Genomic DNA, 54,677 nt, shown 5'->3' on the forward strand with positions numbered 1-54,677 from the left:
CCCGGGTGGTCGACCACGTCGTCACAAACACGGAAGAACCCGTAGAGCACGTACGTCGGGTGGCGAACTCGCTCCGGCAGCAGCCGCGTCGCGAGGTGGAACGTTCGCCCGGTTCGCTGCTGTATCGCCTTTCCCGTTCGCACGTGAGCGTCCTTCATGTGTACCAGTCCAGCGAACGATGCATTCTACCGCATCGGACAGAAAAAAGACGGCCCCCAACCCGTTGGGGTGACGGCTGGACGACCGTCCTACCAAGTGTCAATCGTTCGCGAAAACGGCATAATAAAGCTAATAGACGCGGGGTCACTACGAGTGTGTAACATGCACCGACGTACCTTTCTCTCGGCGGGGGCAGTCTCGCTCGCCGGACTGAGCGGTTGCCTCAGCGGTGGGAGCGGGTCGTATCCGATGCCGGAAGACGGCAACACCGACGGCTATCCGCCGAAGTCGGCCGTGAACGGAGCGAAAGACCCCCAGGTCGACGTTTCGTCGCTGGCGACGACGAAACAGAACGGCCGGAACGTGCCACTGCTGCCGGTCGACGACGCCATCAAGTGGTACAAACGACGCGAGGCGCGCTTCGCCGACGCGCGCGGCCCGAAGCAGTACGAAACGTCTCACATCTCCGGCGCGGTGCTCAGCCCTGCCCCGGGCATCGACACGAACTTCGACAAGGACCCGGTGAAAAACTGGTCGAAGGACGACCGCATCGTCTGCTACTGCGGCTGTCCCCACCACCTCTCGTCGCTCCGGGCGGCCGCGCTCATGAACAGCGGGTACGAGAACGTCTTCGTCATCGACGAGGGGTTCTGGGCGTGGCACGAGTCCGGCTACCCCATCAACGGCCAGAACACGAAGAAAGCGCCGGACAACTACGCCATCGAGGGCGTCACCAGCGACGAGTTCGCCGGCAAGTCGGCGTGGGCGCGCCACCCCGACTCCGGACAGAACGAGGCGACCGACATCCAGGATGACGGCACGTACACCATGCATCTCAAGTTCCACGAGGTGACGCCGTCCTCGACCATCGTCGTCGAGACGCCCGAATACACGGTCGAGGGAAGCCTCGAAGAACTCTCGAACGGCGTCGTCGAGGGCTGACCCGGGGACCGGCCGCTTCTGCTCCCCCCGTCCCGACCGTCTCTTTCTTCTTCGCATCCTCGTCGGACGTCGAGCGCCGAGCGTACGCTACGAACGAGCGTCGGGTGCTGGCCTGCCCTCGATAGACAGATCTCCGGCACCATCTTTCCGAAATAGTAACAGATTAAATATCTGTAATAGATTCCTCATATCCCGGTAGATGCTATCGGAGGCGCTTATAAAAAATTCCCATTTGAAGCCGAAAAGATACGGACAGAACGTAGATGTGTCTAACTGCGGAGAAATCCAAACCGGTTGGAGAAAATATATGACATACGACGATAACCGAAATTCGGAGAAGGAAACAGACGGAGTACATGTAGGACGGAGAGAGTACGTGAAGCTCGGGGCGTGCGCCATAGGGGGCGCGGGAATGGTGGCGTCGGCCTCGCGGCCGGCGTCCGCACGGCTCTCGCGGTCGACGTACACGATTCGAGTGGGGACTGCCGAGGAGACGACTGTGTACGTCACTGAGGCCGCAGACGACGGGCCGACGCTGATGGTGACCGGAGGCGTCCACGGCGACGAGACGAACGGCTACCGCTCCGCACACAGGATTCGAAAGTGGGACATCGACGCCGGGAAACTCGTCGTCCTGCCGGAGGCGTGCAAGCCCGCAATCGAGGCGGGGACCCAGCAGTACGAGGACGGCGACCTGAACCGTCACTTCCCGGACGGTACGGAGGAGGAATCGCCGCTCGCGGACGCCATCTGGGACGTGGTTCTGCAGGAAGACGTCGACTTCCTCTGGGACCTCCACAGCTCTTATGGCGTGTACGAGTCTGGCGACGGCGGGGTCGGCCAGGCGCTGTTCGCAACCGACGCAGGCGACGCCGGTGTCCACTCGAAGGCCATCCGCGACTACCTGAACGCCGAGGTCGTCGACGACTCGCTGGACGACGAGTACGACTTCCGCGAGCACACCCACAACGACGACGGCTCCCGCGACATGCTGAAACACAAGATGGGTGCGACGCTCGACACGCCCGCCATCATCTTCGAGACGACCGAAGAGCTGTCGCTCGACCGGCAGACCAAGTACACGACGGCCGCCGTCGAGCGGTTCATGTACCGGTTCGGCCTCCTCGAAACGGTGAGCGTGACCGAAAGCTCGAACCACCTGAGCTACGACGGCGACGCGACCGCCGTGAACGCGCCCGCGGACGACAACGGCCAGCGCTCCGGCCTCCTCTTCGGCGTGACGAACGACGCGGACCGGGAGGCGACCATCACCGATATCGAGGTTGCGCCGGCTAACGCCGCCGTCGACGAACTCGCCGACCACTCCTACGAGGAGGGTCAGTGGACGAGCGAACTCCACGTCACCGCCGACGTCCAGGACGGTCTCACGGACATCAACGGTGGGACGGCGCTTCCCGCGACCATCGACCTGAGTGCCGACGGCTTCAGCGATAGCGCGGACCGCGAGGCCATCCTCTCCGCCGGGTCGTCCGCCACCGTCTCGCTCTACCAGTTCGAGTCGGGCGGCGCGCCGGTCGACATGGTCGGCGAGGACCTGACCGTCACGGTCGAGTACGAACTCGCCGACGGACAGACTGGATCCGCCGAGTTCGCGCTCGCTCTCTGACGGCTCCGCCCCCGATCCGGAGAGCGACGGCGCACCGTCCCGGAGAAACGCCTTTGTTCACGGATGGCGAGGGTTCCAATATGGTGGCCGAGACCGAGCGCGACGACATGATCTGGTATCAGTGCGAGGAGTGCGGACTCCTGTTCGACGACCAGGAGGACGCCAGCCAGCACGAACAGAACTGCGACGCCGAAGACCCGTCGTACATCCAGTGAATCACTTCAGGCCGGCGCGTTCGCGGTGTTCGTCGGCCAGTCGTTCGGCGTGATCGCGCGACTGGCAGGCCTCCCAGCGCACCTGCGTCGCGTCGCTGTACGACAGCGCCGTCTTCAGTTCGTCGCGGAGGACGCCCGCTTCGACCGCCAGGATTTCGCCGTCGTCACCGAGTTCGTAGACCCCCCAGCGCTCGGGCGCTCGCCCGACCGTCGAGCGGTTGAGCGTCCGCCACCGCTTCGGGAGACTCATCCGTCGACGGGGTCGTCCGCTCCGTCGCTCTCCTCGGGAACGAACTCGAACGAGCGCTCGCCCCGCTCGTCCTCCTCGAAGACGAAGACGCGGCCGCGGGCCACCTCGGGGTTGGCCTCGACCTCGACGGCGTACCCGTCGGCGCGGACGGTCACGCCGGGGAACAGCTCTTCTTCCTCCCCCGGTTCGAGCATCACCCGGCCGACGCCCGTCGACTCGAGGATGTCGTCGTGGGTGTTGCGGTCGTTGACGTACATCAGGACGCCCTCCGTCTCGGTCGGGTCGGTGACGAGCACCTGGACGAGCTTTCCGGGCTGGGTTCGCAGGGTGCCGTCGACCTTCTCGGGAACTCCGTTGTAGAACGCTTCTCGCCCGTCGGTGTACTCGACGACGATGCCGTCCTCTCTGAGTTCGACGCCGAGGGTGTCCGGGGAGACGTCGTTGCGGGCGCTCATGGCCGGACGTTCGGCCGCCGCCGACTAAAGGGGCACGTTCCGAACGCCCACCGGGAACCGACCGGAGTTGCCACGACCGCCAGCGTGAAGACGCGGCCCCGCGAACCACGAGGCATGCACGGCCGGGCCGAGGCCCCCGCGGCGGGAACGGTGCTCAACGCGCTCGCGACCGGCGTCGGGTCCGCGTTCGCCATCGACGCCGTCACGACCGTCGAGGTCGACCTCGACGACTCCGGCGCGTTCCGCGGCGAGGTCGCCGGTGCTCCGGACGCCGACACGGCGCTGGTCGAGCGCTGTGCCGAACTCGCGGTGGCGGAGTACGGCCAAGGGGGCGACCGCGACGGCGACGAAGCGGACGTCGGCGGCACGGTCCGGACCGACAGCGAGGTGCCGATGGCGGCGGGGCTGAAGAGTTCCAGCGCCGCCGCGAACGCGACGGTGCTCGCGACCCTGGATGCGCTCGGGGTCGCAGACGACGTCGACCGCGAGGACGCCTGTCGCGTCGGTGTGCGGGCGGCCCGCGACGCCGGCGTCACCGTCACGGGCGCGTTCGACGACGCGAGCGCGAGCATGCTCGGCGGCGTCACGGTGACCGACAACCGCGAGGACGAACTGCTCGCTCGCGACGAACTCGACCGGGACGTGCTCGTCTGGACGCCGCCGGAGCGCGCCTACAGCGCCGACGCGGACGTCGAACGCTGTCGCCGCGTCGCGCCCGTCGCGGACCTGGTCGCGGACCTCGCGCTCGACGGCGAGTTCGAGCGCGCGATGACGGTCAACGGCTTCGCGTTTTGCGCGGCGCTGGGGTTCCCGGCGGACCCGCTGGTCGAGGCGCTCCCCGACGCTGCGGGCGTCTCGCTGTCGGGGACCGGACCGAGCTTCGTCGCTATCGGCGAACGAGACGCTCTATCGGAGGTACGTGAACAATGGAACGAACGGGAGGGAACGACGTGGCTGACGACGACACAGACAGACGGGACCCGACGGACATGAGCCTCGCGGAGCTCCGCGAGGAGATAGAGAGCATCGACCGCGAGATAGTCGAGTTGATAGCTCGGCGCACTTACGTCGCCGACACGGTGGCGGCGGTGAAAGACGAGCGAGACCTGCCGACCACCGACGAGTCCCAGGAGCAGGCGGTGATGGACCGCGCCGGCGAGAACGCCGAGCAGTTCGACGTGGACGCGAATCTCGTGAAGGCCATCTTCCGACTGCTCATCGAACTGAACAAGGTGGAACAAAGGAGCAATCGGTAGTCAGAAACAGGGCTACCAAGGCCTATATCGCATGTTTAGCCCGAAAATATTCTTCCGATAGTTGTTCGGTCGGTCGTGGCTGGGGTACTGAGGACCGTCATTGCAGGTCACCGTCTCAGTCTCTCGCCTCGACGTACGTCACCGCTCAATTCTCCGATACTGCTGCGGTGTATGGGACAAAGTCCGGATCTACGTTCGCATCTCACGGATGAGTTGGGCACACTCCGCCGGTTGCCCTAACCAAGGGCCGTGTCCGGCGTCCATCGCCACGAGGTGAGCATCCGGGATCACCTCAACGCTCTCGCGAACGTCATTCGGACTCCCCAGGAAGTCTTGTTCGCCCCAGATGAACATCGTGGGATGCTGGAGATCGCGCAACTCTGCCTCCCGGAGGCGCGTCGCAGCACGCCATCTTCGCACCGTCAGGAATGATTTGAACTCGCCGAACCGCTCGTTAACGGACCGCGGGATGCGGTCGTGGGCGACTTTCGCCCGTATCAGTGCGGGATAGCGCTGAATCGTCTCGCCCTCACCGGCCATCTCCATGAACTTCACGACGTTTTCCTCGCTCGGTTTTTGGACTCGCGCGAGCAGTCGGTTGAGCACGGGCACCGTAAACAATCTGAGCGGGACCGGTGGCCGCGTTCCCGGGAACGTCGGAACGCCACCGATCGGGATTGCGCGGCGAACTCGCTGCGGATGGGTGAGCGCGAACACGAGGCTCCAGTACCCGCCCGTTGAGTTGCCAACGATGTCAGCTCGGTCTACTTCCAAGTCGTCAAGAACACCCGCGAGCACGTCACCGACCGTTTGCCGGTGGTTTGCTGTGGTATACACGAACTTGTCGCTCAGACCGCAGCCAGGTCGATCGATAGCGATCAGCCGCAAGTCATCGAGGTGGGCCATGAGCGGAGCGAAGAACGCCCCGAACCCGCCGGTGCCGTGGATGAATACTACGGGTGGCTCGTCGCTGTCGAGATCGCCCGCCTCGAAAACGTGCAGCCGAGACCGTGGTCTCTCAAGGTTCACGTACCGTGATTGGACGCCGATCCCGGCCTCGTCGAATACGTGCCGCTGGGCCGCCTCGAACTCCGTCTCAGCGGTTGTCGTAGGTGGTGAATCCGGTGTCTCCCCGACCGATTCTGACTGATCTTCTGATTCACTCATGTGTATCCTAGGAGCTTACGATATTCATTGTGATAAGCTAGCGTATGCCAATGCTTGCAGGGCTAATTGAGTGTTCAATTGAATGTTTCTGAAATCGATATCTCTCACCGTTTTTTATCGACCGGAATAGAGGAGCTGTTTTGTCCGTTCCTAAGGATTTTAAGAGCGATCGAAGACAAAAATACAGGCGAAACCGTGCCGGATTTCAGCTACCTGAACAAGGTGGAACAAAGGAGCAATCGGTAGCCGAAAACGGAATTCTGAAGGCCTGCACGTAGAATATAGCACGACGATTTTCTTCCGGCAGTTGCGCTTTCCTTCCTCGGTGAATTGGTGACTGATATGAGTCCGTCACAGAATACTTGACGTGATTCACATTAACAACTAACATGTGCTGTATCCAATCAGGTGATTAATGTTCCCACACTTAACATAAAGAAGTCAATTACGCGGACATCGACCGCAGGACCGCGTCGGAGTGTGTGAACCCTTCTGTAACGGCCACTTGAAGGAACGCAGTATGGGTGCGAAAGGCTGTGAGCCAGCTTGGTCAAGAACCGTCAGCCTGTAGGCTCGATGTTCTGGTTGAGGTGAAACACGTTGTCGGGGTCGTATTCGGCCTTGATTTCGGCGAGCCGCCGGTAGGTGTGCTCACCGTAGGCTTCACGGACCCGTTGGGTGCCGTCATCGGCATCGAGGAAATTCACGTAGACGCCCTCTCGATACGGTTCGAGTGCGTCCAAAAATCGACGGACCCACGCGGTCTCCGACTCGGCGAACTCCTCCGCCTCCTCGGGACGCCACACGCCGTTGATGTTGATGTTGTGAGGCGCGTTCTGATCGGTGTAGGCGGTGGCGTCATTATCGACCCGGCTCACCGCTCCGCCGAGATGGAACAGCACCGAGTACGAGCGGGGTGATTCCGCCGAGAAGGCGTGGTTGACGAACACGTCGATTAGGTCGTCGGACAGTTCGGGCAAGTCGGTCGACTTCCAGTAGTAGTGCCATCCATGGAGAACGGTGCTGTCGGTCCCGCTCTGATGCGCCACATACGGCTCGGGAGAGACCAAGTCGAGAAGCGGTGTGCCGTGTTCGCGCAGCGGTCGGAGTACGCTCTCACCCTCCTCAACCGGACCCGCGTAGCAGGCGTTGATGGCCACGGCGGGTCGCCAGTGAAGCTCCTCGGGGGCAACCGGGAGAGGAGGGATGGTCCCGAACTTGACGACAGTGCCCAGCTCGTCGGGCGCATCCCGCACGAAGTCGCGGTAGAAGCGCAGCACGTCGGCGGTGTCGTCCGCTGGCCAGAACACGGGGCCGGCGAGTACAGTGGGACCGACAGGGTGGAGGGCGAACTCAATGGAGGTCACGATCCCGAAGTTTCCACCACCTCCCCGCAACGCCCAAAACAGGTCCGAGTGCTCGTCTTCCGAGGCTCGGACGAACTCGCCATCGGCGGTCACCACGTCGGCGGAGAGCAGGTTGTCGACGGTGAGGCCGTGCTTGCGCATCAGCCAGCCGATTCCGCCGCCGAGGGTAAGCCCGGCAACGCCGGTGTGACTGACGATGCCGCCCGTGGTCGCAAGTCCGTGGGCCTGGGTCTCGTGGTCGACGTCACTCCACAGGGCACCGCCCTGTACCCGGGCGGTCCGCGCGCGTGGGTCGACCCACACGGCCCGCATCGCTGAGAGGTCGATAACGATGCCGTCGTCGCAGACGGCGGTGCCGGCGACGTTGTGGCCGCCGCCGCGCACAGCGATTTCAAGGTTGTACTCTCGTGCGAAGTTCACTGCCGTGACCACGTCCGCGGCGCCCGCACACTGGGCAATGAGGGCTGGCCGTTTATCGATCATCCCGTTCCAAATAGTGCGCGCTTCGTCGTAGCCCGCGTCCCCTTGGCGAAGGACTTCGCCTCGCAGCTCTGCGCCGAATCCTTGGACGGTTTCTTCGTCTATTTCGATTTGTGGTTCTGGCATGCTATGAACTACCTCTCGTCGAGCGGCGTGTCCATACCTGTGCTACGTGTTACCTCACCATACCCTTATCGCGCGGTTATTCAGTCATTCATTTATATGTGCGACGTATTTAAGGCATCTCTTCCCGGATTAGAAGGGTTTTAATTGGACCGATTCCCCAAAATTTCAGGAGAATCCGTGATGGATTTCAGATACCTTAACAAGATGGAACAAAGGAGTAATCGGTAGTCGAATTTTGCTGTTCAGGGCCTCTAACTCCGGTTAATCGGTTAAATACTCTTCCGGTGGCTGCGCTTGGTTTCGTCGTTTGATTAGTACCGTGTCAGTTGAGCCTGCGCCATGAGAAAGAAGGGCCTCTGCTTACTCTGGGTACAACGCATTCGGAGTTCGTGACGCAGAGACGCGTAGGCGCCGGATGGCAGCAATTACTACTGCAGCACTCACTGCGATCGCCGCGCCAAAAATGAGAACTATACTTGCTGTGTGAAGCGCCTCAACGCCAAGTAGAGCACTCAGCATATTCAGAGCCACAGCGAGGCTCCCTGCGAGCAATATTGTTGCGAAGTATTCCTTGATCTCGTCCTCGTCGACAAGCGTCAATGCTCCTGCACCGATGCGAGCGCCGAGCGCACTTCCCACGAGTAGCGAACCAACAACGGGGAGGGAAACCGCGCCGGTACGTGCGTAGACGAACGCGCCGAACGCACCGGACACGGTGATTTGAAGGATGTCAGTTCCGACGGCGATTCCCGCGGGAACGCCGAGCCCATACATCATTGCAGGCAATAGCAGGAATCCGCCACCGACTCCAAGGAATCCGGAGAGTGCTCCGACAACCCCACCGATAGCTAGGATAACCCAGACCGACACCCTGGCGTCACTGGTCAACGACACCATCGGAGGACATTCAATCGTTTGTATACGATCGGCGAGATCTCTTCCGAGATATTCGCCGCTCTCATGGCGTGCATCACGTAGGGTGTACAGTCCGACGAGGGCGAGAAGGCCGACGTACGCAACGCCGATTACGAGATCAGTCGACTCGAGTTCTTCCAGTACCACGACTGCTCGTCTCCCGACTTCGATTCCTGCGGGCATAGCCACCGTCAGCAACGCGACGAGCCTGTAGTCGATCTGACCGTGAGTACGGTGTCTGAGCGCGCCGATAACGCTCGTTCCGAACACGAAGGCGAGTCCGCTTCCAACTGCCACTTTAGCCGGGTAGCCAAGCACGAGCAGCGATGGCGTGACGAGGAACGACCCACCCATCCCGAAGAACCCGAACAGAACACCGACCAGCAGGCCGAATCCGACGAAGATGGTGATCGATACGAGGCTCATTCCGAGGAGTTCCACGTTACGTCACCCCCAACCAACTCACGAATCGATGGCTCGACGATTGCTATGAGAGCGCCGTAGCAGACATACAGCACGATAGCCTCGCCGAGAACGACCCCGACCATAGCCAATGCCTGCACCGTGTCACTCTGTACTGTCAGCGTATCGCGGATGACTGGAAACGCCGGAGCGGCCAGTAGAACGCCGAGCGAAACCGCGAGTGTACTCACGAACACGATACGGGCGGTCGGCGGTCGCCGCGGGGCTCCTACCCTTTCGCTCTCTGACTCACTCATCGGCGTGGTCCCCTCCGTCGGTCTGCACGGCCCCTGACGGTGTGATGTTCTGGTTGAGACTGAAGAAATTGTTCGGATCGTACTCGTCCTTCAGTGAAACCAGTCGGTCGTACGTCGATCCGAACGTGGACCGCATCATGTCGTCGCCTTCTTCGAGGAATCCCGGGAAGTTCAGGTAGACCGACCCGTCCGAGAACTGGCGCATATCGTCGAGACAGTCGCGCACCCACTCGACGTTGGCATCGTCGTTCTCCGGACGCTCCCAGTTGGCTTCGACGCCCAGCAGGAAGAGAGCGTGCCGCCCCGCGAACGCACTGTCCTCGGCGTCAACCCGTTCGATCGCGCCACCTAACTGCCAGATGTCGACCGTCGACAGCGGCGAGGGAGCCACATCGGTCCAGTAGGCGATGCGATCGATGGCGGACTCCGACAGGCCGTCGAGATACAGCGACTTCCAGTAGTAGCGCATCCCGTCGGAGTAGTCCTCGTCGAAGAGCTGCTGTAATTCCACGTACGGCATTGCCCCGCTGAAGTCCACGATCGGTTCGTCGAACTCCCGCAGGGGCATCAGCGCGCGCTCGCCGTCCTCTTTCGATCCTGCATAACAACCCGCGATTGCTATCTTGGTTTCGTCCACAGCGTCCCCCGGGAAGAGTTCCTCGTCGGGCATCACACCCGACATGGTGAGCGTGCTGACTTCCTCGGGTGCGGATGCGACGTATTCGCGGTAGGCTCGTAGACACTCGGCCATCCGATCCCTCGAATAGAACATCAAACACATCGCCACCTCGGGCCCGACGGGGTGGAGGTCAAACTCGAAGCCGGTGACGATGCCGAAGTTGCCGCCGCCACCGCGAAGCCCCCAGAAGAGCTCCGCGTTCTCGTCTTCACTGGCGGTCAGGTACTCGCCGTCCGCCGTGACCAGATCTACGGACGCGAGGTGGTCACAGGTCAAGCCGTACTTGCAGCGGAGGTGACTGAACCCGCCACCGAGCGTCAGCCCTGCAACACCCGTCTCCGAGACGAGGCCGCCAGGAGTCACCAGCCCGAACGCCTGCGTCTCGTGATCGACGCCTGCCCACGTGGCGCCGGCTTGGACCCACGCCGTCCGCTCGTCGGGGTCTACCCACACGCTCCGCATCTCGGAGAGGTCGATGACGAGCCCGTCGTCGCAGACGGCACTCCCGGCGACGTTGTGGCTGCCACCACGTACCGCGACCAAGAGCTCCTTCTCGCGCGCGAATTTCACCGCGCTGATGACGTCAGCGACGCCTCGACATCGGGCAATCAGGGCCGGACGCCTGTCGATCATCCCATTCCACACCGCACGCGCGTCGTCGTAATCGGTGTCGTCAGGGCGAATCAGGTCACCGTGGAATTTGGCGTCGAACCGTTCTATCTGTTCGTCAGGGACGGCGTGTTGTGGCATAACAAACTAAACGACGGCACGGGTGTTGGCCTCACCTATCGAGCAACGTTCGCTGGAGAGCGTACCGTTTCAGGCGGTGAGACGGGGTTCAGAGTGTGTACAAGATAGGGTTACTATCTGGGACACCCTCTGTCTAGCGAGTGAGCCTCATGGCACCTGACCAAAACGACCGATTGGATGACGATGGCCGTCCGCCACCTGGCTCGCCGGTCTTGGAGGCGATCCTGGAAAACGAACGGAACCGCCGCTATCTCGGCGAGCGTCTGGAGGCCGCAGGCGACCGCGTCGACACGGAGCTCCTTGGCGACATCGTCCGGCACGGTCCCGCCCTCGAAGCGCTCCTGAAGGAACCGCTCGATCGCAGAGAGATCGAAGATCGACTCGACATCTCGCGAGCGACGAGCCACCGCTACATACAGTGGCTCGACGAGCAGGAATTCGTCGAGAAGGTCGACGGGAGATTTCAGCTGACCTGGCGCGGCGCGGTCATTGCAGAGGAGATACTCCGATTCGAGGCGAACGTACGGACCGCACATAGCCTAACGCCCCTCCTCGATGCAGTCTGTGACGACCATCGTGATTTTGTCCTCGAACCGTTCGTGAACTCGACGATCAACGTCGCGGAACCGAACGACCCCTACCGCCCCGTCGAGCGGTTCATGGCACTCGTCCGGGAGTCGGAGACGTTCCGAGGGTTCAACACGACCCACATGGCGCCGCTCGCCCTGGGCGAGTTCCACCAACGACTGTTCGAGGACATCGACACGGAAATCATCTATTTACCCAGTATCGCCGGGAAGCTCTTCGAGACGCACCCCGAGCGTGCCAAGAAGGCGATCAAGAGAGGGCATCTCGCACTTCGAACGCGCGGCACTCTACCGTATGGGCTCGCAATTTTTGATGAACGTGTCGGGATAGGAGGGTACGATGAGGCGACGGGGATCATGCAGGTGTTCGTCGATACTGACGAACCGATTGCACGCGAGTGGGCCGAACGTGTGTACACCTCTGTCCGGGACGATTCAGAGCTGCTAGACGAACGAGCCGATCCTACACGTTAATGTCACGTGTCACGTTCAGTATAAACCGATTTAAAGAGCAGGAGATCGAATTCCGATGGTAGTGATCGTCAGCCGTTTATATGCGTCACCGTATTATCGTCCCTAGCTCGCGCTTTCGGCAGTTCCGAACTCAGAAAGCGACTTTAATCCAAGAAGATGTGTTACGGATTTCAGCTACCTGAACAAGGCCGAGCAGCGGGAGAAACGGTAGCCGAAAACGCGCTTCTCAGGCTGTTTGCTGCTGGTCGAGGCACGGATTCTCTTTCCAGTAGCTGCTCTTTGGGTTTGCGGTCGATGAATGATGTTACAGTTCGTCGTCAAGGCCGTTGACCATCACATTCAATGACCGAAGCGGCGACGAATCGGACGAATAGAACTAGCCGCTTATCTCCGCCCCGTCCGACTTGAACCTCTCAACACGTCGCATGCTCATCGGGCCAAAACGTGTTATTCGAGGACTCGGTTATTTGGTCGGTTCGACGTTGTGGTTGAACCGGAACAGGTTCTCCGAATCCCACTTATTTTTGACCTCGACCAACCGGTCGTAGTTTTCACGGTAGGCGGCCTGCTGGTCGCCGACCTCCTCCGGAACGAAGTTGGCGTAGACGCCGCCGGTCGCGTGGGGAGCCATCGCCTCGTGCATGTCGCGTGCCCACGCGATACACTCCTCGTCCTGGTCGGGATCTGTCCACTGCGTGTGCAGATTCATGATGAATTCGGCGTTACGGTGGGGGTAGGCCGTCTCGCCGACCGGCTTCTCGTTGATCGCTCCGCCGAGATGGGGAATGGCAATCTCCGTCTCTTCGGTAGGGATGGTCTCTCCATACTCCACGAAGGTCTCAATCATCTCGTCGGTGAGCTCTATGAAGTTGTGGGACTTCCAGTAGTGCCGGTTGCCGGCTGGAGCCAGCCCGTCGAATGCCTGTTGCCAGCCGGCGTATGGGTGCGGGCCGACCGCGTCAGCGATGGGGTCGCCGATGTCGCGCACGGACTGAAGCACCTCCTCTCCGTCCTCCATCTCGCCGGCGTAGAACGTCGCCAGGATGACGACCCTCCGGCCATGCCACTCCTCGGGGATGAACGGAAGCGGTGGCGCGTGTCGGATAACACACCAGACTGTCGCATCGTTGGGCGCGTCTGCGGCGAAGTCACGGAATCCCGAAAGAACCGTTTCGGCATCGTCGAACGGATGAACGATCGGCCCGGACAGCACCGTCGGGCCGACCTCGTGCAGTTGGTACTCGAAGGACGTGACAATGCCGAAGTTGCCGCCGCCGCCTCTGAGACCCCAGAAGAGATCCTCGTTTTCGTCCTCACTCGCGTGGACGAGTTCGCCTTGAGCGGTGACGACGTCAGCCGAAAGGAGGTTATCGACGGTCAATCCGTGCTTCCGCGAGAGCCACCCCCACCCACCGCCAAGTGTGAGACCGGCGATACCGGTCGTCGAATTGTATCCCGCGGGCGTGGCGAGGCCGAACGCCTGGGTCTCGTAGTCAAGTTCGTTGAGTACGACGCCAGGTTCGACGCGGGCAGTCTTCGCATCCGGATCGACACGAACCGAATTCATCGGCGAGAGGTCGATCATGAGGGCATCATCCTCGACAGCCCTCCCAGCGATGTTGTGGCCGCCACCTTTTACCGAAATAGGGATACCGCGCTCTTTTGCGAACGTTACTGCGCTGATGACGTCTGCGGTGCCAGCGCACTGGACGATGAGCGCAGGGTGTTTGTCGATCATCCCGTTCCAGACCGACCGTGCCTCATCGTACCCCTCGTCATCCGACCCAATGAGGGTGCCACGGAGTGTCCCCGCAAATTCGGAGACTGCTTCATCAGTAATTTTGGGTATTTCTAGTGACATACCTGTGAGTGTTTATCAGATGTGGAAACAAACGTTGCCTTCAGTGATGCAGGCAGAACTCCGACTACATCGGTGCATATCCGAATCTCACTCACCCACGCTCCCAGTACTCTGCCTTCGGTCTCGAACCACGCTAACTAATTCCACAGGGTTTTGCTGTTCGGCCTCGAACTACGGTAACACAACTCAACGACCAATCCCGGCGCGGTGTCTATCGAAACCAACCCTATGACCGTCATCGCAGATATCACTGTCCCCGCAAACACGTTCGCGTTAGGCCGCGTCCTGGACGATATCCCGGATATCGAGATCGAACTCGAACGCATCGTCCCGCTCCAGGAAGCCATCATTCCGCTGTTCTGGATCTCCGGCGAAGACCCGGAGACAATCGAAGCCAGTCTACACGAGCATCCACAGACGGAAACCGTCACAGAACTCACGACCACCGACGACGAGACACTCTACGAAGTTCACTGGAGCCCAGATATTAACGGTCTCGTTCAGGCACTCACTGACACACACGCGAAAATCCTCGAAGCGACCGGAACTGCCGACACCTGGGACTTCCGATTACGCTTTACCGCACACGAAGACCTGTCTGCGTTCAATATGGCCCTCACCGAGGACGATATCCCAGTCACGCTACGCCATATCTACAACCCAACATTGCCTGAAGATCAGTCCGCACTCTCGTCCGATCAGCGTGAGACACTGCTGACAGCGTATCGCCACGGCTATTTCAAGGTGCCGCGACGAACGACGCTCTCCGACCTTGCCGAGGCTGAAGAGATCAGCGACAGCGCGCTCTCCCAGCGTATCCGCCATGGGGTAGATGCGCTCATAGAGCACACGTTGCTGGCAGATGACCAGCCCAGCCGGTAGTAGCCCGAGGTTGGCAGGGTTACCAGACCAGTCCGACTCAATCTAAATCACGACATTCTCAGCATCGATCGAGTACGAGACCGAACTGTCTGATGGAACAGCACACCTCTTCCTGGGTTGGAGGGTGCACTCGACCGGTGGCAAATGTACGATCAGCACTGAAGGCAACAGTTCTCCCCGTGGCAGTCAGACTCTACCATACTCACCAACGGTGGGTGTGACTGTTAATGACCAACGACCAGCAAGCTAATCCCGAGTGGAGCCTCGAAGGAGAGTTCATCGAAGCGTGCAACTGCTCAGTCCCGTGCCAGTGTTTGTGGTACGAACCAGCTGATGACGGTGGGTGTACCTTCGCTGGGTTCTGGAATATCAACGAAGGGGCCTATGGCGACGTGTCCTTGGACGGTCTAGGCGCTGGGATGCTTGTCCTGGACGAGGGAATACTCCTTGAGGGCGGGTGGCACGTCGTCCTCGTAATCGACGAGGCTGCTGACGAGAAGCAAGCGGATGCACTCAAGACTATCTTCTCCGGTCAAGCAGGTGGATTGTTCGAAGCCGCAGCTCCCCTCATCGATTCAGTCGAAGACAGTGTTGCCGTCCCGTTCACATACTCCCAGGAGGATGATCACCTCTCGTTCAGCGCAGGAGATATAGTTACGATAGAGACTAACAAGCTCGTTGGCTTTGGAGACAGCCAGGGATCGGTGCATCCCCACCCGTTTATCCCGCCAGAACAAACGGCGAATACCGGTAAGACGACCGAGGCGACTGTCGCCTTCGATGACGACTTTTCGTGGGATGTCAGTGGAAACAACTCGTACTTTAGCGAGTTCGAGATGGCGAATACCTGAACTCACCACTCCTTGTCCCACATAAATATGGTGACACGAGATTCCGTTCGACAGTCTCTCACGGTTCGTCAGCTGCCGGTCATCGCCATCGCTATCTACGGTATCGCGCTTGTCGCGTGGATAGCACTTCTCCGACAGTGGCTGCCAATGCCGGGGGGAGAGATGGGCATGCGGATGTCCGATCCAGGAGTTCCGGAGGCGATGGTAACCGGATATGGCCTCGGCGGCGTGGGATTCTATCTGACTATGTGGGGGGTGATGATGATCGCCATGATGTATCCCTCATCGGTGCCGCTGTTCCGGTTGTACTACGGCACTCTTCAGGATGCCACGAGAGTCGCAAAACTCACCCGGCTGGGCGCCCTGCTCGGGACGTACACGCTTGTTTGGACGCTCACTGGACTGATCCCACTGGCTGTTAATTCTGTGATTCCAATTTCGGCGCTCGCCACTGACCACGGGCCGCTCCTGTTCGGAGGTGTACTGGTGCTGTTGGGGGGATACCAACTATCGCCATATAAATATAAGTGTCTTGATAAGTGTCGCTCACCGCTAGGCTTTCTGATGTCCCATCATCGCCCCGGCGTTCGAGGTGCCGCGAGCATGGGCTGGCGCTTTAGTCTCTTCTGTGTCGGCTGCTGTTGGGCATTGTTTGCGTTCATGGTCGTCGCTGGCACGATGAACATCCTCTGGATGGGTATCATCACGATCGTTCTCTCGCTTGAACGAACGGTTTCGTGGGGGCCTCGGTTGGCAAGGGCCGTCGGCATCCTCTCAGCGTTTGGAGGCGGGAGCCTGGTCGTCGTGCATGTGTTTGTCGGATAGATGAAAACAAGTGAGAGTGACAGAAAATTCTGGTTCTTTTATGACACTCTGACAGTGATAGGTCTCACGGTCGTTCTGGATAGAGGGCACGTCTCGGTCACAGCGTGCCAATAAAGTCGCCAAGGACTCGGATGAATCGCTCGGGTTCCTCAATAGTGAGACAATGGCCACTGTTTTCGAAGAGTTCAAACTGGGCATTCGGTACGAGTTCTGCGACATTTTGGACGGACGCAACGCTGCGCCACTTTTCATCTGCTCCAGCACACACTAACGTTGGGACGTCAATCTCGGGAAGTACATCCCGGTAATCACGCAAGTACAGTAGTCCAAAGAGTAACGCGCCCTGGATTGATGCGGGCGTCCGTGACCCTTCGTCGAGTATTAGATTACGAAGTTCCCGTGATGGCGGCTCATTGAGCATCGCCTTCGCTTGCTGGTCGAGGAGTTCGATAGGTGATGTCTGGATCTGACCGATGGCCTCTTCGAGATTATCGACAGTGTAGCTCCCGTAGTCGTAGTCCTCCCGTTTCACGGGTGACGGTTCCATGTCGATATCTACGAGCGCCCGAATCTGATCAGTACCGAACTGATGGATATACTCCCACGAAACAATGGCCCCCATCGACCACCCGACGAGAATGACATCATCGAGATCGAGTTGCTCTAAGAACGATCGTATATCATCAGCATAGTGCTGGATGGTGTGACCGAGTTCCGTCTTCTCGGATCGACCATGGCCTCTAAAATCGACCCCGACCGTCCGATAGTCACCAGACATCGCTGTCAGCTGCGGCTCGAAGTATCGAAGACCCGCCGTGGCCCCATGAAGGAATACGATCGGTTGACCCTCACCGTGATCCTCGTAATAGAGGTCAGCCCCATTGCACTGGATGACTGGCATAGTAGCGAAACTACGTTGCCGTGACTGATAATACCGAGCAGGGTTCGAAGATGTGCTGAATGTAGGCTATGAAGTGGGTGAATTCTTCTTTGGCACGCCTATCGACACAGAAGTTTGCCTCAGCTCACGAAATACGCCCGATTTCGACTCCAAGATCTAGAAATTTCGACCGAGCTGCTACATAGGGGTTGCTCGGATACCGGTGAAATACACACAACTGTATTACGTGAGTTATTGAACTGAATAAAGTTTAACAACGATAGAAGGTGTAATTTACTTGCGCTTGACACAGAGTGACCGCTAATAGCTGAACTCATGGATGAGTAGCTCATCGTCACCAGCTTGTTCACAGAGGATAGCAATAGCGTCAACTATGCGGAGTTGGCAGGCGTCCGGGTGAGAGCCAATATCCCGTGCGATCTCCGCATAGAAGGCGTCCGTCTCGGGGAGTACCGGTCGTAGTTCCCCAGCAAGTTCTGAGAGTTCGCTCCCGTAGAGAAACCCGGTCTGGTCGGTTTCGAATAAGTAGTCAGTTTCACGGACTTCGATACGATAGGTCGCCTCGTCCGTGTATTCTCGGCCGTGAACGTCTTCACGTGTTTCTTTGCCAGTTCGATCGCTTCCGCTTCGTTTTCTGATTGAACGATGAAGCGGCAATCGGCTGCTGCCGCCTCGCAATCGAGTTTGTGTGCGTTCGCCATCGGTGTTACCTCCCACCGAGAGACGGTACGAATGCACCGGTTAGATGGGTATTCGTGACGGTCTAGAGTGACTTCTAGGATTCAGATTGGAGACCTCGGTATGCGAGTGCGGCCCCCACCACGAATACGATCGTAGCGAGGTAGATAGGCCCGAGATGCGTCATCCAGTTGTGGCTGAAGAGGTCCATGTAATGCATCGGGAGGGCAAGGCCCAGTCCGACCACGGCTGCGACGACCGCAGCTGCCCACGCCCACAATAGGCCACTTCGCACACCGTACCACGCCAACGCTACGACTGCAATCCCCGTGGAGATGATGAACGCGGCGGTCGCAACGTGGAGATGGTCGATGTAGTGTACGACCGCGGGGTCGATCGCGTTGAGCTCCGCCCTCGTAACCCCGTTCAGAGTTGCGACGCCGAGTTCGAAGCCGGTGCCGAAGAACGTTCTGGCGAGGAAGACCACTCCGTAGCCGATGAAGGCAACGCCCGCGAGTGCCATCAGGAGTGATCCGAACCGTTCCTTGCGTCCGAGTTCGTAGTCAGTCGCGTGACGGTCGACTGTTGCTTGGTTTACGCTCATGGTATAACCGGGAGACACTACGAGACCGGAACTTGTGTAGGTATCTAGTGGGTTTCGGGCAACCCCTGGCCGTCTTTCATCGGCTGCAAGGTGGGCGTCAACTGCAAGCCGGGGCCGGCCGTTGTGCGGTTCGCCGCGTCATCCGCGCTCGTCGTCCGTACCGAGCGCCATGGACGGTGATGCACCCCGCGAACGTAGCCGTCGGGCAGTTCTCGACTACGCTCCCGATGCCCGTGAAGTGATTCCTCGATCGCTTTCGAGAGCGACCGTTGGCGTCTTGCGCCGGTAGAACGTGAAGACGGATTCCGCCCACTCGCGTGCCTCCGGGGCGTCGGTATCGATTACCACGTGGACCACCCCGCTGGTGGGGTCGTAGCCGATTATCGCGATTCGGTCGTCGAAGATTCCGACGCCGTAAGGCGGCAAGTTGTCGTGTACCCATACGGTAAGGTTGTCGCTCTCCAGAGCCTCGACGAACTGCTCGGAGTAAGTCGAGCGGATGTGGTTGACGACACTCGGCGGATCGACGATCTCCGTGCGCATGCCGTCGACGATCCGCTGACAGAGTTCATCTTTACTCGGCTCGAGCAAGGCCAGGTCGACCCCGACGAACCGCAACCGGTCCGTCTCCCGGAGCAGGGACAGAAATCGGGTCACCGGGCGATACGGGTCGTCTGCCTCGGCGACCGTCACGACCGCATCGGACACCATATCGACGGTGAAGCCGCTTGCCTCGCTCGGAAGCCACTGCCAGACGTTGCGGAGGGTCTGCTCGGTTTCGACCCGGTCGACCAGCTCCCACATCCCCGCCGCGATGAATGCACCCAGTTGTGTCGCCTCGTAATGCTGTTCATCCCTGCGAATCCAGTGTCGGTCTTCGAACGCGCGCAGCGTGCGCCCGATCGTGGACTGGGACACGCCGGTGATGGCCCGGAGGTCGGCCCGGCTCTGGGGCCACCGGGCCAGTGCGGCGAGCGTGGTGACGCGGTGGTCTGACCGCGCGAGGAACTCGACGTCGTCGAGCGGAGTGCTCGTGGTGCGCGGTGTCATGTCGTTTGTACGCATGCTTATAATATAACGGTTTGGTGCTCGATTACGGCGTTTCTAGCCCGTCTACCGCGACGGTTCCCTCTTCACTGTCGTTTCACTCGTTCGACGGATTCGTATGGACGCCGATAACTGGACGGCCTCGAACCGTCGGCAGGGTACAGTAGTCACGCTCGTTCGCGCCACTCCCGACGGAGGAGTCCGTACTGGACCATGTCGCGGTACTCGCCGTCGACGAACATGAACTTGCGGCGGCGTCCCTCCTCGGTGAACCCGAGCGACTCCAGCAGACCGCGGGAGGCGTCGTTACAGTCGTAGGCCCCCGCACCCACGGCGGGGGTGTCGTACTCTCGGAAGACGTACTCGACGACGAGCGAGACGGATTCCGTGCCGTAACCCTCGCCGTGAACGTCCGGAACGAGCCAGTAGCCGAGTTCGGGGCGTTTCCAGTCGGCGTCCGAAACGCTCACCTGGCCGATTCGCGTCACGTCGTCTTCGTCGGGGCGACCAGGACCGGCGTCGTCTTCGTCGAGACAGACGAGGAACTGGTCCGTCCCCTTCTCGTCCGACACGTCGATCTGCTCCCGGTTCCTGAGAGGATTGCCGAGCGGATACCGGATCTCGGGGTTGGCGCTGGCGCGCTGGAGGAACGTCCTCGCTCTCGACCGTCCGGAGCGTGACCCGCTCGCCACTCGTGATGCGTGCGCCTGGCATGAGTACAGGGGAACGGGGGTCCACAATACGCTTTCTGTATCGGACCGGAACGGGGTGGAGTCGTCCACGAGGCACGGCAGGTAACGGCGCTGCATCTCTCGGAGACGCGCGAGCGGTTTACTCACCGCTGGTGATTCGTCGGGCCGGCGAACGGAAGTCGGTCTCCCCGCTCTCCGTCGCTCCGCCGCGTTCGACTCGGTCGGGTCGACCGACGTTCCCGGATACGGCGATACGCGGGAGAACAGCCACCTGGCCGGAACCCCTCACCGTATCCGCTTATGGAACGAGGCAGTGTGTCTCCCTTCTATGACCGATTCGAACAGCGACGAGTTCGACCCGACAGCGCCAGACCAACGGGAGATAGGCCGCGAAATGGTCGACGAAAGTACGGGCCTCGGGTCGGTGATGGCTCACGCCTATCGCGGAGAACTGGACCGAGTGGGGACGTGGCGCCAGCGCCTCGACCAGACGACGACGTGGGCGGTGACCGTGCTGGCCGCGATACTGACGTGGGCGTTTTCGAGTCCCGATAACCCACACTACATCTTGTTGATCGGGGTCGTCGTCGTCACCATTTTCCTGGGCATCGAAGCCCGGCGGTACCGGGACTACGACGTCTTTCGCTCGCGCGCTCGACTCCTCCAAGAGAATCTGTTCGCAAACGCCCTCGATCCGTCCCAGGGCGTCGAAAGCCACGACTGGCGGGCGAAACTGAGCAGGGACTATCGCAGGCCGACGCTGAAGGTCTCCTTCTACGAAGCACTCGCGAACCGCCTTCAGCGCGTATATCTCGCTTTGCTCGGTGTCCTGTTCGCCGCATGGGCCTTCAGGATTACAGCGTTCGCGCCGCGCCAGGACTGGCTGGCGACTGCCGGAGTCGCCCGTATCCCCGGAATTGCTGTGGTCGTCGTCGTCGTCGCGTTCTACGTCACACTACTGGGCCTCGCGTTCTGGCCCCGAGAGCGTCACGCCAAGGGCGAATTCCGTGAAGGGGATACGGACGAATGGAAGGAGACGGACCAATAATCCGTTGCCGTACCGAGCACGACTCGCGGGCGAACGAGGGAAACGGTCAGCAGCGCGTTTCGGCGGCGTTCCCCGGTTCTCTCGTGCTACGCGAGGCGTCCGAAGCAGACCGGACGCCGATCTAAGTCGACCGATACCGTGGGTCGAACCGTCGCGGAGCAACTCGCCCTACAGGCTACCAGCGGTACGCTGACCTTCGGTCTGGAGTCTTCGGAACGAGAGATTTTTCCAGGCGTGTCGAAAAGGAAAATCAGATGAGCGACGACGACGACGCAAACACCGACGAAACGGTTCGCGAAGCTATCGAGCACTCGCGTCACGGCGCACCCGCTGTCGGATCGGTCGTCCGGGACCGGTTCGAAACCCACGAGGTGTTCCAGCGGATCCTCGCTGCCGCCGACGAGGAGGCCACGACCGGGGACCGGGAGCTGTTCTTCAGCGCCCTCGCGGCCGGATTCGCGATCACGATTACCTACCTGCTGTACGCCTCGCTGACCGCTGCAACGGGCGGTGACCCGGTTCTGAGCGCACTGCTCTACCCGCTCGGGTTCATCTACATCATCCTCGGCGGATACCAGTTGTACACGGAAAACACGCTCCCGCCGGTGGTGCTCGTACTGGAGCGACTGGCGAGTCTCCCTCGGCTGCTCCGGATCTGGGCGATCGTCCTCGTCGGTAACTTCGCTGGCGGCGGCCTGGGTGGGGTCGTGCTGGCAACGACCGGCGTCCTATCGCCGGACGCGGCGGTCGCCGCCAGCACCATCGCGACGAAGGGCATCGAGACGCCGTTCTGGGATCTGTTCTTCAAAGCTTGCTTCGCCGGGCTGATCGTCGCCGGTGTCGTATGGCTCGATTACGCCGCCCGTGACACGATCTCTCGATTGGTTCTGGTGTACGTGGCGTTTCTCGCCATCCCCTTCGGGAACCTGTTCCACGTCGTCGTCTCGTTCACCGAGGTCGTGTATCTCGTCGTCCGCGGACAGGCCGCGCTCGTCGGGTCCCTGGTGGACTTCGTTCTGCCGGTGCTGCTCGGCAACACCGCTGGCGGCGTCCTGCTCGTGACCGTGGTCAACTACTTCCAGACGACGTCGGAACGACGCAAGATGGCCCGAACGGACGCTGCCGACCGGCGACTGTCGGTCCGGGACTGGTTCCTCGGACGAGGGGAGAATCGGTCGTACATTCCGGACGGCTGGAACGGAGACGGCGGGTCGCATCGCCACGACGACTGATCGGTCCCGTTCGACGGAGCCGAACGAGAAGTCGACGGGCTAATTTCCGACGGTCGTCTCGAACGATACTACTTTTCTGCGAGTGTCCACACGGTCAACCCGATGAGCAGTCTCCTCGTCCCGTTCGTCGTAGCGCTGATTTCGACCGGCGTCATCTGGAAGGCGAGCGAACTTCTCGAACGGTCCGCCGAACGTCTCAGCAAGCACTACCGCTTGCCCGTCGCCGTCCACGGAGCCATCGTCGTCGCCGTCGGGTCGAGCTTTCCGGAACTCAGCTCCGTCGTCGTCAGCACGGCCCTTCACGGGGAGTTCTCGCTCGGTCTCGGCGCTATCGTCGGGAGCGCCATCTTCAATCTCCTCGTCATCCCAGCCGTGTCCGCGCTCACCAGCGAGAAACTCGAAGCGACCCGCGACATCGTCCACAAGGACGCTCAGTTCTACATCATCAGCGTCCTGGTCCTGTTCATCACGTTCGCGCTCGGTGCAACCTACGTCCCCGGCGGGACGAACAGGGTCGCCATCCTCACCCCCACGCTCGTGATCTTTCCCCTCGTCACGTACGGCGTCTACGTCTTCCTCCACCACCAGGACACCCGCGAGCACGCGAGCACCGACCACGTCGACGTGGAACCGCGTCGCGAGTGGACGAAGCTCGCGGTTTCTCTCGTCTTCATCGCCGTCGGCGTCGAAGGTATCGTCCGCGCGGCTCTCAGCTTCGGCGCGATTCTCGACACGCCGAGTTTCCTCTGGGGGTTGACCGTCATCGCTATCGGGACGAGTCTCCCCGACGCGTTCGTCAGCGTCCGCGCCGCCAGAAACGACGAGAGCGTCACGAGCCTGACGAACGTCCTCGGGAGCAACACGTTCAACCTCCTCGTCGCCATCCCGGTCGGCGTCCTCATCGCCGGGTCGGCTACCATCAACTTCCTCGTCGCCGTCCCGCTGATGGGTTTCCTCGGCTTCGCGACCCTGGTGTTCGTCGTCTTCACCCGCACGCACCTCGAACTCACCGAACGGGAGGCGTACGTCTTCGTGGCCCTGTACGTGACGTTCCTCCTCTGGATGGTGCTCGAAACGGTCGGCGTCATGGAGACCGTCCACGGTCTCTGAACCCGGGCCGACGCTCGGGCGAGCGGAGTCGGTACGGACGACTCCGAGACAGCCGACTCGTTTCGGAGAGCCCCCTGTCGAACTCGCCTCTCCGGAATTTCGGCAGATGACGTCGGCGGGCGGCTCAGTACTCCCAGAGTCGCTCGACCCGCGAGGCGATCTCCGGATGGCCCTCCCGCAGCGCCTCGACGTCCGTCTCGCCGTCGACGTTGACGACGTGGACCTGCCCGCGGCGCCCGGAGTACGCGTCCTGGAAGTCGTACACGACGCCGACGACGTCGACCGCCGACGGAATTTCGTCACTCTCGACGAGGAACTCGACCTGCCTGTCGACGTTGTACTCGACGAGCCGATTCACGGCCTCCGTCCGGCTCAGGTCCGCGGAGAGCGACTCGACGCCCGCTTCGAGTCGAGGCTTCAACAGGTCGAGACAGTGCTCGATACCCGGTGGCTCGGAAACCCCGCCGTTCAGGTCGTCGTACGTCGCCGTGACAGCCCCACAGCCCGTGTGTCCGACGACGACGACGGTGTCCGTCCCCGTGTGCTCGACAGGATAGAGGACGTCTCCCGAGACCGCCTCGCCGGATTCGGTCCGCTGAACGACCCGGTTTCCGATGTTACTGCACGTGAAGATACGCCCGGGCCGGTCGTTCCCCCACATGTGGTCCTGCAGGACGCGCGAGTCCGAGCAACAGACGGTGACCACGTCCGGTCGTTGTGAGTCCTGTACGTCGTCGAACCGGGACTGGAACTCTTTCGCGTGGTCCGAATTGCTCCGCAGTAGCTCGACGAATCCCCGATGCATAGTTGGAGCGAATAACGCCTTCGGATATATTCCTTGCTTCTACCGTCTCCACGAAGGGGCGACTGTTCGGTCGCGTCGGTCGAGGTGCGTGTCGTTCGGACCGTCGGTCGCAGTGCGGCGCGGTCGTCCCGGCAACGACGAGAACGGCCTGACGGACGGTCGGTTGCAGGTCGCATCTCTGCTCGAGAAGGGAGACGCCGCTGGCCCTGGCCATCTTTTATTGACCACAGGGGTGTATCTCACGGAGAGCTACGATGGTTTCGTTTCTCGTACTGTACGGAACCGGAGAGGGACAGACGGCGAAGGTCGCCGAGCGAATCGCCGAGGTGCTCGTCGAGCGCGGCCACGATGCCACCACCGTGAACGCCGACGAGGTTTCGACCGACTTCGACGTCGAGGAGTTCGACGCAGCGTGTATCGGCGCGTCGATCCACGTTGGAAAACACCAGCCGGCGGTGCGGAAGTTCGTGAGCGCCCGGCGCGACGCGCTGGCGGCGCGACCGACGGCGTTCTTCCAGTTGTCCATGTCCTCCGCGGTGACCGACGAGACGCGACGGGCGGAAGCGGCGGGGTACGTCGATGCGTTTCTCGAGGAGACCGACTGGCACCCCGACCGGATCGGTCTCTTCGGGGGTGCGCTTCGCTACTCGAAGTACGGCTTCCTCAAGCGACTGATGATGAAACGAATCGCGAAGGAGGCAACCGGCGATACCGACACGTCCCGCGACTACGAGTACACCGACTGGCACGAAGTCGAATCCTTCGCTGACGACTTCGCAGCGTTCGTCGAGGGGCGCCTCGGCGTGACGCCATCCGAGGCCAGTGACGTGGAAGGGACCGAGTGACCGTGTCCGGCGACTCGCTCCCGCGTTCGTACGTCCTCGCTTCGCTGGCGACGCTGGTGCTGACGGTCGTCGCAACCGTCGTCGGCCTGTTCGTCCCCGGCTTCTACCGCGACGCGCCGGTGTTGCTCCCGCAGGTTTACGGCCAGGACCTGCTGACGCTCGCCGTCGCCGTCCCCGCACTGGCCGCGTCGCTGTACTTCGCCACCCGCGGGTCGCTCCGCGGATACGTCGTCTGGCTCGGCGTGACCGGGTATCTGCTGTACACCTACGCCTCGTACGCGTTCATGACCGCGTTCAACGAACTGTATCTCGTCTACACGACGCTGCTCTGGTTGACGCTGTTCACGTTCGTCGGCGGAATGGTCCGACTGGACGCTGCCGCGCTGAAACGAGCGGTCGGTGAGACGTCGACTCGGTCGTACGTCGCCTTCCAACTGCTGCTGGTCGTGCTGATAACGCTCCTGTGGCTATCGGAAATCCTCCCGGCGACCCTCGCGGGGACGACGCCGTCGAGCATCGCCGAAGCCGGCCTCCCGACGTCCGTCATCTACTCGTTCGACCTCGGCATCGTCGTTCCCGCCTTCGCCCTCTCGGCGTACTGGCTCCGGAAACGCCGGCCCTGGGGGTACGCGTTCACGGCCGTCCTACTCGTGAAGGTCGCCACCCTCGGCGGGGCCGTGCTGGCCATGGCTTTCTTCATGATTCGTGACGGTCAGGCCGCCCCGGTACCCCAGATCGTCATCTTCGGGGCGTTGACCCTCGCAAGCGTGCTTCTGATGGTTCGGCTCCTCTCGTCCATCGGTCCCGAATCAGCTTCTCCGTCGACCGCTTCGGCTACCGACACCGGCCACGAGACGTGACTCCGTCCGACCCGAGCAGCGTAGGGCACGCGCCGAAGAGCGTCGGAACGCAGCGCGAACCTGACGGGCGGTCCGGGCTGCCCCAGACGTTTTTCGACCGAGCGCCGTAACGCCGGACGATGAGTCTACTGATGCGTGCGATGACGTACTATCCGTACGTCTTCCACCCGGCCGTGCTGGTCGGCGGTGGATTCGTCCTCACGATACACTACGAGTGGAGCCGGCAGAACGTCGGTCGCTCGATGCTCTGGCGTCGGGTCGGAGCGTTCCTCCTCGCGGGGGTGCTCTCGCTCGCCCCGACGGCGGCGTACTCGCTCGTCACCGGCACGCCGCCGGCGAAGCTCACCCAGGGGAACGCCTGGCAGGTCGACGCGCTGGTCGCGAGCGGCCTGTTCGTGGCCGTCGGCGTGACCTGGTATCTCTGGCGGCGGTTCGGCTGGGGCGAACTCGTCCCCCGCGCGGCGGAGATACTCGCCGCCGTGACGGTCCCGTACGCCCTGCTCTCGCCGTTCTGGAACGTCTCCGGACACGTCCTCCTCTCGGTGATGCCGACGCTCTACCTCGCGCTCGTCGACCGGAAGTTCTGGCCGCTGCTAGTCGTCCCTGTGGTGATGGTTCCGAATCGGGTCCTCGTCGACGCCCACACCTGGGCGCAGGCCATCGGTGCGTTCCTCCTCGCCACCGTCATCGTCGTGACGCTCCACCGGCTCCAGGCCGGGGGGCGACCGTCGACGGACCGCCAGCGACGAGGGGAGACGAACGGGTAGCGACGCCGCCGTGGGCGTCCCGGATAGCGGAACGTCTCGCCCCGTGCCGGAGCTTTTACCGCGGACCGTTCCAACCCCGATGCATGGCTTCCGAGTTTCGCTCCGTCGACGGACTCCGGGACGCGCTCGCCGCCGCGTCCTTCGACCGTCCGCCGGCTATCGTCTGTAACGCTCACGTCACCGGGTTGAGCGTCGCCCGCGCGCTCTCCGCTCACGACGTGCCCGTCGTCGCCATCGACCGCAACGGTCGAGGCGTCGCACCGTACTCCGACGCTGTGGACTTCGCGGGGCAGGTAACCTACCCGCTCGACGACCTGGACGGGTTTCGGGAGGACGTGGAGGCGCTGGCGGCGGAGACCGGCCACGAACCGGTCGCCTTCGGTTGCATGGACGAGTGGGTCCACGCCTTCGCCGACTCGGAGCCGGAGGGCGTCCGCCTGCCGTTCGCCGGCCGGGAGACCGTCGACGCCGTCCTCGACAAGGAGTCGCTGTACGCCACCGCCGAGGAACTGGGGGTGCCGTACCCCGAGACGTACCGACTCTCGGAGACGGACCCGGACGACGCGGCGGACGCGCTCGGGTTCCCGCTCATCGTCAAGCCCGCCCGCAAGCGGGAGTTCGAGGAGGCGGTCGGGACGAACGTCATCGAGGTGGCGGACCGCGAGGAGTTGCACGACGTGGCTGCGATGTCTCGCGAGCACGGCATCCGCGTGATGGCCCAGGAGAAGGTGCCCGTCGTCACGGGAGAGGACCGCTCGCTCGCCTCCTACGTCCCGCGGGACGGCGACCCGGTCACCTTCGTCGGGAACGCCCGGGTTCGCTACCCGCGAGCGTTCGGCACCTCCTGTCTCGTCCGGCGCACGGAGACCCCCGAGGTGCGGGAACGCGCGCTGGCGGTCCTGGAGGAGACGGGATACTACGGCATCAGCGAGGCCGAGTTCGTCTACGACGGCGACCGCGAGGAGTACGTCCTGCTCGACGTCAACACCCGCCCGTGGAAGTGGATTAGCCTCCCCGTCGCCGCCGGTGCGGACCTGCCGTGGGCCGCCTACGCCGAGGCTGTCGGCGAGACGTTCCAGGCCGGCCAGCCGCGAGACGCGACGTGGGTGTACCTCGCGGACTACCTCCGATTGCTCGCAAGTGATGCCGGTTTCTCGGACGTGCTCGGCCAGGCCGAGTGGCAGTCGCTCCTCTCGGGCGCGTTCGAGACGGAGGCCGGACTGACCACGGGCGTCTACCGACCGAGCGACCCCGGCCCGGCGTACCGCCTCCTGCGTACCGAGACGGGGAGCGCCGAGTACTACTGCTCATGCTGACCGGAAACGGCCGTCGAAACGGAACCTCGGTATCAACTACCGGTGGAGAAAACGATTCATCTCTCTGATAGTTCCTCCGTCTACCATCGAATCTTCCGTCTTCCTCCCGTCGAACGGGACTCTCACGACACCTAGGTAATACTCGAACTTGCCACAAGCATCATTAATCTGTATTGTATTGGAGTGGGTGATGAAGGCCGAGTCGCGAGTCCTCTCGAGGGTCGACGGGTGGCGCGTTATCGTAGCTCTCGGAGGGTTGTACCTCACGCTCGCTGCTGGCTGGCCGTTCACGCCACTCGTCGGAGAGAGGACGCTCAACGAGGTCCTGATGATCTCCGTGCTGACCGCCGTCCCCGGACTCGTCCTCCTCTACAGCGGCTATCGGCTGCCGGGGAGCGACATCAGGCCCGACCTCTTCGCCACCATCGTCCGGTGGTGTCTGGGAAGCGTCGGGGTGATGCTCGGCGTCCTCCTCTTCATCGAGCTCGCGGCCGAGCTCAACGACCCCATCGCGAACCTCTTCATCCTCACGGCGTTCGCCAGCGTCGCCGGCCTCGGGATGGGAATCCACGACGCGCGGGCCAGAACACGGGCGCTCAACGCCGAGGAGCGACGGCGGGAAGCGGAACGCTACAGCCAGGAACTCGAACGCTACGAGACCATCGTCGAAACGGTCAACGACGGCATCTACGTCGTGGACGAAAACGACCGGTTCAAGCTGGTCAACGAGGCGTACGCCGAGATGGTCGGGTACGACCGCGAGGAACTCCTCGGAGCGCACGCGTCGCTCGTCGTGGAGGGGGACGTGGACCGCTTCTCCGACGAGATTCACCGCGACGTCGCGGCAGGCGACGGCGAGACGGACACGTACGAGGGGACGCTGGAAACGGCGTCCGGGGAGACTATCGAGGTCGAAGCGACCGTCGCAGGGCTTCCGGACCAGGGGGACGCTGGACACGACTTCGTCGGCGTCGTCCGCGACGTCACGGAGCGCAACGAGCGCGAACTGCGACTCGAACGACAGAACGAGCGACTGGACAGCTTCGCGAGCATGGTCGCCCACGAACTCCGGAACCCCGTCATGATCGGCCAGATGTACTGCCACGAGCTTCCGGCGGACGCGGCCCCGGAGGCGGTCGACCACGTCACGGAGTCGTTCGACCGCATCGAGGACATCATCGAGGCCATGTTGGTGGTGACACAGGGGAGCGAGGCGGTTTCCGAGAGCACCTCGGTACCGCTCGCGGACGCGGCACGCAGCGCGTGGGAGAAAGTCGACGCACCCGACGCGACGCTGGAGGTGCTCGTCGACGGCACGATACGGGCCGACGAGACGTACGTCGAACATCTGTTTCGCAATCTCTTCGAGAACGCCGTCGACCACGGCGGAGCGAACGTCGCTATCACGGTCGGCGAACTCCCGACCGGGTTCTACGTGGAAGACGACGGTCCCGGTATCCCGGCCGACGACCGGGAGACGGTGTTCGAGGTGGGGTACACGACGGCGGCCAGCCACGGGGGAATGGGGCTGGGACTGGCGTTCGTCGACGAACTGGCGGGCGTGTACGAGTGGACGTGTGCGGTGACGGACAGCGACGTCGGCGGGGCCCGGTTCGAGTTCACGAACGTGAGGACTCGTAGCGCAGTCGAGTGACGCCCGCAATGTCTCGTCCGGATTCGGGCGACTCAGACGCCGGAGGGTATCGCCGGCTCCCCGCCACACTTCGTCCGTCGGATGCCAGTTTCGAGGGATGACCGACGACCGGATGCACCTCAACCTGTTCACGATGAACGCCGTCGAGCACGTGACGGCGGGCAACTGGCGGACGGCGGGCGACCAGTCCCACCGGTACACGGACACCGAGTACTGGGAGGAGGTCGCGCGCCTCGCCGAGCGCGGCGGGTTCGAAGCCGTGTTCTTCGCGGACGTTCGCGGCGTCTACGACGTGTACGGGGACAGCCGGGACACCGCCATCGAGAAGGCGGTCCAGACGCCCGCGAACGACCCGGAACTCGTCGTCCCGGCGATGGCGTCGGTGACCGACCACCTCGGGTTCGCCGTCACGCGCTCGACGACGTACGTCCACCCCTACCAGCTCGCCAGAGAACTGTCGACGCTCGACCACCTGACCGACGGCCGACTCGCGTTCAACGTCGTCACCTCCTACCTCGAGTCGGCGGCGGAGAACCTCGGGCTGGACGAGCGCATGGACAGAGAGGAGCGCTACGACCGCGCCGACGAGTTCCTCGACGTCTGCTACGCGCTCTGGGAGGACAGCTGGGAGGACGACGCCGTCGTCCGCGACGCCGACGCTGGAGTCTACACCGACCCGGAGAAGGTCCACGCCGTCGACTTCGAGGGCGAGCGCTTCTCCGTTCCCGGCCCGCACAGCTGCGAACCCTCGCCGCAGCGGACGCCCGTGCTCTTCCAGGCCGGGTCGTCGGACCGCGGCCGCGAGTTCGCCGCGCGGAACGCCGAGGCGCTGTTCGTCAGCCAGCCGACCGAGGAGGGCGTCCGGAGCTACGTCGACGACTTGCGCGACCGCGCGGAAGACGCCGGCCGTGACCCCGACGACCTCCGCTTCTTCCCGGGCATCGCGCCCGTCGTCGGCGAGACGGAGGCCGTGGCGCAGGCGAAGTACGACCGCTACCGGAAGAACGTCGACACCGAGGCCACCCTCGCACTCCTGGGCGGGTTCATGGACCTGGACTTCTCGGAACTCGACCCGGACCAGCGCGTCGAACACATCGAGACCGACGCCATCCAGGGCGCGGTGAACGCCCTGACGAAGCACGTGCCGGAGCGCGACTGGACCGTCCGCGAGGTGGCGAAGTTCTGCGGTCTCGGCTCCACCTCGCCCGTGGTCGTCGGGAGCCCCGAGCAGGTCGCCGACGAACTCCAGCATTGGTTCGAGGACGTGGGCGTCGACGGGTTCAACGTGAAAGAGATAGTCCGGCCCGGAACGCTGCGGGACTTCGTCGACCTCGTCGTGCCCGAACTGCGCGAGCGCGACCTGCTCCGCGAGGAGTACGAGGACGGGACGCTCCGCGAGCGGATGTTCGGCCGGCGACGCCCGCCGGAGGGGCATCCGGCGAAACGCGAGTAAACGAACTCCTTTTACCGGAAACGTGCCAACTCGGTACCGATGAACGTACTCGTCGTCGGTGCCGGCGCGATGGGTCGCTGGTTCGCGGAGAGCGTCGACTCCGAGGTGGCGTTCGCGGACGCGGACCCGGAAGCGGCCGCCGACGCCGCGAGCGATGTGGGCGGTCGTGCGGTCGCGCTCTCGACCGCCGAGACCTTCACGGCGGTCTGCGTCGCCGTGCCGATGCCGGCCGCGAGCGAGGCAATCGCCGAGCACGCCGGGAACGCCGAGGAGGCGCTGGTCGACGTGACGGGCGTCATGGCCGGCCCGGTGGCGGCGATGGCCGAACACGCGCCCGACTGCGAGCGCGCCAGCCTCCACCCGCTCTTCGGGCCGGAGAGCGCGCCGGGCAACGTCGCCGTCGTCGTCGACTCGTCGGGGCCGGTCACCGACGAACTGCTCGCCGCGCTGGCGACGCGGGGCAACGACCTCGTCGAGACGACGCCGGAGGAGCACGACGACGCGATGGAGACGGTGCAGGCGAGCGCGCACGCGGCGGTGCTCGCGTTCGCGCTCGCGGCCGGCCCCGTCCCGGACGGCCTGACGACGCCGGTGTACGACCGCCTCGCGGAACTCGCCGACCAGGTCGCGGGCGGCGACCCCCGCGTGTATGCCGACATCCAGTCGGAGTTCGGCGGCGCGGACGGCGTCGCGACGGCGGCGCGTCGACTGGCTGACGCCGACCCTGCGACGTTCGAACGGCTATACGAGGAGGTGAGGGAATGAACGCCGACCAGCGCGAGGGAGTCGTGTCGAACGCGAAGTACCTCCGGAGCGTCCGCCCCGTCGACCCCGAGGAGGTGAGCGACTACGTGGCGGGCCAGCCCCACCCCGCGGCCGTGCGGCAGGTGCTCCGCGATGAGGCGGTCGAACTCGGTCTCATCGAGCGCGAGGACGGCACCTTCGAACCCGTCCCCGAGGAGCCGGTCCCCCACGAGTTCCGCGGCGTCGAGGCGTTCCCGGACGGGTACGCCCGTCGGCTGGAGGACCTGCTCGTCGAGGCGTTCGGGCCGGGGTGGCCCGACGGGGAGTCCGGCGACGCGCTCCGGGAGACCATCCGCCGCCTGAAGGAGGACTACTTCGCACAGAACCCCGTCGCGTACGACGAGGACGTGGCGCTCGGATACGCCGTCTACCACCTGCCGGATTACTACGCCGTCGTCCAGTACGTGCTCTCGACGCTGACCGAGCGCGGCCTGCTCCCCCGTCGGCTCCGGGTGCTCGACGTCGGAGCCGGCGTCGGCGGGCCGGCGCTCGGCCTGCACGACTTCCTGCCGGACGACGCTCTCGCGGAGTACCACGCCGTCGAACCCGGCGACTCCGCGGACGTGCTCGACGCCCTGTTGGAGGAGACGGGGCGGAACTTCCACCCGACGGTCCACCGCGAGACGGCCGAAGCGTTCGACCCGGACGGGGAGTACGACCTCGTCCTCCTCGCCAACGTCCTCAGCGAACTCGACGACCCGGAGGCGGTCGTCCGGAAGTACCTCGACGCACTCGCCGAAGACGGGTCGCTCGTCGCCGTCGCGCCGGCCGACCGGAACGCGAGCATCGGCCTGCGCGAGGTCGAACGCGCGGTGACCGACCGCGCGACGGTGTACGCGCCGACGCTGCGACTGTGGCCCGGCGAGCAGCCCTCGGACCGGTGCTGGTCGTTCGACGTCCGGTCCGACGTCGACGTGCCGGCGTTCCAGCGACGACTGGACGAGGGGAGTCGAGCGAGCGACGAGGACGACGCGCCCGGCAGCGGCGAGTTCGTCAACGCGGACGTGCAGTACTCCTACTCCATCCTGCGGCTCGACGGGACGCGCCGCCGGGACCTGACCGCCGACCCCGGCCGGTTCGCGAAGATGGCTGAGACAGAGCGCCACGTCACCCGGCGGGTCGACCTCGTCGCGGTGAAGCTCAGCCACTCGCTGTCGGAGTCGGACGCCGAAAACGAGGTGTACCGGGTGGGAGACGGAAGTCAGGAGGAAGACCACTTCGCGGTGTTGACGAGGGAGACGGCGCTGAACCGGGCGTTGCGGGAAGCGGCGTACGGAGACCTGCTCGCGTTCGAGGAGGTGCTCGTGCTCTGGAACGACGACGAGGAGGCGTACAACCTGGTCGTCGACGAGGAGACGGTCGTCGACCGCCTCTGACGGCTAGTTCCGCAGCGGGTCCTGTCGCACCGACTCGTAGTACACGCCGAACTTGCCCGCGTCGTTCGGCGATAGCGGAATATCCTTCTGTGCGAGCAGCTCCACCGTCCGTTTCGGTTCGCATTCGAACCAGATGGAGAGGACGTCCACGTTGCGCTGGGCGTACTCGTAGTTGAGCTCGAGCGTTCGTGCGTCTATCGTGTCTCCCTCCGCCATGTCCATCTAGACAAACAGAGCGTTTCGGCTTAAATCCCACTGATATTTTGATTATGTATAGTAGTAACGATGCCGATTCGCCGCTCCTCCACCCCTCTCGTGACCGACAGCGATGCACTTTTGCGGTCCGCCTCCGACCCCGTTGACATGGCCGACCCCGTGGAAATACTGTTGACGAACGACGACGGCATCGACAGTCCCGGCATCCGTGCGCTGTACGAGGCGCTCCAGGAGGTGGGCAACGTCACCACCGTCGCCCCGGCGACGGACCAGAGCGCGGTCGGACGAGCGATGTCCTACGAGGTCGAGGTCGAGGAGCACGAACTCGGCTACGCCGTCGCCGGCACGCCCTCCGACTGCGTCGTCGCCGGCCTCGAAGAGCTCGGTCCGTATCCGGACATCGTCGTCTCGGGGTGCAACGAGGGCGCGAACATGGGTGCGTACGTCCTCGGACGGTCGGGGACGGTCAGCGCCGCCGTCGAGGCGGCGTTCTTCGGCGTTCCTGCCGTCGCCGTCTCGCTGCACGTCCCGAACCACATGTGGCCGTACGACACGAGCGTGGAGGAGTACGCGGACGCCGCCCGCGTCACGAAGTACCTCGTCGAGCACGCGCTCGGGGCGGGCGTGTTCGACCAGGCGGAGTATCTGAACGTCAACGCGCCGATGGCCGGCGACGAGCCGGCGGAGCTCGAGGTCACCCGTCCCTCCCGCGTCTACGACATGGACGCGACCATCGAAGGGGGCGTCGTCACGCTCCACGACCGGACGTGGGAGCAGATGGAACGGGACGCGATTCCGGACCCGGACGGCACGGACCGCCGCGCCATCCACGAGGGCCGGGTGAGCGTCTCGCCGCTGACCGCCCCGCACACGACCGAACACCACGAGTCGCTCGACGCGCTGGCCGAGACGTACAGTCCCTGACCGACGACGGTCCCTGTCTCGGCCCGTCGAGAACCGGGGGCGCGTCGAAGCGCCGCGTCGACCTACCCGTCCGCCCGCCAGTCCTCGCGCAGCAGTCCGTACCAGAGCACGTCGTGGTACTCGCCGCGGAACCACGCCGCCTCCCGCAGAGTGCCCTCGTGTTCGAAACCCAGCGACTCCAGCAGGCCACGAGAGGCGTCGTTGAAGCTTCCGAGACGGGCGCCTACCCGCCGGAGGTTCAGGTCCTCGAACGCGTACTCCACCATCCGGGCGGCGGCGTCCGACCCGTACCCCTGACTGTGGTGTTCGGGCGCGAGGTAGTACGAGAGTTCCACGGACCGCGACCGGTCCGTCGCGTCCGGTCCGTACTTGGTTCCCGTCAGCGAGACGAGTCCCAGCGGCTTCTCGCCGTCGCAGACGAGACATTTCACGCCGTCGTCGCCGGAGAGGACGTTCTCGAAGAACTCCGAGCCCTGCTCGCGGTTCATCGGGTTCGGGTCGAGCGCGGGACGCCACACCCGGGGGTCGTTCATACAGCGCTGGACGAACTCGACGTCCTCCTCTTCCGCGGGTCGGAGGGTGACCTCGTCGCCCTCCAGAAAGACCGGTCCTGGCATATCCGACCGTTCGACCGCGTATGTGAAAAAGCTCACAGGTCGGTTCGCCGTCCTCCGGCGACCGTTACTCGTTCCAGGGGCCGACGTCGGGGTCGACGAGTCGTTCCTCGCGGTCGATGTCGTCGATAGTCTCGACGTCCTCGTCGTCGAGGTCCACGTCGAGGCTCAGCCAGTTGTCCCGGAGGTGGTCCCTGCTGGTCGCCTTCGGGATGGCGGTGACCTCCTTCTCGCGGAGCCAGGCCAGGCTGACCTGCTCGGGCGTGGCGTCGTGTTTCTCGGCGACCTCCCGTAGTGCGTCCACGTCGCTCACGTCGCCGCGGGCGATGGGCGAGTACGCGACCAGTTCCACGTCGGTTTCCTCCTGCGCACAGAACTGCTGGAGCTTTCGCTGGGGCAGGAGGGGGTGCATCTCGACCTGGTTGGCGAATATCGGCTCCTCGGCCACCTCGACCGCCTCCTCGAGTAGTTCGACCGTGAAGTTGCTCACGCCGATCTTCTCGATCAGCCCCTCCTCGCGGAGTTCCGCGAACGCGCCGAGGGTGTCGTGGACGTCGTAGTCGCCTGCCGGCCAGTGGACGTACAGCAGGTCGACGTAGTCCAGTCCGAGGCGTTCCAGGCTCTCCTCGGCGCTGGTGATGACGTGGTCGTACGCGAGGTTCTCCGGGCTCACCTTCGTCGCGACGAAGAGGTCCTCGCGGTCCACGTCCGCCGCCGCGATGGCGTCGCCGACCGCGTCCTCGTTCTCGTACCCCTCCGCGGTGTCGACGTGGCGGTAGCCCATCTCCAGCGCGGTCAGGACGCTCTCGAAGCACTCTTCGTACTCGTCCATCTGGTACGTGCCGATCCCGAGCATCGGCATCCCGCGCGTCGTCGGGGCGGACAGCGCGGCCACTTCCTCGTCGACCTCGATGTCGGTCGCTTCGAGCAGGGGTTCGATGTCGTCGTCGACGTCCTCCTCGTACTCCTTCTCGGTCGCGTCGGTGTCCGGTTCCGTCTCGGTCCCGGACTCCTCTCCCTCGGTCTCCGTCTCGACCGTCTCGGGTTTCGAGGTCGGCCGCTCGCCCTCGCTTTCGGTCTCGCGCTCGTCCTCGCGTTCCTCCTCGCCCGCGACGCTGCCCATCGAACTGGGCTGTTCGACCGCCTGACTCGACTGCGCGACGGATTCGGTCCCCTCGTCAGTCCCGGACTCCTCGGTCGTCTCGGACCCCTCCTCGTCACCCGTTACGCTCTTCAGCGTCTCGTCGACTTCGTCCTTGATGTCCTTCAGCGCGTCCGTCGCCTCGGACGCCTCGTCGATATCGACGTCCTCCAGCGTCTCGTCGACGCCGCCCTCGCCGCTCGAACGCCGGCCGTACACGAACCCGGCGACGAAGGCGACGCCCATCGCGAGCCCGCGCACGAGTCCGCTCGAGCCGTCGGACCCCACCCGTCCCTCTCGCGTCGTCTCCTCCACCCGTGACTCGTCAGTTTGTCGGAACACGGGGTTCGATTCGTCCGAAGCGCACTTGCCGGTTGTGGCAGGCGCGCGAACGGTCGGGGCGGGGACGGTCAGTCCAGAACGAGTTCGACGGGGTAGTCGGTGAGGTTCTCGTAGCCGTCCTCGGTGACGACGACGAGGTCCTCGATGCGGACGCCGCCGACCTCGGGGTCGTACAGCCCGGGTTCGACGGTGACGACGTGGCCCGGTACCAGTTCCCCGCCGCTGGGACTCAGTCGCGGGAGTTCGTGCACGTCGAGACCGACGCCGTGGCCCGTGCTGTGGATGAACCCCGTCTCGGCGTCGGGGTCGCTGCGCAGGGTCGCGTATCCGGCGTCCTCGTACACGTCGCAGACGGCGTCGTGAACGTCCTCGCCCGTCGCGCCTGGCTCGATGGCGGCCAGTGCCGCCTCCAGCGCCTCGTGCGTGCTGTCGTACCGCTCCCGTAGTTCGTCGGAGGGGTCGCCCCGGAGGAAGGTCCGGGTCATGTCGGCGTGATACTTGCTCGCCTTGTCCCGCGGGAAGATGTCGACGATGATCGGCTCGTCGGCCGTGAGCGGGCCGCTGCCGCGGTCGTGTGGGTCGGCGGCGTCGGCCCCACAGGCGACGATGGTCTCGTCGAGCGCCGCGCCGCGGCGCAGCAGCGTCATCTCTATCTCCTCCTTGACGCGCTCGCTGGTCAGCGGTTCCCCCTCGTACTGCAGGATACCGTCCTCGACCGACGCCGCCGACAGCAGGTCCTCGGCCGCCCGCATCGCAGCCTCGTTGGCGCGCTGGGCGGTCCGGACGTGCTCGACCTCCTCGTCGGTCTTGGTGGCGCGGACGTCGGTGACGACCTCGGACTCGTCGGCCGCGACGCCGACGCCCCGCTCCCGAACGCCGTCTGCGGTCCCGACCGGGAACCGCTCGGGGACGACGACGGACTCGACGCCGTGGTCGTCGAGGAACTCTGCGACGACGCGGTGGCGGCCCCCGGCCCGACCGTGCTCGGCCACTTTCGACCGGTAGTCGTAGTCGGCGAGCCGTGCGACCGAGTCAGCGCGACTCTCGGTCTGCGCGCGGCCGTACTCCAGGCTGGAGACGAGCAGGCGGACCGCGCCGTCCTCGTACAGCGTGAGGAAGGGGTCGGGCGCGTCGAACCCGGAGAGATAGAGCTGGTCGGAGTCGGTCGAGTCGGCGTCGACGAGGTAGCCGTCGGCCCCGGCCGAACCGAGCGCCTCGTCGAGCGCTGAGAGGTCTGGGTCCATACCGGGGCGAGACGGGCGACGGACAAAACGATACCGGGACTGGCAGGTCGCGTCCCGCATCACTTTTCGCCGGGGGGTACCAACGGCCACCCATGGCACGGCGTGACGCGGCCGACCCGGTTGGGAATCCGTCGAGCGACGAGCGCGCGAACTACGACTACGCCTCCGAGGACGTCCGACGCCCCGCGCTCGTCGACGACCTGTCGCGTCTGGTCGCGGGCGAGGTGCGGTTCGACGAGTACTCCCGGGAGCTGTACGCGACGGACGCGAGCGCCTACGAGGTGACGCCAATCGGCGTCGTCTTCCCCGAGTCGACCGCCGACGTGGCGGCGGTGATGGAGTACTGCGCCGAGCGCGAGATTCCGGTCCTCCCCCGAGGCGGCGGTACGAGCCTCGCAGGCCAGGCCGTCAACGAAGCGGTCGTCCTCGATTTCACCCGCCACATGGACGCGCTGCTCGACACCGACCCCGACGCCCGGACCGCCCGCGCCCAACCTGGCGTCGTCCTCGCGGAACTGAACGCGGCGCTCGCACCGCACGACCTGAAGTTCGCGCCGGACCCGGCGTGGGGCGACAAGAGCGCCCTCGGCGGCGCAATCGGCAACAACTCGACGGGGGCACACTCCCTGCAGTACGGCAAGACCGACGCCTACGTCGAGGAGTGCGAGGTCGTTCTCGCGGACGGCACCGTGACGACCTTCGGCAAGGTGACGCTGGACGAACTCGAAGCGCGCGCCGACCCCGACGGCGACCTCGAAGCGCGCATCCACGCCGAGGTCCTGCGGATAGTCGACGAGGAGGCCGACGCGGTCCGGGAGGCGTTTCCCGACCTGAAGCGCAACGTCTCGGGGTACAACCTGAACCGGCTGGTCGCGGAGGCCGACGACGGAAGCGTCAACCTCGCACGCCTGCTCGCCGGCAGCGAGGGAACGCTGGCCATCGTCACGGAGGCGACCGTCGGCCTCGAACCCGTCCCGGAGACGAAGGCGATGGCGCTGTTCGCCTACGACGACCTGCTGACCGCGATGGCCGACGTGGCACCTATCCTCGACCACGACCCGGCCGCCGTCGAGGTGCTGGACGACGTGCTGCTGGACCTCGCACGCGACACCGACGAGTTCGAGGACGTGGTCGGGATGCTGCCCGAGGCCACCGACTCCGTGCTGCTCGTCGAGTTCTACGCCGAGGACGACGAGGAGGGCCGCGAGAAGGTGGCCGCCCTGCGGGAAGCGCGCGACGGGGACCGCTCGTTCGCGTTGATGGAGGCCCACGGCGAGGCCGAGCGCGCCAGGTTCTGGAAGCTCCGGAAGGCGGGCCTCCCCATCCTGCTCTCGCGGACCTCTGACGCGAAGCACATCAGCTTCATCGAGGACGCGGCGGTTCCGCCCGAGAACCTGCCGGACTACGTGGCGGACTTCCAGGAGGTGCTCGAAGACAACGACACGTTCGCCAGCTTCTACGCCCACGCCGGCCCGGGGTGCCTGCACATCCGGCCGCTCGTGAACACGAAGAGTCCGGCCGGGGTGAACCAGATGGAGAACATCGCGGACGGGGTGACGGACCTCGTCGTCGAGTACGGCGGCAGCGTTTCGGGCGAGCACGGCGATGGCCGGGCGCGCACGCAGTGGAATCGGAAACTGTACGGCGAGGACGTCTGGGAAGTGTTCCGGGAGCTCAAGACGGCGTTCGACCCCGACTGGCTGTTGAACCCCGGCCAGGTCTGCGGCGACGTCGACATGACCGAGAACCTTCGGTTCGACTCGGACTACGAGTTCGACGCCGGCTTCGACCCCCAGCTCGAGTGGGAGAACGAGAACGGCTTCCAGGGGATGGTCGAGCTCTGTCACGGCTGCGGCGGCTGTCGCGGCGGCCAGGAGACCACGGGCGGCGTGATGTGTCCGACTTACCGGGCCGCCGACGAGGAGGTCACCTCCACGCGCGGTCGGGCGAACCTCCTCCGGCAAGCCATGTCGGGAGAACTCCCGGAAGGCGAGCAGTTCGACGTGGAGTTCATGGCGGAGGTGATGGACCTCTGCATCGGCTGCAAGGGCTGCGCTCGCGACTGCCCCAGCGAGGTCGACATGGCGAAACTCAAAGCCGAGGTCGAACACGAACATCACCAGCGCAACGGCGCGAGCCTCCGCGACCGCCTCTTCGCCGACGTCGAACGGCTCTCCGAACTCGGCAGCGCGCTCGCGCCCGTTTCGAACTGGGCGTCGAAGGTGCCGGGGGCGCGCACCGTGATGGAGAAGGCAATCGGCGTCGCACGCGAGCGCTCGCTGCCCACGTTCCACCGCGAGAGCCTGGAGGACTGGTTCGACGCCCGCGGGGGCTGTCGGGTTCAGGTCGGCGACGCCGACCGCCGCGTCCTGCTCTTTCCCGACACGTACACGAACTACAACCACCCCGACGCGGGCAAGGCCGCGGTTCGCGTGCTCGAGGCCGCGAACGTCCACGTCGCGATTCCTGACGGGGTCACCGCCAGCGGTCGTCCGGCCCACTCGAAGGGCTTTCTCGACGTGTCCCGCGAGCGCGCCCGGCGGAACGTCGAGGCGCTCGTCCCCCGCGTCCGGGACGGCTGGGACGTGGTCGTGGTCGAACCCTCCGACGCCGTCATGCTCCAGTCGGACTACCTCGACCTCCTGGGCGCGTCGGAGCCGTCCGGTCGGTCCAGCGGGCAGTACGACGAACCGCGAAGCGCCGACCCCGACGCCGGCGGGATTCGGACCGCCGCGGAGCGCCTCGCTGCGAACACCTACGGCGTCTGCGAGTACCTCGACTCCTTCGAGTTCGACCTCTCGCTCGACGGCCGTGGGTCGCTGACCTACCACGGCCACTGCCACCAGAAGGCGACGAAGAAGGACCACCACGCGGTCCGCGTCCTCCGGGCGGCGGGCTACGACGTGGACGAACTCGACTCCGGGTGCTGTGGCATGGCGGGCAGTTTCGGGTACGAGGCCGAACACTACTCGATGAGCCGTGCCGTCGGCTCGATACTGTTCGACCAGGTCGCGGCCAGCGACGGCGAGGAAGTCGTCGCGCCCGGCGCGTCCTGTCGGACGCAACTGGACGACAGCGAGGTGGTCGGCGAGGAGCCACCACATCCCGTCGAGAAGGTCGCCGCGGCGCTGGAGTAGTCGCCATCGACGTCGTCGGTCGCGTCCGGTCACCGACCAGGCCCCGCGGCGCACGGTCGCGACGGGGGCTCTCCCGGGAGATGGCGGGAACCGTTTTCAGGCTCGCACCCAATGGTGGCATCCGAACGGGTGGCAATCATGGAGGTTCCGTCTCAGCACTCCCAGCACGAACGGGCCCAGGAGTTGCCGCTGTTGACCGACTCTGCGACGGTCAGCAGCGTCGACCACCTCGACGAGAATCGCACCGAGGAGATAGTCGACCGCGTGTTCGACCTGCTGGACCAACACGGCAGGGACGAGGTGAGAGCGCAGGTCGAACGCCTGGCGGCCAACGATATCGACTGGGACGAACTCGAGTCGCTGCTCGACGAGGAGGATTACGGCAACCTGCGGACCGTCGTCGACACGCTCCGGAAGCGCTTCGAGCGCTCCTTCCCGGGACTGCTCCAGTTGCGGTTCGAGTTCGACGACGAGTTCGACTTCGTCCCCGGTCAGTACGCGACCGTCCGGTTCGAGGACACGCCGCGCCCCTACTCCATCGCCAGTTCGCCCAACGACGACGCCATCGAGACTGCGGTCCGGCGCGTCCCGGGTGGGCGACTCACGTCGAAGATGTTCTCAGACATATCGGAGGGCGACGAGGTCGTCCTTCGGGGGCCGAACGGCGAGTTCGTCCTGCAGGAACCGTCGACGCGGGACATGGCGTTCCTCGCGACCGGGACCGGCGTCGCGCCGCTCAAGAGCATGATAGAGTTCACGTTCGAGGAGGGTCGCGACGAGGTCGGCGGCGAGCGGCGCGACCTCTGGCTGTTCCTGGGCGCGTCGTGGGAGGACGACCTGCCGTACCGCGAGCGGTTCCGCGAACTCGACGACGAGCGCGAGAACTTCCACTTCGTCCCCACCTGCTCCCGCGAGGAGTATCTCACCGACTGGGACGGAGAGACGTCGTACGTCCAGCAGACCCTCGTGAAGTATCTCACTGAGGCGGCGAGGGCGGACCTCGACGGGAAGATGGCGGGGGTCGCCGACCAGGACCCGAAGTACGATGTCGACGCCCGTGTCGACCCGAGCGACCTGGAGGTGTACGCCTGCGGCATCAACGTGATGGTCGGGACGCTCGTCGACACGGTCCGGTCGCTGGGAGTGCCCGACGAGTACGTCGAGTTCGAGGGGTTCGGGTAGTCGGTGGTCCGGGCCTCGCCGTGGGAACGCATATCCCCTCACGGACCGTAGCGCGTTCCATGCCGACAGTCCACTTCCGCGGGCGCGAACTCGATTGCGATGAGGGAATGATACTCCGGGACGTGCTGCTCGAAGCGGGCGAGTCGCCACACAACGGGACGTCGAACTACCTCAACTGCCGCGGCCACGCGACCTGCGGCACGTGCGCGGTCGAGGTCGACGGCGAGGTGGGCGAACCGACGAGCGACGAACGGCGTCGCCTCCAGTTGCCGCCCCACGACCCCGACGCCGGCCTTCGACTGGCCTGCCAGACCGCCGTGTACGGCGACGTCTCCGTCGAGAAACACGACGGGTTCTGGGGCCAGAAGGTGGACCGCTGAGCGCCGGCGACGGTCGCGCCGTCCGGTCGTCGGCGACGACCCGGCGTCAGTCGCTCTCGGCCCACTCGATGGCCCGTTCGACGGCGTCCGCCTTCGAGTCCGTCTCGGCGACGGTGGTCCACTCGTCCGCGTCGACGTCGTACTGGTAGACGGCGTACCCCTCGTCGCGGTACGTGAGGTTCTCGACGTACAGTTCCACGTCCTCCTCCTCGTCGAGCCAGACGCGAATCTGCTTGCCGCCTTCGAGGTCCTCGCGGCGTCGCCACCCGGAGACGCTCATGCGCTGGACCCCCAGTCCGAGATTCCCAGGACCGAGTCACAGTCCGGGCAGGTCCACACCTTCGGCGTGCTCGCCGCGGACGCCTGTTCGAGTCGCTCCGCCCACTCCGTGATGTTCGATTCGCAGTGCGGGCACGTAGCCATGTGACGGTGTGACGAGGGGGTGGAGTTTGTAGTTTCGGGCCAGCCCCCTGCCGCCCGGCGACGGCTCGGCCGAACGGTCTCGGGCCGCCGAGACGGGTCCGTCGAGCGCCACTATCCCCCTGCGGTCCGGCGACGGGCCCTTACAGCCAGCCCGACTCGCGGAAGTACGCCACGAGGACGACGGTCACGCAGAGCATCCCCAGCAGCACCGCGGGGTAGCCGAACTGCCAGCCGAGCTCCGGCATGTTGTACGGGCTCCCCTCGAAGTTCATCCCGTACACGCCGGCGACGAAGGTCAGCGGAAGGACGATGGTGGCGACGACGGTCAGCCTCTTCATCACCTCGTTGGTCGACATCGACAGGGAGTTGAGGTAGATGTCGCGCGCGCCGCTGGCCAGGTCCCGGTACGTCTCGGTCAGGTCGACGAGCTGGACGACGTGGTCGTACGCGTCCCGGAAGTACTTCTCCGTCTCGGTCCGCACCTGGTCGGGGTCGCCGCGCGCGAGGACGCCGACCGCCTCCCGCGTCGGCCACAGGAGCTTCCGGAACGACAGCAGCTCCCGACGGACCCCGTTTATCGCCTCCAGGGTGGCGACGTCGAGGTCGTCGATGATGGAGTCTTCGACCTCCTCGATTCGGGTCTCGATCTGGTCTAGTTCCTCGAAGTACGCGTCGACGATTCTGTCGACGATGCGGTAGGCGGCGAAGTCCGGGCCGTACGAACGCAGACGACCGTCCCGTTCGACCGCGTTCCACGCCCGGTCGACCGTCGCTATCTGGTGCTCCGAGAGGGTGACCAGCCAGTCGTCGCCCACGAACAGGCCGACCGATTCGGTGCGTATCTCCTCGTCGAACGTCGTTTCGCCCAGTACCAGGTCGGCGGTCTTCAGCAGGACGAACGCGTGGTCGCCGAACTCCTCGGTCTTCGCCCGGACGCCGTTGCGCACGTCCTCGACGGAGAGGGGGTGGATGCCGAAGACGTCTGCGACGCGGTCGAGTTCCTCCGGGGTCGCCTTGGTCGCGCGCACCCACGCGGTCCCGGGCGCGTCGCGGGCCGCGGCCGGGTCGTCGAACCGTCGGACCTCGTCGGCGGTGTACGTCAACGCCATTATCATCGCTTGCCGCTCCCGACGGCGACGAGCGTGACGCCCACCATGACGCCGGTGACGGACAGCGCGCGGCCCGAGTACGGTGCGACGATTCCCGCGACGTAGCCCGCCAGCCCCGCGAGCGTGAGCGCGAGACCGGCGGCGAGCGTGCGATTCATACTGCACCTGCGGCGGGGGCGAGAAATAAGCGTTGGTGCGCTCGCGAGCGTCCCGCGGTCGACGGCGCCATCGTCGCTCAGGATTCGTGCTGGACGCCCTCTATCAGGCGGAAGACGTCGTCTTCCATGTCGACGAGCGACGGGTAGACGCCCATCGCCACGACCACGTCGTCACCGTGCTCGACCTTGGCGACGTGGATGGTCACGTCGACCTCGCGGCCGGCGACGGTTGCGGTCGCCTCGAACTTCGAGACGGAGGTTTCCTTGCCGAGCATCGTCGCGTTGCGTCCTCCGACCTTCCGGACGTCCTTGACGCCTTCGTACCGCTGGACGAACTTCTCGACGAGCTTTCGGTCGCTGTACCGGGCCAGCGGGTTCACGGACTCGCCGGCGATCTCGAACCGCGGGCTGCTGAGCGTGGCGAACGAGGCGACCGGCTTCTGTCCGGTGCCCTCGACGCTGAGCCCCTTCTCGTACTCGGCGACCCAGTTCGTCACCTTCACCTTCCGCGACTGGCCGCCGGCCTCGAACGTCCGGTTCTCGACCACCTTGTCGACCCGCTTCTGTTCGTACCCGGCGTCTGAGAGCGCCGCGTCGCTCACCGTCGCCTTCGACGCGCTGAACGCGAGCGTGTCGCCGAGCAGAAAGCCGACGCAACCGCTCGTGAGGACGACGACGAGCACCGCGACCGTGAGGGACTTCCGTCGCATACAGCCCCCCGGTTTACCCCGCCAAGGGATAAAAGCGACGGCCCGGAGCGACGAAAACGAGTGGGGTCGCGCCCGGAAGAAAACGGCAGCGCGACGAGCGGAACGGAGACCGCGCTACGGCAGGCGGAACTCCGGTCCGGAGTCGGTGTCCTGGACGTCGACGCCGACGGCTTCGAGTTCGTCCCGGAGTTCGTCGGCCCGCTCGTAGTTCCCCGCCTCGCGCTCCCGTTCGCGCACGTCGAGGACGAGTTCGACGAGGTTCTCGGCGAGGCGCACGTCACCCTCCGTCTCCCCGCCGAACGTGAACCCGAGGACGCCACCGCCGAACGCGTCGAACGTCTCGACGGTCCGCCGGAGGCCGACGTAGTCGAACGCCTCGCGGTCGTCGAGGTGACGGTTGGCCGCGGTCACGAGGTCGAGCAGCGCGGCGAGCGCCCGGCGCGTGTTGAAGTTGTCGTTCATGGCGTCCGCGAACGCCTTGCGGGCGTCCTCGACTGCCGCCCGGAGGTCGTCGTCCTCGACCTTCGTGCCGGCGTCGGGGCCGTCGAGCGCGTCCACCGCCCGGTCGTAGCCGGCCGAGAGGCGCTCCCAGCGGTCCTCGGCTTCCGCCACGGTGTCGTCGCTGTACGTCTGGCGGTTGTCGTATGCGGTCGACAGCAGGAACATCCGGACGACGTTCGCGCCGAGTTCGGCGACGGCGTCCCGGACCGTGAAGAAGTTCTGCAGGCTGGAGGACATCTTCTCGCCTTCCGTCTCGAGCAGACGGACGTGCAACCAGTAGCGGACGAACTGCTGGCCGGTCGCGGCCTCGCTCTGGGCCACCTCGTTCTCGTGGTGCGGGAAGACGAGGTCCTGGCCGCCGACGTGGACGTCGATGGTCTCGTCCAGATGCGTCATGCTCATCGCCGAGCACTCGATGTGCCATCCGGGGCGGCCCTCGCCCCAGGGCGAGTCCCACGTCTCGCCCTCCGGATGGTCGACGGCGTAGTCGGTGTCCGGGTCGCGGTGCTCCTCGACGGAACCTTCGTCCACGCCGTCGGCCTTCCAGAGCGCGAAGTCCGCGGGGTGGCGCTTTTCGGCCAGTTCGCCGTCTGCGCCCTGGGCCTCCATCTCCTCGACGTCCTGGTTCGATAGCTTGCCATAGTCGTCGAACGTCGTCACGTCGAAGTACACCGAACCGTTTGACTCGTAGGCGTAGCCCTTCTCGACGAGCGTCTCCACGAGGTCGATTATCTCGGGGACGTGCTCGCTGACCCGGGGGTACACCTCAGCGCGCCGGAGGTTCAGCGACCGCATGTCCCGGATGGTCTCGGTGACGAAGCTACGGGCGACCTCGCTCTCGCTGTCACCGAGGTCGTCCTCGCCGACCCGGGCGGTTATCTTCTCGTTCACGTCCGTGATGTTCTCGACGTGGTGGACGTCGTAGCCCAGGTGTTCCAGCCAGCGATGCATCACGTCGACGTGCACCCAGCCGCGAGCGTGGCCGAGGTGGGCGAAATCGGAGACCGTCAATCCGCAGTAGTAGAGCAGGACCGAGTCGGGGTCCTGGGGCTCGAACGGTTCCCGCTCGCCCGTGAGCGTGTTCGTCACCGAGAGTGTCATGGACAAGGGTAGTAGCACCGGCTGTTTTAAACCGTCGGAAGCGTCACTCGTCGCCTCCGACGGGGCGAGCTACCCCGTCGCCGGCACTGCCGAGAGCGCGTCCTCGACCACGCGGACGGCGTCCGCCCCGTCCCGGCGCTCGACCACCACGACCAGCGCGTCGCCGCCGACCGCCGCCGCGACGACGGCGACGCCCGCGGCGGCGAGCCGCGAGAGCGCGTGGGAGAGCGCCGCCGCGTCCACCTCGCCCGTGGCGACGACGCCCGTGAGCGATCCGGCCCCGGGTTCGAACGCCGCGTCGCCGACCGCGAGCAGGGCGTCACCGGCGCGCTCGGACGTCCCGTCGACCGCCCCCAGGCCGCTCTCCATGGCGACCCGGACCGACCGCGACTCGGAGTCCTCGTCCGGAAGCTCCTCGGCGTACCGCCGGAGGGCGGTCGCGATGGCCTCGGTGTCTCCCGTCAGGTCGGTTGTCGACTCGAGATATCGGGCAGCGGCGGTGTAGTTCACCACGCCGGCGCGCAGCGCCGCGAGCAGGAACGGCCTGCCGTCCGCCGCCTCACGGGTGACTGCTGCGAGTGACATCACCCGAGGAGACGGAGAGTCGCGTGAAAAGGGATGCGGTCACGGAAAGTCACGGAGAAAGCCCCGCCTTCAGGGCGGAGAAGACGTCAATCCAGGAGGAAGTAGGCCGCGACGCCGACTCCCACGAGAACGACGAGCGTCCCGAACAGGGCGGCGAGACCGTTCACGAGCAGACCGGCGGTGACGGCCAGCGCCAGGGCCGCGACGCCGAGCGCGACGAGCGGGAGGTTGCGCCGAAGTTCGCCGGGGTCGTCGTCCCGTTCGGTCGTCGGCCGCCGTGGCGTGGTGAGGTCGTCGTCCACCGGGATGGCGTCGCTGCGCTCCTCGGGTTCGACGTTCACGTCGACGTACGCGCTCTCGGCGCCGTACCCCGTGACGACCTTGAGCCGGCCGCTCGCCGGCAGGTCCCCGCGGAGTTCGACCCCGACCGACCGAGTCGAGCCCTCCTCGACGTAGTGGTTGCTCGCCTCGAGCGTGGCGACCTCGCCCAGTTCGTCGTCTAACCGGAGGTGGACGTGAACCGGTGCGCCGTGGTTCTCCAGTGCGACTGCGAACGAGCCGTCGGCCTCGAACGACGCCGGCACGTCGACGTCGTGGAGGCCGTCGCGGTTGAGGTCGACGGGAAGGGTCTCCGACACGGTGTCCTCCTGTCAGTGTCTACCGTCAGGCCTCACGCATGTCCGGCGGCAGGAGGTTCGGGATGCCGTCCTCGATGGGGTAGCGCTCGCCGCACTCCGTGCAGGTGAGCGTACCTTCGAGGACCTCCTCGTCGTCTTCGACGTCAACGTCGAGTTCGAGTTCCTGCTTGTCCAGCGGACAGCAGACGATGTCCATCAGGGACTGCTTCATGTCCGGGGGGACGGAATCGGAGGGCAAAAGCCTACGGATTCGACGCCGCCGTTCGCGCCACACGCGCCCTTCCGGCCGTTCGCACCGTCCCCGTCGGCCGCCGGGACGGTAGTGCGACCGCTTTCGCGCCGACCGAACCGGCCGCCAGCGGCCGACATTCCGTTGCGGCCACAGCGTTGATGCGCGCAGTGACGGAAGAACGGGTGTGAGGATGATAGAACAGACGACCGCCAGGAGGGACGGATGAGCCAGATCGGCTACACGCTGTCCAGCGAGGAGCACGGCCCGATGGAACTCGCGGACTACGCCGCCCACGCCGAGGAGGTCGGTTTCGACTTCGCGTCCATCTCGGACCATTTCCACCCCTGGACCAGCCAGCAGGGGGAAGCGCCGTTCGTCTGGTCGACGCTCGGGGCGGTGGCGCGCGCGACCGACGACCTGCCGGTCGGCGTCGGCGTCAACTGCCCGATTATGCGCATCCATCCGGTCAACGTCGCGCAGGCCGCCGCGACGACCGCGGAGATGTTCGACGGGCAGTTCTTCTTCGGCGTCGGCACCGGCGAACGCCTGAACGAGCACGTCACCGGCGAGCACTGGCCGGAACACAGCGTTCGCATGGAGATGCTCGAAGAGGCGGTTGAGATAATCCGGAAGCTCTGGCAGGGCGGCCAGCAGAGCTACTACGGCGACCACTTCACCGTCGAGAACGCGCGACTGTTCACCCTGCCCGACGAACTGCCGCCCATCGTCGTCTCGGCGTTCGGCGAGAAGGCGGCGAAGGCGGCGGCCGACATCGGCGACGGCTTCTGGAGCGTCGGCCCGCAAGACGTGGTCGAGACGTACGAGGAAGCCGGCGGCGAGGGGCCGCGCTACAGTCAGATGACGGTGTGCTACGCCGAGGACGAGGAGGAGGCTATCGACACCGCCCACGAGTGGTGGCCGAACTCGGCGCTGTCCGGCGAACTCAACTCCCAGTTGCCGACGACGACCCACTTCGAGCAGGCCTGCGAGATGGTCTCCCGAGAGGACATCGCCGAGGACAGCATCGTCACCGACCCCGACCCCCAGACCCACGTCGAGAACCTCCGGGAGTTCGTCGACGCGGGCTACGACCACGTCTACGTTCACCAGATCGGTCCCGACCAGGAGTCGTTCTTCGACTTCTACGAGGAGGACGTTCTGCCCGCGTTCGACTGAACTCGCGGAGTTCGCCGACCACGCGACGCTTCGTGGCGGACGACCCGCCGCGCGGCTATCCGACTTACAGCGTCCGCGCGACCGCGACCGGACGTCGGTCCGTCGCCCTCCCTCGGCGGACCCACGGTCGAATTCCCGCGTCTCCCGCCCGGAAGGGTGAAACGATTTTTTCATCCTACCGAACAACTTTGTCATCTGTCGTACCAGATGGCTGCATGCCGACTCGCAACCGACGACTCCTTCTCGCGCTCGCGCTGGCGAGCCTCGTCGTCCTGGCTGGCTGTTCGGGCGGTAGCAACGACGCGGCGGCCCCGGCGAACGGCGACGGTGCCGCCACCGATGGGGCCGGCGCACCGTCGAACGAGGACGACCGGGCCGGCGACAAAGAGCGGTCGGCGCTGGACGTACGGCAGCGCGCGCTCGTCCGGACGGGGAACGTGACGCTCCGAGTCCAGTCGTTCGACGCCGCCCACGACAATCTGACGGAGATGGCACGCTCGCGAGGTGGCTTCGTGAGCGACTCCAGCGAACAGGTTCACCAGCGCAAGAACCGGACCTGGACCACCGGGACGCTCGTCCTCCGGGTGCCGTCGGAGAACTTCTCGACCGCGTTCCGACGGGGCGAACGCGAGGGGAACGTGACGAAGTCGAACACGGCGACGATGGACGTGACCGACAGGCTGGTCGACCTGAACGCGAGACTGAAGAACTTGCGCTCCCAGCGCGAGCGTCTCCGCACCCTCTACGAGAACGCGAGCGACACTGGAGCGGTGCTCGAAGTCCAGAAGCGCCTCTCGACGGTCCAGTCCGACATCGAACGCCTCGAAGCGAAAAAGCAGTCCCTGGAGCGGCGGGTCGCCTACTCGACGATAACGGTAGAACTCGCGGAACCGAAACCCGATCCCGAGCCGACCGCGACCGGCGACGAGCGGGCGTGGTACGAGACGGACGTCGTCGCCGCGTTCGTCGACTCCGTAGGGGGAACGCTGGTCGTTCTCCGGGCACTCGTCGTCGGCGGTGCGTACCTCCTGCCGTACGCTGTCGTGTTCGGCGTCCCGGTCGCTGGCGCGGTGGTCCTGTGGCGGCGACGGCGGACGGCGACCGAGGCAGCGACGGAAGAGAACTGACTCACAGACGCTCGTCGACGTGGTCCGCGGCCTTCAGCGCGAGCGCGGCGATGGTGAGCGTGGGATTCAACGCGCCGCTCGTGACGAAGACGCTGCTCGAGGCCACCGAGAGGTTCCGCAGGTCGTGCGTCCGGAGTCGGGGGTTCACGACGCTCGACGCCGGGTCGGTGCCCATCCGCGTCGTGCCCATGTGGTGGAACGCCGGCCCCGTGTTCCCGGGACCGACCCGCCAGGTCACGTCGGCCCCGAGTTCGTCCAGAATCGCGCGTTGAATCTCGTTCGCGCGTCGCAGGGTGGCTCGCGTCCGGTCGTTGACGCGCCAGTGAATCGCCGGAACGGGGTTGCCGCGGTCATCCGTGGTCGAGGGGTCGAGTTCCACGCGGTTCTCCTTCCGTGGACGCTGTCCCGCGAGTGCGCCCATGCCGACGCTGTTGCCGTACGCCTCCCGCATCGACGCCAGCAACGAGTCGCCCCACTCGTCGGCGTCGAGTGCGAGGCCGACCGGCGTCGGGCCGGCGTAGTTCAGGAACTCCAGTTTCAGCGGTCCCGGTTCCGGCCCGTCGCCGGACCACGCCGGGATTCCGCCCTCGGTGCCCGAAGTGGCCCGCGTCGGGTCCTCGTAGAACTGGTGGCACTCGCTGGTTATGAACCCGACGTGGTGCTGGCGCGTCCGCCGGTCGACGGTGCCGCCCATCCCCGCGAACAGGTGGTCCATGAAGTAGCGTCCCACCGCGCCACTCCGGTTGGCGAGACCGTCCGGATACCGCTCGGAGCGCGAGAGGAGGAGGAGGCGAGGAATCTCGACGCCGCCGGCGGCGAGCACGAACTCGCGGGCCGTCTGGCGGTGCGTCCGGCCGTCCGGCGTGGCGTAGACTGCCGCCGTCACGCGGTCGCCCGCGTCGTCGTGGACGAGTCGCTGGACCGGGGCGCAGTCGACGACGCGTGCCCCCTCTGCCTCGGCCTTGCGGACGTGGACGTCGGCACTGTACTTCGCGCCGGAGGGACAGACCGGTTTGCAGGTGCCGTAGCCGACGCACTGGCCCCGACCGTCGTTCGGTTCCGAGTTGCGAGCGTTCGGCACCGAGTGCATCGCGACGCCGAGGCGCTCGCACGCGTCTGCGAAGACGGAGTCGCTGTGCGAGGGCGGAAACGCGGGGAGGGGAAACGGCTCCTCGCGCGGCGGTGCGAAGGGGTTGTCGTCCGCGCCCGCGACGCCCATCTCCCGTTCCGCCTTGTCGTAGTACGGCCGGAGGTCGGCGTAGTCGAGCGGCCACGACGCGAAGTCCGACTCGTGGAACCGGAACACCATCCCCTGCCAGTGCAGCGTCGTCCCGCCGACGCCCTTGACCCGGGCGGCGTTGAGCGGGTAGTGGCGCTTCCCCGGAGCCGTGTAGGCGTCTCGCGGCCCGCCCATGTCCCAGACGGAGAGCGGATCGTAGCCCGGCCGGAGGTGGCGTTCCATGCGTCGCTCCTCGCTCGTGGGGTCGAACCGCTCGCCCGCTTCGAGGACGACGACATCGTGTCCGCGGCGCGCCAGCGAGTGAGCGACCAGCGCGCCCGCCGGCCCGGCCCCGACGACGCAGACGTCCGCGCGTTCGCCGGGCGTGCGGTCGGTCGTCGCGCTCTCGCTCACGACTCCGGCCCCCGTTGGTAGCTGTCGAGTCCACCGGGGTGGCCGGGCGGGTTCTCGGTTCCGACGAGTTTCCCGCCCGCCGGAGACGTGTAGAGGGCGTACAGCAGGTCGTCGACGAGGAAATGACGGATTCGTTCGGCGTCGGTGCCCTCCGGGTCCGGGTCGGCGGTGTGGACCGCCATGTCGTGCAGGAGGTCGTCGCGTCCGCCGGGCGAGAGCGCCGCGAACTCGACGTCCTTCCACGTGGTTGCGTAGTCGTCGAGCGTGGCGAGCGCGTCGCTCATCCCGCGACGGTACGTTTCACGGGTCTCGACGCGACGGACGGAGTAGGTCTGGACGAACTCCGGGATTCCAGTCACGTCGGAGGGGTAGAGGACCTCCGCGAGCGCGACGAGCGTCTCGACGTCAGCGTCGCCCAGCGGCGGTTCCTCCGCGTTCCAGGGTGCGCGATCGAGCAAGGCGGTCCCCGCGCCGACCCCCGCCGCGGCGCCGACGGTGGCGAGCGCGGCCAGCGCGTCCCGGCGCGTCAACTCCCGTTCGCCCATCTCGTCCGCGGTTAGGCGAGCCTAAACTTCAGCCTTGCCTTCCCCGCCGAGCCGGAATCAGCCCGAACGATTGCTTCACACAATTTATTTGGGTGCACGGACAGTCGCTCCGGGTATGTTCGTTCTGGTCAACCTGAAAGCGTACCCCTGTAACCCCGTGGAAATCGCCGAGGCCGCCCGCGACGTGAGCGAGAACAGCGACGCGGACGTCGCCGTCGCACCGCAGGCCGCCCACCTCCAGCGCGTCGCCGAGACGGGAGTCGAGACCTGGGGACAACACGTCTCCCCCGTCGAGCACGGCAGCCACACCGGGTCGACGCTCGCGGAGGCGGTCGCGGACGCTGGCGCGACTGGAACACTACTGAACCACTCCGAGCGCCGCCTCAAGCTCGCAGACATCGACGCTGCGCTCGACGCCGCCGAGCGCGCCGGCCTGGGAACGACCGTCTGTGCGAACAACCCCGACCAGATAGCGTCGGCCGCCGCGCTCGGTCCGGACGCCGTCGCCGTGGAACCGCCGGAACTCATCGGCACCGGGACGCCGGTCTGCGAGGCCGATCCGGACGTGGTGACGGACGCCGTCGACGCGGCCGCCGGCGTCGACGACGACGTGGACGTCTTCTGTGGCGCAGGCATCAGCACCGGCGAGGACCTGGTCGCCGCACGAGAACTCGGCGCGGACGGCGTCCTGCTCGCCAGCGGCGTCGCCAAGGCCGACGACCCTCGTGCCGCCCTCGAAGCGCTCGTCGAACCGCTGTAGCTCACTCCGGAACGACGACGAAGTGGTCCTCGTCCTGGGCTTCGAGCACCGAGCGTTCGCGCATGCTGAGAACGTAGCCCGTCACCGTGTGCTCCTGCTCGTGGTCCGCGCGAACGCGGACGAGATTCCCGATCAACTGCGCCGACGGCGACTTCTGGGCGGCCCCGCAGTCGTAGATCGTGAGCAGTTCGTCGCCCCGCCCGGACTCGTAGACGACGACGTGCGCGTGTCGGGGGAGGTGCCAGCGACCTTCGCCGGCCTCGGCGAGCTTGTTCATGCTCGACGGTCGGGGCGGCGGTCTCTTAGCGGTTGTGGGGCGGCAGGGACGACCTTGCGTCGACGCTTTCGCCAGGTACGGAATAGCGAACAGGCGACGCCCGGGTGTGCTTCGGTCGCGAGGGGTGCGTCGCGCTCCAGCCTCGGCCCCCGTCGCGGCGGTCGGTCAGGTCACGGCGGGAGGTGGCCGCGTCCTCCGTTTTAAATGCTTGCGTCGCCGGGCCGTCGGGAGGGACCAACGTCGTGCGAGGAGGCCGACGGGCGCCGACTGGCTGGCCGTTCGTCGGTATCAGAAGTCGGAGAGCGACACCTGCCCCGAAGGGTCCGGGTCGTCTCCGGTGCTCTCCTGCCTCGCGTCGTCCGGTTCGGTCGCCGTGTCGGCGTCGCCCGCTCCGTCCGTCCTGCTTGCGTCGAACCCGTCCAGACTGGCCTGGTCGTTCTCGGTGAACTGGAGGTTCGAGACGCGCACTCCGACCTTCCGGACGGGGTCGTCCCGGAACTCCTCGAGCAGTTCGAGCGCGACGTCCTCGACGAGGTCGGGGTCGTCGACGGGACCGGGAAGGGAGCGCTCTCGGGTGTTCACGTCGTACGGCGGCGTCACGACCTTGATGCCGATTGTGCGGTACATCGCGTCCTTGCTCTTCGCACGCTCGGCGACCGCCGCGGCAAGCGTCGTCACGCGCTGGCGCGTCTCCGCCGCGTCGGTCGTGGAGTCGGTGAACGCGGATTCCCGGGAGAGGCTCT

At 65.1% G+C, this 54,677-nt stretch carries 56 protein-coding genes and 3 pseudogenes (1 of these 59 running past the window's edge); 27 read left to right on the forward strand and 32 right to left on the reverse strand.

The window, feature by feature from the left end:
• On the reverse strand, window positions 1-158 hold a 158-nt coding region (locus ACRYA2_RS22030; protein ID WP_433633277.1), incomplete at its 3' end, for a squalene/phytoene synthase family protein.
• A 163-nt stretch (window positions 159-321) separates the two neighbouring features.
• On the opposite strand from ACRYA2_RS22030, the gene ACRYA2_RS22035 reads away from it, so the two are divergent.
• From ACRYA2_RS22035 to ACRYA2_RS22045, 3 genes are all read left to right on the forward strand, one after another.
• A complete protein-coding gene (locus ACRYA2_RS22035) occupies window positions 322-1,101 on the forward strand; it encodes a rhodanese-like domain-containing protein (protein WP_433633099.1) in 780 nt (259 codons plus the stop codon).
• Window positions 1,102-1,477: 376 nt separating this feature from the next.
• Window positions 1,478-2,728: a succinylglutamate desuccinylase/aspartoacylase family protein gene (locus ACRYA2_RS22040; protein WP_433633101.1), complete on the forward strand. Its 1,251-nt coding sequence runs from the start codon at window positions 1,478-1,480 to the stop codon at window positions 2,726-2,728.
• 80 nt (window positions 2,729-2,808) lie between these two features.
• Entirely contained in the window at window positions 2,809-2,943 is a 135-nt protein-coding gene (locus tag ACRYA2_RS22045; RefSeq protein WP_433633103.1) for a DUF7128 family protein, read from the forward strand.
• 1 nt (window position 2,944) lies between these two features.
• Here the strand turns inward: ACRYA2_RS22045 and ACRYA2_RS22050 are convergent, their stop codons facing one another.
• Window positions 2,945-3,193, reverse strand: a complete 249-nt coding sequence (locus ACRYA2_RS22050; protein WP_433633105.1) for a DUF7508 domain-containing protein — start codon at window positions 3,191-3,193, stop codon at window positions 2,945-2,947.
• The gene (locus ACRYA2_RS22055; RefSeq protein WP_433633107.1) at window positions 3,190-3,648 is read right to left on the reverse strand and encodes a DUF5796 family protein; all 459 of its coding nucleotides are present in this window, start codon (window positions 3,646-3,648) and stop codon (window positions 3,190-3,192) included. The genes ACRYA2_RS22050 and ACRYA2_RS22055 overlap by 4 nt, the downstream gene beginning before the upstream one ends.
• Before the next feature lie 114 nt (window positions 3,649-3,762).
• On the opposite strand from ACRYA2_RS22055, the gene ACRYA2_RS22060 reads away from it, so the two are divergent.
• Together ACRYA2_RS22060 and ACRYA2_RS22065 are read left to right on the forward strand one after the other, a co-directional pair.
• Window positions 3,763-4,641 (forward strand): shikimate kinase, encoded by an 879-nt coding sequence (locus ACRYA2_RS22060; RefSeq protein WP_433633109.1) that lies wholly within the window; start codon window positions 3,763-3,765, stop codon window positions 4,639-4,641.
• Window positions 4,575-4,904 carry a chorismate mutase gene (locus tag ACRYA2_RS22065; RefSeq protein WP_433633111.1) on the forward strand — a complete coding sequence of 110 codons (330 nt, stop codon included), beginning with the start codon at window positions 4,575-4,577 and terminating at the stop codon, window positions 4,902-4,904. The genes ACRYA2_RS22060 and ACRYA2_RS22065 overlap by 67 nt, the downstream gene beginning before the upstream one ends.
• A 189-nt stretch (window positions 4,905-5,093) precedes the next feature.
• On the opposite strand, the gene ACRYA2_RS22070 is transcribed toward ACRYA2_RS22065, so the two are convergent.
• The 5 genes from ACRYA2_RS22070 to ACRYA2_RS22090 all read right to left on the reverse strand — a co-directional run bounded on the left by ACRYA2_RS22070 (window position 5,094) and on the right by ACRYA2_RS22090 (window position 11,107).
• Window positions 5,094-6,071: an alpha/beta fold hydrolase gene (locus ACRYA2_RS22070; protein WP_433633113.1), complete on the reverse strand. Its 978-nt coding sequence runs from the start codon at window positions 6,069-6,071 to the stop codon at window positions 5,094-5,096.
• 560 nt (window positions 6,072-6,631) lie between these two features.
• Entirely contained in the window at window positions 6,632-8,044 is a 1,413-nt protein-coding gene (locus tag ACRYA2_RS22075) for an FAD-binding oxidoreductase (RefSeq protein ID WP_433633115.1), read from the reverse strand.
• A 360-nt stretch (window positions 8,045-8,404) separates the two neighbouring features.
• Window positions 8,405-9,385 carry a sulfite exporter TauE/SafE family protein gene (locus ACRYA2_RS22080; protein WP_433633279.1) on the reverse strand — a complete coding sequence of 327 codons (981 nt, stop codon included), beginning with the start codon at window positions 9,383-9,385 and terminating at the stop codon, window positions 8,405-8,407.
• Window positions 9,382-9,678: a DUF7512 family protein gene (locus ACRYA2_RS22085; RefSeq protein WP_433633117.1), complete on the reverse strand. Its 297-nt coding sequence runs from the start codon at window positions 9,676-9,678 to the stop codon at window positions 9,382-9,384. The genes ACRYA2_RS22080 and ACRYA2_RS22085 overlap by 4 nt, the downstream gene beginning before the upstream one ends.
• On the reverse strand, window positions 9,671-11,107 hold the full coding sequence (locus ACRYA2_RS22090) for an FAD-binding oxidoreductase (protein WP_433633119.1): 1,437 nt from the start codon (window positions 11,105-11,107) through the stop codon (window positions 9,671-9,673). The genes ACRYA2_RS22085 and ACRYA2_RS22090 overlap by 8 nt, the downstream gene beginning before the upstream one ends.
• Window positions 11,108-11,256: 149 nt before the next feature.
• Between ACRYA2_RS22090 and ACRYA2_RS22095 the strand changes: the two genes are divergently transcribed.
• Window positions 11,257-12,168 (forward strand): helix-turn-helix transcriptional regulator, encoded by a 912-nt coding sequence (locus ACRYA2_RS22095; RefSeq protein ID WP_433633121.1) that lies wholly within the window; start codon window positions 11,257-11,259, stop codon window positions 12,166-12,168.
• A 463-nt stretch (window positions 12,169-12,631) separates the two neighbouring features.
• Here the strand turns inward: ACRYA2_RS22095 and ACRYA2_RS22100 are convergent, their stop codons facing one another.
• Window positions 12,632-14,029: an FAD-binding oxidoreductase gene (locus ACRYA2_RS22100; RefSeq protein ID WP_433633123.1), complete on the reverse strand. Its 1,398-nt coding sequence runs from the start codon at window positions 14,027-14,029 to the stop codon at window positions 12,632-12,634.
• A gap of 228 nt (window positions 14,030-14,257) precedes the next feature.
• Between ACRYA2_RS22100 and ACRYA2_RS22105 the strand changes: the two genes are divergently transcribed.
• The 3 genes from ACRYA2_RS22105 (at window position 14,258) to ACRYA2_RS22115 (ending at window position 16,587) form a co-directional block, all read left to right on the forward strand.
• A complete protein-coding gene (locus tag ACRYA2_RS22105) occupies window positions 14,258-14,911 on the forward strand; it encodes a bacterio-opsin activator domain-containing protein (RefSeq protein ID WP_433633125.1) in 654 nt (217 codons plus the stop codon).
• Window positions 14,912-15,138: 227 nt separating this feature from the next.
• Window positions 15,139-15,762 (forward strand): DUF1326 domain-containing protein, encoded by a 624-nt coding sequence (locus tag ACRYA2_RS22110; protein WP_433633127.1) that lies wholly within the window; start codon window positions 15,139-15,141, stop codon window positions 15,760-15,762.
• A gap of 27 nt (window positions 15,763-15,789) precedes the next feature.
• Window positions 15,790-16,587, forward strand: a complete 798-nt coding sequence (locus ACRYA2_RS22115; RefSeq protein ID WP_433633129.1) for a DUF2182 domain-containing protein — start codon at window positions 15,790-15,792, stop codon at window positions 16,585-16,587.
• Window positions 16,588-16,684: 97 nt separating this feature from the next.
• Here ACRYA2_RS22115 and ACRYA2_RS22120 read toward each other — a convergent pair whose 3' ends face one another.
• From ACRYA2_RS22120 to ACRYA2_RS22140, 5 genes and pseudogenes are all read right to left on the reverse strand, one after another.
• Window positions 16,685-17,488, reverse strand: coding sequence for an alpha/beta fold hydrolase (locus ACRYA2_RS22120; RefSeq protein ID WP_433633131.1), 804 nt, complete (start codon window positions 17,486-17,488; stop codon window positions 16,685-16,687).
• A gap of 561 nt (window positions 17,489-18,049) precedes the next feature.
• Window positions 18,050-18,189, reverse strand: a pseudogene (locus tag ACRYA2_RS22125) (DUF1059 domain-containing protein); the annotation flags it as partial.
• Window positions 18,190-18,263: 74 nt separating this feature from the next.
• The gene (locus tag ACRYA2_RS22130) at window positions 18,264-18,770 is read right to left on the reverse strand and encodes a hypothetical protein (RefSeq protein ID WP_433633133.1); all 507 of its coding nucleotides are present in this window, start codon (window positions 18,768-18,770) and stop codon (window positions 18,264-18,266) included.
• A 216-nt stretch (window positions 18,771-18,986) separates the two neighbouring features.
• Window positions 18,987-19,820: a helix-turn-helix transcriptional regulator gene (locus ACRYA2_RS22135; RefSeq protein WP_433633135.1), complete on the reverse strand. Its 834-nt coding sequence runs from the start codon at window positions 19,818-19,820 to the stop codon at window positions 18,987-18,989.
• A 164-nt stretch (window positions 19,821-19,984) separates the two neighbouring features.
• Window positions 19,985-20,531, reverse strand: a pseudogene (locus tag ACRYA2_RS22140) (GNAT family N-acetyltransferase).
• Window positions 20,532-20,837: 306 nt separating this feature from the next.
• On the opposite strand from ACRYA2_RS22140, the gene ACRYA2_RS22145 reads away from it, so the two are divergent.
• The 3 genes and pseudogenes from ACRYA2_RS22145 to ACRYA2_RS22155 all read left to right on the forward strand — a co-directional run bounded on the left by ACRYA2_RS22145 (window position 20,838) and on the right by ACRYA2_RS22155 (window position 23,899).
• Window positions 20,838-21,557, forward strand: a complete 720-nt coding sequence (locus ACRYA2_RS22145; protein ID WP_433633137.1) for a DUF2270 domain-containing protein — start codon at window positions 20,838-20,840, stop codon at window positions 21,555-21,557.
• Between the two features lie 254 nt (window positions 21,558-21,811).
• Window positions 21,812-22,744: pseudogene (locus tag ACRYA2_RS22150) on the forward strand (formate/nitrite transporter family protein); the annotation flags it as partial.
• Between the two features lie 147 nt (window positions 22,745-22,891).
• Window positions 22,892-23,899, forward strand: coding sequence for a sodium:calcium antiporter (locus tag ACRYA2_RS22155; RefSeq protein ID WP_433633139.1), 1,008 nt, complete (start codon window positions 22,892-22,894; stop codon window positions 23,897-23,899).
• Window positions 23,900-24,023: 124 nt separating this feature from the next.
• Here ACRYA2_RS22155 and ACRYA2_RS22160 read toward each other — a convergent pair whose 3' ends face one another.
• Complete coding sequence (locus ACRYA2_RS22160; protein WP_433633141.1) at window positions 24,024-24,704, reverse strand: carbonic anhydrase; 681 nt, start codon at window positions 24,702-24,704, stop codon at window positions 24,024-24,026.
• Between the two features lie 254 nt (window positions 24,705-24,958).
• On the opposite strand from ACRYA2_RS22160, the gene hemG reads away from it, so the two are divergent.
• From hemG to ACRYA2_RS22200, 8 genes are all read left to right on the forward strand, one after another.
• Window positions 24,959-25,549, forward strand: coding sequence for a menaquinone-dependent protoporphyrinogen IX dehydrogenase (hemG, locus tag ACRYA2_RS22165; protein ID WP_433633143.1), 591 nt, complete (start codon window positions 24,959-24,961; stop codon window positions 25,547-25,549).
• Window positions 25,546-26,409, forward strand: coding sequence for a hypothetical protein (locus tag ACRYA2_RS22170; protein ID WP_433633145.1), 864 nt, complete (start codon window positions 25,546-25,548; stop codon window positions 26,407-26,409). The genes hemG and ACRYA2_RS22170 overlap by 4 nt, the downstream gene beginning before the upstream one ends.
• A 119-nt stretch (window positions 26,410-26,528) precedes the next feature.
• On the forward strand, window positions 26,529-27,176 hold the full coding sequence (locus ACRYA2_RS22175; protein WP_433633147.1) for a phosphoesterase: 648 nt from the start codon (window positions 26,529-26,531) through the stop codon (window positions 27,174-27,176).
• Window positions 27,177-27,259: 83 nt separating this feature from the next.
• Complete coding sequence (locus ACRYA2_RS22180; RefSeq protein ID WP_433633149.1) at window positions 27,260-28,492, forward strand: carboxylate--amine ligase; 1,233 nt, start codon at window positions 27,260-27,262, stop codon at window positions 28,490-28,492.
• Between the two features lie 190 nt (window positions 28,493-28,682).
• On the forward strand, window positions 28,683-30,146 hold the full coding sequence (locus ACRYA2_RS22185; protein ID WP_433633151.1) for a PAS domain S-box protein: 1,464 nt from the start codon (window positions 28,683-28,685) through the stop codon (window positions 30,144-30,146).
• Window positions 30,147-30,243: 97 nt separating this feature from the next.
• Window positions 30,244-31,599 carry an LLM class flavin-dependent oxidoreductase gene (locus tag ACRYA2_RS22190; protein WP_433633153.1) on the forward strand — a complete coding sequence of 452 codons (1,356 nt, stop codon included), beginning with the start codon at window positions 30,244-30,246 and terminating at the stop codon, window positions 31,597-31,599.
• A 39-nt stretch (window positions 31,600-31,638) separates the two neighbouring features.
• Window positions 31,639-32,364 carry a prephenate dehydrogenase/arogenate dehydrogenase family protein gene (locus ACRYA2_RS22195; protein WP_433633155.1) on the forward strand — a complete coding sequence of 242 codons (726 nt, stop codon included), beginning with the start codon at window positions 31,639-31,641 and terminating at the stop codon, window positions 32,362-32,364.
• On the forward strand, window positions 32,361-33,779 hold the full coding sequence (locus ACRYA2_RS22200; RefSeq protein WP_433633157.1) for a small ribosomal subunit Rsm22 family protein: 1,419 nt from the start codon (window positions 32,361-32,363) through the stop codon (window positions 33,777-33,779). Before ACRYA2_RS22195 ends, ACRYA2_RS22200 begins: the two co-directional genes overlap by 4 nt.
• 3 nt (window positions 33,780-33,782) lie before the next feature.
• Here ACRYA2_RS22200 and ACRYA2_RS22205 read toward each other — a convergent pair whose 3' ends face one another.
• The gene (locus ACRYA2_RS22205; protein WP_433633159.1) at window positions 33,783-33,995 is read right to left on the reverse strand and encodes a hypothetical protein; all 213 of its coding nucleotides are present in this window, start codon (window positions 33,993-33,995) and stop codon (window positions 33,783-33,785) included.
• Between the two features lie 147 nt (window positions 33,996-34,142).
• Between ACRYA2_RS22205 and surE the strand changes: the two genes are divergently transcribed.
• Window positions 34,143-34,919, forward strand: coding sequence for a 5'/3'-nucleotidase SurE (gene surE / locus ACRYA2_RS22210; RefSeq protein WP_433633161.1), 777 nt, complete (start codon window positions 34,143-34,145; stop codon window positions 34,917-34,919).
• A 62-nt stretch (window positions 34,920-34,981) separates the two neighbouring features.
• Here the strand turns inward: surE and ACRYA2_RS22215 are convergent, their stop codons facing one another.
• The 3 genes from ACRYA2_RS22215 to ACRYA2_RS22225 form a co-directional block, all read right to left on the reverse strand.
• Entirely contained in the window at window positions 34,982-35,536 is a 555-nt protein-coding gene (locus ACRYA2_RS22215; RefSeq protein ID WP_433633163.1) for a GNAT family N-acetyltransferase, read from the reverse strand.
• Between the two features lie 64 nt (window positions 35,537-35,600).
• Complete coding sequence (locus ACRYA2_RS22220) at window positions 35,601-36,395, reverse strand: aldo/keto reductase (protein WP_433633281.1); 795 nt, start codon at window positions 36,393-36,395, stop codon at window positions 35,601-35,603.
• A gap of 689 nt (window positions 36,396-37,084) precedes the next feature.
• Complete coding sequence (locus tag ACRYA2_RS22225; RefSeq protein WP_433633165.1) at window positions 37,085-38,260, reverse strand: M24 family metallopeptidase; 1,176 nt, start codon at window positions 38,258-38,260, stop codon at window positions 37,085-37,087.
• 92 nt (window positions 38,261-38,352) lie between these two features.
• On the opposite strand from ACRYA2_RS22225, the gene ACRYA2_RS22230 reads away from it, so the two are divergent.
• From ACRYA2_RS22230 to ACRYA2_RS22240, 3 genes are all read left to right on the forward strand, one after another.
• Complete coding sequence (locus ACRYA2_RS22230) at window positions 38,353-41,397, forward strand: FAD-binding and (Fe-S)-binding domain-containing protein (protein ID WP_433633167.1); 3,045 nt, start codon at window positions 38,353-38,355, stop codon at window positions 41,395-41,397.
• A 138-nt stretch (window positions 41,398-41,535) separates the two neighbouring features.
• Window positions 41,536-42,579 (forward strand): FAD-binding oxidoreductase, encoded by a 1,044-nt coding sequence (locus ACRYA2_RS22235; protein WP_433633169.1) that lies wholly within the window; start codon window positions 41,536-41,538, stop codon window positions 42,577-42,579.
• Window positions 42,580-42,638: 59 nt separating this feature from the next.
• On the forward strand, window positions 42,639-42,959 hold the full coding sequence (locus ACRYA2_RS22240) for a 2Fe-2S iron-sulfur cluster-binding protein (RefSeq protein WP_433633171.1): 321 nt from the start codon (window positions 42,639-42,641) through the stop codon (window positions 42,957-42,959).
• A gap of 46 nt (window positions 42,960-43,005) precedes the next feature.
• Here ACRYA2_RS22240 and ACRYA2_RS22245 read toward each other — a convergent pair whose 3' ends face one another.
• The 9 genes from ACRYA2_RS22245 to ACRYA2_RS22285 form a co-directional block, all read right to left on the reverse strand.
• The gene (locus ACRYA2_RS22245; protein WP_433633173.1) at window positions 43,006-43,239 is read right to left on the reverse strand and encodes a hypothetical protein; all 234 of its coding nucleotides are present in this window, start codon (window positions 43,237-43,239) and stop codon (window positions 43,006-43,008) included.
• Window positions 43,236-43,382 (reverse strand): hypothetical protein, encoded by a 147-nt coding sequence (locus ACRYA2_RS22250; protein ID WP_433633175.1) that lies wholly within the window; start codon window positions 43,380-43,382, stop codon window positions 43,236-43,238. Before ACRYA2_RS22250 ends, ACRYA2_RS22245 begins: the two co-directional genes overlap by 4 nt.
• A gap of 140 nt (window positions 43,383-43,522) precedes the next feature.
• Entirely contained in the window at window positions 43,523-44,497 is a 975-nt protein-coding gene (gene corA / locus ACRYA2_RS22255) for a magnesium/cobalt transporter CorA (RefSeq protein ID WP_433633177.1), read from the reverse strand.
• Entirely contained in the window at window positions 44,494-44,649 is a 156-nt protein-coding gene (locus ACRYA2_RS22260; protein WP_433633179.1) for a hypothetical protein, read from the reverse strand. Before ACRYA2_RS22260 ends, corA begins: the two co-directional genes overlap by 4 nt.
• 77 nt (window positions 44,650-44,726) lie before the next feature.
• Window positions 44,727-45,359, reverse strand: a complete 633-nt coding sequence (locus tag ACRYA2_RS22265; protein WP_433633181.1) for a DUF6517 family protein — start codon at window positions 45,357-45,359, stop codon at window positions 44,727-44,729.
• A gap of 114 nt (window positions 45,360-45,473) precedes the next feature.
• A complete protein-coding gene (gene cysS, locus ACRYA2_RS22270; RefSeq protein ID WP_433633183.1) occupies window positions 45,474-46,961 on the reverse strand; it encodes a cysteine--tRNA ligase in 1,488 nt (495 codons plus the stop codon).
• Window positions 46,962-47,030: 69 nt separating this feature from the next.
• Window positions 47,031-47,546, reverse strand: coding sequence for a DUF7523 family protein (locus ACRYA2_RS22275; RefSeq protein ID WP_433633185.1), 516 nt, complete (start codon window positions 47,544-47,546; stop codon window positions 47,031-47,033).
• A gap of 86 nt (window positions 47,547-47,632) precedes the next feature.
• Window positions 47,633-48,184 carry a DUF7524 family protein gene (locus ACRYA2_RS22280; protein ID WP_433633187.1) on the reverse strand — a complete coding sequence of 184 codons (552 nt, stop codon included), beginning with the start codon at window positions 48,182-48,184 and terminating at the stop codon, window positions 47,633-47,635.
• A 25-nt stretch (window positions 48,185-48,209) separates the two neighbouring features.
• The gene (locus ACRYA2_RS22285) at window positions 48,210-48,395 is read right to left on the reverse strand and encodes a methytransferase partner Trm112 (RefSeq protein ID WP_433633188.1); all 186 of its coding nucleotides are present in this window, start codon (window positions 48,393-48,395) and stop codon (window positions 48,210-48,212) included.
• 243 nt (window positions 48,396-48,638) lie between these two features.
• On the opposite strand from ACRYA2_RS22285, the gene ACRYA2_RS22290 reads away from it, so the two are divergent.
• Both ACRYA2_RS22290 and ACRYA2_RS22295 read left to right on the forward strand, forming a co-directional pair.
• On the forward strand, window positions 48,639-49,592 hold the full coding sequence (locus ACRYA2_RS22290; protein WP_433633190.1) for a TIGR03557 family F420-dependent LLM class oxidoreductase: 954 nt from the start codon (window positions 48,639-48,641) through the stop codon (window positions 49,590-49,592).
• A 215-nt stretch (window positions 49,593-49,807) separates the two neighbouring features.
• The gene (locus ACRYA2_RS22295; protein WP_433633192.1) at window positions 49,808-50,719 is read left to right on the forward strand and encodes a DUF4349 domain-containing protein; all 912 of its coding nucleotides are present in this window, start codon (window positions 49,808-49,810) and stop codon (window positions 50,717-50,719) included.
• 1 nt (window position 50,720) lies between these two features.
• Here ACRYA2_RS22295 and ACRYA2_RS22300 read toward each other — a convergent pair whose 3' ends face one another.
• Both ACRYA2_RS22300 and ACRYA2_RS22305 read right to left on the reverse strand, forming a co-directional pair.
• Complete coding sequence (locus ACRYA2_RS22300; RefSeq protein ID WP_433633194.1) at window positions 50,721-52,352, reverse strand: GMC family oxidoreductase; 1,632 nt, start codon at window positions 52,350-52,352, stop codon at window positions 50,721-50,723.
• On the reverse strand, window positions 52,349-52,897 hold the full coding sequence (locus ACRYA2_RS22305; protein ID WP_433633196.1) for a gluconate 2-dehydrogenase subunit 3 family protein: 549 nt from the start codon (window positions 52,895-52,897) through the stop codon (window positions 52,349-52,351). The genes ACRYA2_RS22300 and ACRYA2_RS22305 overlap by 4 nt, the downstream gene beginning before the upstream one ends.
• Before the next feature lie 115 nt (window positions 52,898-53,012).
• On the opposite strand from ACRYA2_RS22305, the gene tpiA reads away from it, so the two are divergent.
• Window positions 53,013-53,657 (forward strand): triose-phosphate isomerase, encoded by a 645-nt coding sequence (gene tpiA / locus ACRYA2_RS22310; RefSeq protein WP_433633198.1) that lies wholly within the window; start codon window positions 53,013-53,015, stop codon window positions 53,655-53,657.
• A 1-nt stretch (window position 53,658) separates the two neighbouring features.
• Here the strand turns inward: tpiA and ACRYA2_RS22315 are convergent, their stop codons facing one another.
• Window positions 53,659-53,934, reverse strand: coding sequence for a hypothetical protein (locus ACRYA2_RS22315; RefSeq protein ID WP_433633200.1), 276 nt, complete (start codon window positions 53,932-53,934; stop codon window positions 53,659-53,661).
• 288 nt (window positions 53,935-54,222) lie between these two features.
• Window positions 54,223-54,677: the end of a DNA polymerase IV gene (gene dinB / locus ACRYA2_RS22320; protein ID WP_433633202.1), read on the reverse strand. 829 nt of this gene lie beyond the right edge of the window; the window shows 455 of its 1,284 coding nt (coding positions 830-1,284); its start codon lies beyond the right edge, outside the window; the stop codon is at window positions 54,223-54,225.

It is taken from the genome of Halomicrococcus pelagicus (genome assembly GCF_050954125.1).

Excerpts from the sequence above, each read along its gene's own strand:
- ACRYA2_RS22290 (WP_433633190.1), top strand. The coding sequence starts at position 48,639 with ATGAGCCAGATCGGCTACACGCTGTCCAGCGAGGAGCACGGCCCGATG.
- ACRYA2_RS22230 (WP_433633167.1), top strand. The coding sequence starts at position 38,353 with ATGGCACGGCGTGACGCGGCCGACCCGGTTGGGAATCCGTCGAGCGAC.
- ACRYA2_RS22265 (WP_433633181.1), bottom strand. The coding sequence starts at position 45,359 with ATGCGACGGAAGTCCCTCACGGTCGCGGTGCTCGTCGTCGTCCTCACG.
- ACRYA2_RS22060 (WP_433633109.1), top strand. The coding sequence starts at position 3,763 with ATGCACGGCCGGGCCGAGGCCCCCGCGGCGGGAACGGTGCTCAACGCG.
- ACRYA2_RS22285 (WP_433633188.1), bottom strand. The coding sequence starts at position 48,395 with ATGAAGCAGTCCCTGATGGACATCGTCTGCTGTCCGCTGGACAAGCAG.
- ACRYA2_RS22135 (WP_433633135.1), bottom strand. The coding sequence starts at position 19,820 with ATGACACCGCGCACCACGAGCACTCCGCTCGACGACGTCGAGTTCCTC.
- ACRYA2_RS22185 (WP_433633151.1), top strand. The coding sequence starts at position 28,683 with ATGAAGGCCGAGTCGCGAGTCCTCTCGAGGGTCGACGGGTGGCGCGTT.
- ACRYA2_RS22195 (WP_433633155.1), top strand. The coding sequence starts at position 31,639 with ATGAACGTACTCGTCGTCGGTGCCGGCGCGATGGGTCGCTGGTTCGCG.
- ACRYA2_RS22220 (WP_433633281.1), bottom strand. The coding sequence starts at position 36,395 with ATGCCGATGCTCGGGATCGGCACGTACCAGATGGACGAGTACGAAGAG.
- ACRYA2_RS22305 (WP_433633196.1), bottom strand. The coding sequence starts at position 52,897 with ATGGGCGAACGGGAGTTGACGCGCCGGGACGCGCTGGCCGCGCTCGCC.
- ACRYA2_RS22035 (WP_433633099.1), top strand. The coding sequence starts at position 322 with ATGCACCGACGTACCTTTCTCTCGGCGGGGGCAGTCTCGCTCGCCGGA.
- ACRYA2_RS22200 (WP_433633157.1), top strand. The coding sequence starts at position 32,361 with ATGAACGCCGACCAGCGCGAGGGAGTCGTGTCGAACGCGAAGTACCTC.
- corA (WP_433633177.1), bottom strand. The coding sequence starts at position 44,497 with ATGATAATGGCGTTGACGTACACCGCCGACGAGGTCCGACGGTTCGAC.
- ACRYA2_RS22120 (WP_433633131.1), bottom strand. The coding sequence starts at position 17,488 with ATGCCAGTCATCCAGTGCAATGGGGCTGACCTCTATTACGAGGATCAC.
- ACRYA2_RS22205 (WP_433633159.1), bottom strand. The coding sequence starts at position 33,995 with ATGGCGGAGGGAGACACGATAGACGCACGAACGCTCGAGCTCAACTAC.
- ACRYA2_RS22275 (WP_433633185.1), bottom strand. The coding sequence starts at position 47,546 with ATGTCACTCGCAGCAGTCACCCGTGAGGCGGCGGACGGCAGGCCGTTC.
- ACRYA2_RS22090 (WP_433633119.1), bottom strand. The coding sequence starts at position 11,107 with ATGCCACAACACGCCGTCCCTGACGAACAGATAGAACGGTTCGACGCC.
- ACRYA2_RS22215 (WP_433633163.1), bottom strand. The coding sequence starts at position 35,536 with ATGCCAGGACCGGTCTTTCTGGAGGGCGACGAGGTCACCCTCCGACCC.
- hemG (WP_433633143.1), top strand. The coding sequence starts at position 24,959 with ATGGTTTCGTTTCTCGTACTGTACGGAACCGGAGAGGGACAGACGGCG.
- tpiA (WP_433633198.1), top strand. The coding sequence starts at position 53,013 with ATGTTCGTTCTGGTCAACCTGAAAGCGTACCCCTGTAACCCCGTGGAA.
- ACRYA2_RS22260 (WP_433633179.1), bottom strand. The coding sequence starts at position 44,649 with ATGAATCGCACGCTCGCCGCCGGTCTCGCGCTCACGCTCGCGGGGCTG.
- ACRYA2_RS22065 (WP_433633111.1), top strand. The coding sequence starts at position 4,575 with ATGGAACGAACGGGAGGGAACGACGTGGCTGACGACGACACAGACAGA.
- ACRYA2_RS22115 (WP_433633129.1), top strand. The coding sequence starts at position 15,790 with ATGGTGACACGAGATTCCGTTCGACAGTCTCTCACGGTTCGTCAGCTG.
- ACRYA2_RS22145 (WP_433633137.1), top strand. The coding sequence starts at position 20,838 with ATGACCGATTCGAACAGCGACGAGTTCGACCCGACAGCGCCAGACCAA.
- ACRYA2_RS22075 (WP_433633115.1), bottom strand. The coding sequence starts at position 8,044 with ATGCCAGAACCACAAATCGAAATAGACGAAGAAACCGTCCAAGGATTC.
- ACRYA2_RS22190 (WP_433633153.1), top strand. The coding sequence starts at position 30,244 with ATGACCGACGACCGGATGCACCTCAACCTGTTCACGATGAACGCCGTC.
- ACRYA2_RS22110 (WP_433633127.1), top strand. The coding sequence starts at position 15,139 with ATGACCAACGACCAGCAAGCTAATCCCGAGTGGAGCCTCGAAGGAGAG.
- ACRYA2_RS22100 (WP_433633123.1), bottom strand. The coding sequence starts at position 14,029 with ATGTCACTAGAAATACCCAAAATTACTGATGAAGCAGTCTCCGAATTT.
- ACRYA2_RS22050 (WP_433633105.1), bottom strand. The coding sequence starts at position 3,193 with ATGAGTCTCCCGAAGCGGTGGCGGACGCTCAACCGCTCGACGGTCGGG.
- ACRYA2_RS22055 (WP_433633107.1), bottom strand. The coding sequence starts at position 3,648 with ATGAGCGCCCGCAACGACGTCTCCCCGGACACCCTCGGCGTCGAACTC.
- ACRYA2_RS22315 (WP_433633200.1), bottom strand. The coding sequence starts at position 53,934 with ATGAACAAGCTCGCCGAGGCCGGCGAAGGTCGCTGGCACCTCCCCCGA.
- ACRYA2_RS22105 (WP_433633125.1), top strand. The coding sequence starts at position 14,258 with ATGACCGTCATCGCAGATATCACTGTCCCCGCAAACACGTTCGCGTTA.
- ACRYA2_RS22235 (WP_433633169.1), top strand. The coding sequence starts at position 41,536 with ATGGAGGTTCCGTCTCAGCACTCCCAGCACGAACGGGCCCAGGAGTTG.
- ACRYA2_RS22095 (WP_433633121.1), top strand. The coding sequence starts at position 11,257 with ATGGCACCTGACCAAAACGACCGATTGGATGACGATGGCCGTCCGCCA.
- ACRYA2_RS22085 (WP_433633117.1), bottom strand. The coding sequence starts at position 9,678 with ATGAGTGAGTCAGAGAGCGAAAGGGTAGGAGCCCCGCGGCGACCGCCG.
- ACRYA2_RS22160 (WP_433633141.1), bottom strand. The coding sequence starts at position 24,704 with ATGCATCGGGGATTCGTCGAGCTACTGCGGAGCAATTCGGACCACGCG.
- ACRYA2_RS22130 (WP_433633133.1), bottom strand. The coding sequence starts at position 18,770 with ATGAGCGTAAACCAAGCAACAGTCGACCGTCACGCGACTGACTACGAA.
- ACRYA2_RS22045 (WP_433633103.1), top strand. The coding sequence starts at position 2,809 with ATGGTGGCCGAGACCGAGCGCGACGACATGATCTGGTATCAGTGCGAG.
- ACRYA2_RS22070 (WP_433633113.1), bottom strand. The coding sequence starts at position 6,071 with ATGAGTGAATCAGAAGATCAGTCAGAATCGGTCGGGGAGACACCGGAT.
- ACRYA2_RS22245 (WP_433633173.1), bottom strand. The coding sequence starts at position 43,239 with ATGAGCGTCTCCGGGTGGCGACGCCGCGAGGACCTCGAAGGCGGCAAG.
- ACRYA2_RS22250 (WP_433633175.1), bottom strand. The coding sequence starts at position 43,382 with ATGGCTACGTGCCCGCACTGCGAATCGAACATCACGGAGTGGGCGGAG.
- surE (WP_433633161.1), top strand. The coding sequence starts at position 34,143 with ATGGCCGACCCCGTGGAAATACTGTTGACGAACGACGACGGCATCGAC.
- ACRYA2_RS22155 (WP_433633139.1), top strand. The coding sequence starts at position 22,892 with ATGAGCAGTCTCCTCGTCCCGTTCGTCGTAGCGCTGATTTCGACCGGC.
- ACRYA2_RS22240 (WP_433633171.1), top strand. The coding sequence starts at position 42,639 with ATGCCGACAGTCCACTTCCGCGGGCGCGAACTCGATTGCGATGAGGGA.
- ACRYA2_RS22225 (WP_433633165.1), bottom strand. The coding sequence starts at position 38,260 with ATGGACCCAGACCTCTCAGCGCTCGACGAGGCGCTCGGTTCGGCCGGG.
- cysS (WP_433633183.1), bottom strand. The coding sequence starts at position 46,961 with ATGACACTCTCGGTGACGAACACGCTCACGGGCGAGCGGGAACCGTTC.
- ACRYA2_RS22080 (WP_433633279.1), bottom strand. The coding sequence starts at position 9,385 with ATGAGCCTCGTATCGATCACCATCTTCGTCGGATTCGGCCTGCTGGTC.
- ACRYA2_RS22175 (WP_433633147.1), top strand. The coding sequence starts at position 26,529 with ATGAGTCTACTGATGCGTGCGATGACGTACTATCCGTACGTCTTCCAC.
- ACRYA2_RS22180 (WP_433633149.1), top strand. The coding sequence starts at position 27,260 with ATGGCTTCCGAGTTTCGCTCCGTCGACGGACTCCGGGACGCGCTCGCC.
- ACRYA2_RS22295 (WP_433633192.1), top strand. The coding sequence starts at position 49,808 with ATGCCGACTCGCAACCGACGACTCCTTCTCGCGCTCGCGCTGGCGAGC.